Genomic DNA, 57,671 nt, shown 5'->3' on the forward strand with positions numbered 1-57,671 from the left:
CACATTAAAAATGTGACTTTTTAACTAAAATAAATTATTTAAAATTCTATAAATCAAACTTAATTCCTTGCGCAAGAGGTAATTCTGTAGTATAATTAATGGTGTTGGTTTGACGTCTCATATAAACTTTCCAAGCGTCAGAACCAGATTCACGACCACCTCCAGTTTCCTTTTCACCGCCAAAAGCACCTCCTATTTCTGCTCCGGAAGTGCCAATATTAACATTTGCAATTCCGCAGTCTGAACCAGCAACGGACAGGAATTTTTCAGCTTCGCGTAAGTTATTTGTCATAATAGCTGAAGACAATCCTTGAGCTACCTGATTTTGAATATTAATGGCATTTTCAACATTTCCAGAATATTTTAATAAATACAAAACTGGTGCAAATGTTTCATGCTGTACAATTTTAAATTCTGGTCTTGCTTCGGCAATGGCCGGCTTTACATAACAGCCAGATTCGTATCCTTCGCCTGAAAGCACATCTCCTTCAACCACAATATTGCCTCCTTCTTCAACCACTTGAGCTAATGCTCTTTCATACATTTTTACTGCATCAATATCAATTAAAGGTCCAACATGATTGTTCTCATCTAATGGGTTTCCTATTCTTAATTGACTATAAGCATCAACAATAGCGTTCTTTACTTGGTCATAAATGTCCTCATGAATAATTAAACGACGCGTTGAAGTACAACGTTGTCCGCAAGTCCCAACCGCACCAAAAACAGCACCAATAACAGTCATTTTTATATCGGCATCAGGAGTAACAATTATAGCGTTGTTCCCTCCAAGTTCAAGCAACGATTTTCCTAAACGTGCTGCAACTTCTTGAGCAACTATTTTACCCATTCTGGTTGAACCTGTTGCAGAAATCAAAGGAATTCTTGAATCTTTTGTCATGAATGCTCCAACTTTGTAATCGCCGTTTATTAAGCACGAAATACCTTCTGGTAGATTATTAGCTCTAAAAACTTCAGAAGCTATGTTTTGACATGCAATACCACACAAAGGTGTTTTTTCACTAGGCTTCCAAACACATACATCACCGCAAATCCATGCCAATGCTGTATTCCATGCCCAGACAGCAACAGGAAAATTAAACGCAGATATGATACCAACAACTCCTAGTGGATGGTACTGCTCATACATTCTGTGTCCTGGACGCTCGCTGTGCATAGTTAAACCATGCAGTTGTCTTGAGAGTCCAACAGCAAAATCACAGATATCGATCATTTCTTGAACCTCTCCCAAACCTTCTTGATAACTTTTGCCCATTTCATAAGAAACTAATTTCCCAAGAGCTTCCTTTTTCTCGCGCAACTTATCTCCAAACTGGCGTACAATTTCTCCTCGCTGTGGTGCCGGCATTATTCGCCAAGTTTTAAAAGCTTTTGTTGCCGCATCCATGACCTTTTCATAATCTTCTCTTGTAGTTGATTTTACTTTACCTATTAATCTACCATCAACCGGTGAAATAGATTCTATAATCGCACCATTGGAAAAATTATTTGATCCAGTTGATGACCCATCATTTATATCTTTAACACCAAGTTCTTTTAAAGCTTCATTTATTCCGAAATCTGTAACAACGGCTTTCATATTTGCATGTTTTTTACGAATTATTAAATATTATGCGAAGATACTAATAAAATGTTGGTTAAGCTTTAAAGTTCAATTCTAAATAATGTAACTTTATTGTAATAAATAACACTTATTTTTATGAGATACTTTTTCTGTTTTTTTCTTCTGTTTTTATCAATTATTAGTTGTATGAATAAAGCCGAGTTAAAGGCTCTATCAGAAAAGAATAAGACTCATAAAGACTCCTTAACTACAACTGAACTCCGAATCAAAAAAGCGGAATTTGCCATTGTTATTCATGGTGGGGCAGGAACTATTTTAAAAGAGAATATGACGCCAGAAAAAGAAGCTGCCTACAAAACAAAATTGGAAGAAGCTATTCTTATTGGTCATCATATATTAAAAAATGGAGGAAGTAGTCTGGATGCTGTTCAAAAAACTATTAACGTTTTAGAAGATTCACCTCTATTCAATGCTGGAAAAGGAGCTGTATTCACTAGTGCCGAAACCAACGAACTTGATGCATCAATTATGGATGGTAAATCCCTAAATGCTGGCGCTTTATCTGGTACTAAAACGGTCAAAAACCCTATTAATTTGGCAAGGGTTATCATGGAAAATTCACCTCATGTTATGCTATCTGGTAAAGGTGCTGAAACCTTTGCGCAAGAGCAAGGTCTTGAAATAGTTGATTCTAGTTATTTCTTTACAGAAAGTAGATATGAAGCTCTAAAAAGAACAAAAGAAAATGAAAAGAAAAAAGATCTCGACAAAATAGCATCCCTTAATTCTTCTTTAATAAATTCGAAGTTTGGTACTGTAGGCTGTGTTGCATTAGACAAAAATGGAAATCTGGCTTCAGGAACTTCTACTGGTGGAACTACCAATAAACGTTGGGGACGCATTGGTGATTCTCCAATTATAGGGGCAGGAACTTATGCCAACAACAGCACCTGTGCGGTCTCATGTACAGGTTCAGGTGAATTTTTTATTAGAAGTGTTGTTGCTCACGATATTTCAGCTCTGATGGAATATAAAGGTTTATCATTACAAGAAGCTAGTAAAAAAGTGGTTCAAAAAAAGCTATCAGAACTTGGTGGCGATGGCGGCATTATTGCAATTGACAAACTTGGTAATATTGTTATGGAATTCAATACAGCAGGTATGTATCGTGCTTCTATGGATGATAAAGGTAAATTGTTTATTGGAATTTATAAAGATTAGATTAAATGAATAAAGTTTTCAAACCGTATTACGCTGTTATTTTTACTTCTACACAAAGTGAGTATATTGAAGGCTATTCTGAAATGGCAGGGAAAATGGAATCTCTAGCTAAAGAGCAAGATGGTTTTTTAGGCATTGATAGTGCTAGAAACGCCATTGGAATAACGGTAAGTTATTGGCAAGATATTGAATCTATAAAAAAGTGGAAACAAAATTCTGAACATTTAATTGCACAACAAAAAGGCAGAAATCAATGGTACAGTTGGTACAATGTTAGAATTTGCAAAGTTGAGAAAGAATATGAGCATTCATTACCTTAACGGAAACCCTTTTGCTGCCCACCAAGGATGGACTTCAATGACCAGTCTGCCTGCTTTTACCATAGGGTCTGAATTAGCCAAACTATCTGCCATTTCGATGGTTGGAACATTATAAATTGTAATCCCTCGTATCTCTCCATTGTCGCCAAAAGGTCCAGAAATATCTGCATAACCTAATTCGTACATTTTGCTTAAGTGTGCTAAATGTTCCTTTTGCAATCTTGCAGCTTCTTCTTCATTTTGAGAACGAATAGGTCCTGATTTTAAAAATGCCATAAAGTACTGTTGCATTATAATAGTGTCTTGAGTCTTTTCGTCTACATAATCAAATGTTTTAAAGCCTTTAGCATTAAGTTCTTCTTTTATCTCTCGAGTTGATTTTTCAATAGTAGTTGATTCTTTATCAACCTTTTCTCCAATATCTTCTAAAGGCTTTTCTATAACTTCTGTATCTGGACCTTCTAATTCGGAAGTAACTTCTGTTTGCTCTTTTTTACACGCAACAAAAAGTATTGCCGCAAAAAGGAATAGGAATATTTTATTCATTTCTCCCAAGTATTATAAGGGTTTATGCCTAGCTGTGAGTTATAATATTTAATCTCTCCTGTAACTTCTTTCCCTAACCATTCTGGTTTAGAAAATTTTTCATCTTCAGTATTTAATTCAACTTCAGCAATAATTAACCCTTGGTTATCTTTTAAAAACTCGTCTATTTCAAATATATGATTTCCAGCCTTTACTTCAAACCTAGTTTTCTCAATTAACCCTTTTTCACATAAGTTTAACAGGGATCTAGCTTCTTTTAAAGAAATTTCTGTTTCCCATTCAAAACGAGACAGCCCTTCTTCAGAAGAAATTCCTTTTACAGTTAAAAACCCTTTATTTCCATGAATCCTAACTCTAACGGTTCGTTCTGGATGTGTGTTTAAAAATCCTTGAATAATCGTCGTTTTCTTAAAGGCTTCTTCTTTAAAAGCTTCAGAAAGCACTAAAAATTTACGTTCTATTTCAGTCATCTCTATTTCCTATGAAAATGGCAATCTTTAAATGTTCTCGATACATTTTCATTTTAAAAAATGAAAACACTCGAACTCACGTTAGTATTAATGTCATAAATTTACGGTATGCCAAACGATTTACCAATACGGAAAATTATTCATGTAGATATGGATGCCTTTTATGCCTCTGTAGAGCAAATGGATGATCCTGAATTAAAGGGTAAGCCTCTTGCTGTTGGCGGAAGTAGTAAACGAGGTGTAGTAAGTGCTGCAAGTTATGAAGCCAGAAAATTTGGTGTAAAAAGTGCCATGAGTGGTGTGAAGGCTCGTATCTTATGTCCTGAACTTATTTTTGTAAAACCTCGTTTTGACAGATATCATGAAATTTCTAGAATAATTAGAAAAATCTTTTTTGATTATACAGATTTGGTGGAACCTCTTTCGCTCGATGAAGCTTATTTGGATGTTACAGAAAACAAAAAGGGAAATCCTAGCGCTACTCTTATTGCCAAAGACATAAGGAATCGCATTTTTAAAGACGTTGGATTAACGGCTTCGGCAGGCATTTCCATTAATAAATTTGTAGCCAAAGTCGCTAGCGACTATAACAAGCCTAACGGGCAAAAAACTGTAACTCCTGAAGAGGTTTTGGGGTTTTTAGAGGCGTTGGATATCCGAAAATTTTATGGTGTTGGTAAGGTTACTGCAGAACGAATGTATCAACTAGGTATTTTTACAGGAAAAGACTTAAAGTCTAAATCTTTAGAATATCTTGATGAGCACTTTGGTAAATCTGGCAGATATTACTATCATGTGGTTAGAGGTGTTCACAATAGTGAAGTAAAGCCTAACAGAACACGAAAATCTTTGGCTGCAGAACGCACTTTTAATGAAAATTTATCTTCAGAAATCTTTATGCTTGAAAAATTAGATCATATTGCTGAAGAGGTTTCTAGACGATTAAAAAACAGTAAAGTTACCGGAAAAACGGTCACCTTAAAAATAAAGTATAGCGACTTTACATTGCAAACAAGAAGTAAAACATTATCATATTACATAAGTGATAAAAGTATGGTTTTAGAAACTGCAAAAGGATTATTGTATCAAGACTCGTTGAGTAATTCTGTGCGTTTGCTAGGTATTTCTCTTTCCAACCTCAACACCGAAACCACAAAAGAACCTGAACAAAAAACAGTAAGTGTGCAATTAAAGTTTGATTTTTAAGTAATTTGCTTTAATCCAGAAAATAGTCGAACTTCGTTTAACTAGGGCTAATAACAACCTGTATTGAGCGAAGTCGAAATATAAAACACTGATTAGCCTAACATTGTACGCAAGCATAAAACCTCAAACAAAGAAATAAACATGAAAAGTTCAATTTTAGCCCTGTTTGTATTAGTCCCTTTACTTTTATTTGCTCAAAATTCTGATTATTCCGTTTCCTCTTATCTGGATGAAGGTTCGAAGGCACCAAATACTCGATACCTAGGTGAGGCCTGGTTGAATGCTCTTATTCATGATGATGCTGAATTGGGCTATAACATAACTAAAGCGACCTTCAAAGCTAATTCTACCTTAGATTGGCATAAACATGCGTCGGTCCAGGTTTTGATCATTGTAGATGGCCAAGCCTATTATCAAGAAAGAGGAAAAGACACAGTTATACTTAAACAAGGAGATGTGATTAGATGTCCTAAAGATACCGAACATTGGCATTCATCAACCAAAGTTAGTGATGTAACATATTTGGCTTTATATAGTGGAGGACAACCTACAACTTGGACTGAAGTAGTGACTCTGGAATATTACGATGAAGTTGCCGAAAAGTTGAAAAGCAACTGATTATTTTAAAAATCAGGTAAACTGGAATAAGTATGCCAGCGTACAACACCGCGTATAATCCATTGCTCCCTTAGTCGTTTATATGAAACTTTGTATTTTAGTGAAGTGTCGATTCCTACTTCGAAATCATCAATGATTTCTCGCAACGGAATCATACACGTAACACGTTAAACGAAACCCTAAAAACTACAGCTTGTAATTTCAGTAACTCGTAAAGTATTTACCATACCTTTTTCCTGTATTGGCATAGCTGCCAAACTCACGAGCATATCGCCAGTTTCCAAATAGCCTTTTTTACAGGCAATGGCATTTACGTCTTCTATGGTTTCGTCAGTACTTACAAACTTATCATAATAGAAGGCCTTAACACCCCAAAGTAAATTAAGTTGTGTTAAAATTCGTTTGTTTGATGTAAACACCAGAATATGTGCACTAGGTCGCCAAGCCGAAATCTGAAAGGCTGTATAACCACTGTTGGTTAAGGTTGAAATGGCTTTGGCTTTTATCTCATTTGCCATATTGGCTGCATGATAGCATATAGATTTTGTAATATATCGTTTGGTGCGAATATGCGGTGGTGATTGGGGTACTTGAATAAGTGGTGAATCTTCAACACTTCTTATAATGTTAGACATTTGTCTGATTACTTGAACAGGATAAGTCCCAACAGAAGTTTCTCCAGATAGCATCACTGCATCTGCTCCATCCATAACCGAATTAGCCACATCATTGACTTCTGCACGGGTTGGAGTTAAGCTGGAAATCATGGTCTCCATCATTTGAGTTGCAATAATCACAGGTATTCTGGCGCGTTTTGCTCTTAAGACCAATTGTTTTTGAATAAGCGGAACTTCTTGAGCTGGAATTTCGACACCTAAATCGCCTCTGGCAACCATCAAACCATCACAATAGGCTACAATTTTATCAATATTTTCTACTGCTTCAGGCTTTTCAATTTTAGCAATAATCGGAATTTTGTGGTCGCTGTGTTCTCTTATAAGCTCTTCCAGTTGCATCAAATCTTCAGCATGCCTCACAAAAGACAATGCAATCCAATCTACCTTTTGTTGAATAGCAAAAATGGCATCCTCAATATCCTTTTCGGTAAGAGCTGGTTGAGAAATATTAGTATTAGGAAGATTAACCCCTTTTTTTGACTTCAATGGCCCACCTTGGATAACTCGAGCTTTTACTTCGTTTTTTTGATTGGTTGTAACTACTTCAAATATGAGTTTACCATCATCCAATAAAATTCGTTCACCTGATTTTGCGTCCTGCGGAAACCTATCATAAGTCATGTAAACACGATCTTTTGTGCCTTCAAATTTTTCGCCTGTAGCAAAAATTATTTCATCTCCTTCATTTACCACAACTTCTTCTTTCATAACGCCAACACGAAGTTTGGGACCTTGCAAATCACCTAATATAGCAGCATTGTAACCATACTCATCATTGAGTTCTCGAATTATTTTAATACGTTCTTCAACATCTGAATAATTTGCATGAGAGAAATTAATTCTAAAAACATCAACTCCTTCCTCCAACATCGCTTTTAATATTTCTTTTGAGCTTGAAGCTGGCCCTAGAGTTGCTACTATTTTTGTCTTTTTTATTTTTGGCATTAATTAAAAATTAAATTGTCTTTAGATTTTAGTTCATTTGCATCAATGCTATAAACAGTTGCAATCTGCTGTATGTCCTGAATATCATCAATAATTTTCTTTTCACTTATTTGATAATTTTCATTATTGATTTTAAGCAAATAATTTACTTTTTTATATTCTGGAATCAAGTTGTGCGTCCTAATAATTTTCTCTTTTCCGTTAAATAGTCCTCCAGAGCTTGAAAGGCTATCTTCTTCTTTTCTACAAATATTAGAAACTAAATTCCAAGTGACCTGTTGATTGGTATTTTCCCATTCATAAATAGAATATGAAGCAGAAGTATATTTATAGTCCAAATTGTGTGGTTTTCTTTTAAGATTAATTTTTAATTGCTTATTTAAAAGATAGGCTACTCGATAATCTTCTAAAGTGCAATGTATTGCTAACAACAAAAATGAATCTTCGTCAAAATCTTCTACAAATAATTTATGCAACGCCATTTTTGGAAATTATGAATTGTAAATATAATATTTAAAACATTTAATGATTACTTGTTTTCGTTAATCTTGATAGATATTACTACGAAAACGTTTGAGAAATATAAATAATAGGGAGAAAAAATTATATCATTTTAGAAATCTTGTTCTGAAACACAAAAAACGCACGCTTAGACACTTTTTCTTCTGCTTTCTTTTTTGAGGTCGCTCTTGCTTTTGCTATGACCTTTTTATCTATTGAAAGTTTGACCGCAAAATGTATAACGTCATCATTGCCTGTATCTTCGTAAACATGGTAGTTGAAAGTTTTTTTCTCTTTTTGACACCATTCTATAAGCAAACTTTTGTAGCTAATAACTTTTCCTTCCAGCTTTTCTATATCAACATATGGAATAATGACACGTTTGTAAATAAATTTTTTACAGTACTTATATCCTCTATCCAAGTATATTGCTCCTATTAATGCTTCAAATAAATTACCGTGTATATTGTCACCAAATTGACCACTTGGGATTTTACTCTCAACCAAATCAATCAATTCTAGTTCCTTTCCAAGTTCATTTAAATGTTCTCGGCTAACTACTTTAGAACGCATTTTTGTTAAATAGCCTTCATCTCCACTTGGAACTTCTAGATATAAATGAGTTGCAATTACAGCGCCTAGCATGGCATCGCCAAGAAATTCTAATCTTTCATAATTAATAGCATTGCCTTCATCATCTTTTATGTTCATAGACCGATGGGTAAAGGCGGTCTGATAATACTTGGTTTTCTTGGGTTTAAAGCCTAATATTTTAGTTAATTTCACAAAAAAATTCCCGTTACCTTTTGAACGGGAATTCAATATGTTGCGAATGTTTTTCATTCAATAAATTCAGTCTATTTTTTTAAATAATACACATGCATTATGACCTCCAAATCCAAATGTATTACTCATCGCGACTTTAATATCTCTTTTTTGGGCTTTGTTTAATGTTAAATTTAACTCCGGATCTATATTTTCATCAACAGTTGTATGATTAATAGTTGGAGGAACCACTCCATGTTCCATGGCCAGTATAGATGCTATCGCCTCTATAGCTCCTGCCGCACCCAAAAGGTGACCCGTCATGGATTTCGTTGAATTGATATTAATATTTTTAGCATGACTACCAAAAACTTCACTTATAGCTTTAAGTTCAGCCACATCACCTAAAGGCGTAGATGTTCCATGTGTATTGATGTGATCAACATCTTCAGGTTTTAATCCAGCATTTTCTAAACAGTTTCGCATCACCGAAATAACACCTATACCATCTGGATGCGGTGCTGTCATGTGATATGCATCGGAAGACAAGCCTCCACCCAATACTTCGGCATAAATTTTTGCGCCTCTAGCTTTAGCATGTTCATAATCCTCAAGAATCAATGCTCCTGCTCCTTCTCCCAAAACAAATCCATCTCTATTAGCATCAAAAGGTCTTGATGCTGTTTCTGGACTATCATTTCTGGTAGATAGTGCATGCATGGCATTAAAACCACCCATTCCAGCAATAGTAACTGCTGCTTCACTTCCTCCAGTAACAATAACGTCACAATGCCCTAAACGAATATAGTTTAAAGCATCAATCATTGAATTAGCAGATGAAGCACAGGCTGATACCGTTGTGTAATTTGGCCCCATAAAGCCATGCTTAATTGAGATATTGCCTGGTGCAATATCTGCAATCATTTTAGGAATAAAAAAGGGGTTGAATCTTGGAGTCCCATCACCAGCAGCAAAGTTCAATACTTCGTCCTGAAATGTTTCTAACCCTCCAATACCGGCTCCCCAAATAACACCAACTCGTAATTTATTTATTTTGTCAAGGTCTAGTTTAGAATCTGCAATTGCTTCATCTGAAGCAACCATTGCATATTGGGTAAACCTATCCATTTTACGAGCTTCTTTTCTATCAAGAAAATCTGTTGCGTTAAAATTTTTTAATTCACAAGCGAATTTTGTCTTGAACTTTTCAGTATCAAAATACGTTATTGGTGCAGCACCACTTTTACCACTAATTAAGCTATTCCAATAATCTTCTTTGGAATTCCCAATTGGTGTTAAAGCGCCTAGACCTGTAACTACAACTCGCCTTAATTCCATAAATCTTATCGCTTATTTTGCAGCTTCTATATATGATATAGCTTGACCAACTGTCGCAATGTTTTCAGCTTGATCATCTGGAATCTGAATATCAAATTCTTTTTCAAATTCCATAATTAATTCTACCGTGTCTAAAGAATCCGCTCCTAAATCGTTAGTGAAGCTAGCTTCTGAAACCACTTCGTTTTCATCAACACCTAATTTGTCTACGATAATCGCTTTTACTCTTGATGCAATGTCTGACATAATCTTTTAATTTTAAGTTTTAATTAGGAGGCAAAAATAAAAAACTTTATTTTAATACACACCTTTAGTTTGAAAAGTGTTGGTAATTTAATAAAAATACATTGAAGTATTTCCTTTTAAGCCTTCTAATTGTTAATAATTATTCTTTTTTTTGTCCAATAATTTTAACATTATTGTCTGTAAATGAAACGTGTTGTAATTTTTGCTTCCGGAAGTGGAACTAATGCTGAAAATTTAATTAAGTTTTTTCACAACAGAGATAATGTATCTGTTATTCATGTGCTTACCAACAATCCTCGTGCTAAAGTTTTACAACGTTGTTTGCGTTTTGGTGTAAATACAACTGTTTTTAATAAGGAAGATTTTATTGAAAATCATAAAGTGCTCAAGGTTTTAAAATCATTGAACCCAGATTTAATTGTTCTAGCTGGGTTTTTATGGAAAATTCCTGAAGACATTTTAAAGAAGTTTCCAAATAAAATCATAAATATCCATCCTTCTCTTTTACCAAAATATGGCGGGAAAGGTATGTACGGCAAGTATGTACACGAAGCTGTATTAAGAAATAAAGAAGTAAGAACAGGTATTACTGTTCATTATGTGAACGAAAATTATGATGATGGCGCAATTATTTTTCAAACTCATTGCTATATTGACTCACTGGATAATGAAGAGGATATCGCGAAAAAAATACATGTTTTAGAAATGGAGCATTTTCCAAAAGTTGTCGAATCTGTTTTATTTCCAAATGGCTAAAAAGAAAAAATACTATACTGTTTGGAAAGGTCATCATATTGGTGTTTTTGAGTCTTGGGATGACTGTAAGGCCCAAATAAAAGATTTTAATGGGGCTCAATATAAATCTTTCAATACTTTTGAAGCAGCCAAAACTGCGCTAAAGGGCAATTATAAGGATTACATTGGAAAATCTAAAAAGTTTAAAAGTGAATTATCTGAAGCTCAACTAAAAAAAATTGGACAACCTAATTACAATTCCATTGCTGTAGATGCTGCTGTAAGTGGCAATCCTGGGAAAATGGAATATCGTGGTGTTGATACAAAAACTAAAAGAGAAATTTTTAAACAAGGCCCATTTGAAGAAGGCACCAATAACATAGGAGAATTTTTAGCCATTGTACACGGATTAGCACTTCTCAAAAAGAAGAATAGCAATTGTATTATTTATACGGACTCCAAAACGGCTATGAGTTGGGTTAAGAAGAAAACTTGCAATACCAAGCTTGAAAAAAGGGACAAAAACAAAACTCTTTTTGAATTGGTAGATCGCGCTGTTGAATGGCTTAAAAATAATACTTATAAAACAACTATAGCAAAATGGGAAACAAAAGCATGGGGAGAAATCCCAGCCGATTTTGGACGAAAATAAATTGCCCAGAACAGGTTGTGGAATTGCTTTTATTAGGCAGAAATTTTACGTAAGTTTGCACAGAATTTTCAAACCTCTTTATGAGTAAATTAGTCATTGTAGGTACAGTTGCGTTTGACGCTATTGAAACCCCTTTCGGAAAAACCGATAAAATACTTGGTGGAGCAGCAACTTTTATTGGTTTGGCTGCTGCACAATTTCATGTTAATGCTTCAATCGTATCAATTGTTGGTGGTGATTTCCCTCAAGAATATTTAGACTTACTATCAAATAAGGGTATAGATGTTTCTGGTGTTGAAATTGTAGAAAATGAAAAAACTTTCTTCTGGAGTGGTAAATACCATAACGACATGAATACTAGAGATACGTTGGCAACCGAACTTAATGTGCTTGCCGATTTCAAACCTATAGTCCCTAAAGATTACATAGATTCTGAAGTTGTTATGCTTGGCAATTTACATCCATTAACTCAAATGAGCGTTTTGGATCAGATGATTAATAAACCAAAGTTAGTTGTATTAGACACCATGAATTTTTGGATGAATAATGCGCTTAAGGATTTACTAGAAGTGATAAAACGAATAGATGTTATAACTATAAACGATGAAGAAGCTAGGCAGTTAACAGGAGAATATTCTTTGGTCGTTGCCGCAAGAAAAATTCATGAAATGGGACCAAAATATGTTGTCATTAAAAAAGGAGAACATGGTGCCTTATTGTTTCATGATGATAATGTATTTTTTGCTCCAGCATTACCTTTAGAAGAAGTATTTGATCCTACAGGGGCAGGAGATACTTTTGCCGGAGGTTTTACAGGCTATTTAGCTAAAACAGGGGATTTTTCTTTTGAGAATATGAAAAAAGCAATTATATATGGATCAACTCTTGCTTCATTTTGTGTAGAAAAATTTGGCACATTAAGAATGGAGAACCTGACAAATCATGAGGTACATAATCGATTACAGCAATTCAAAACTTTAACACAATTCGAAATAGAATTAACATAAACAAACGCGCCTAAATTTAGGCGCGTTTTAATTTATTATAATATTAAAAATGAGTGATGCTATTAAACATGAGTGTGGGATTGCCCTAATAAGACTGCTTAAACCATTAGAGTATTACAAAGAAAAGTATGGTACCGCGTTTTATGGTGTAAATAAAATGTACCTCATGATGGAAAAACAGCACAACAGAGGACAAGATGGTGCTGGTTTTGCAAGTATTAAGCTTAACACTAATCCTGGAGAACGGTATATTAGTAGAATTCGTTCTGTACAACAACAACCTATTCAAGATGTTTTTTCACAGATCAATGAAAGAGTTTCAAAGGAATTATCCTTACATCCTGAATATATTAATGACGTTGCTCTTCAAAAAAAACACATTCCTTATCTTGGAGAATTATTGTTAGGTCATGTGCGATATGGAACATTTGGGAAGAACAGTGCAGAGAGTGTTCATCCTTTTTTAAGGCAAAATAATTGGATGCATAGAAACTTAATTGTTGCTGGTAATTTTAACATGACCAACGTTAAGGAGTTATTTAATAATCTTGTTGAGCTAGGGCAACATCCAAAGGAATATACTGACACTATTACCATTATGGAAAAAATAGGTCATTTTCTTGATGATGCAGTTAGTAAAATCTACAAAAAATTAAAAAACGAAGGTTATAATAAAAATGAATGCTCTCCATTAATAGCCGAAAGATTAAACGTTGCTAAAATATTAAAACGGGCTGCAAAAAATTGGGATGGTGGTTATGCCATGGCTGGACTTTTAGGTCATGGAGACTCATTTGTTCTTCGAGATCCAGCTGGAATAAGACCAGCATATTTTTATAAAGACGATGAGGTAGTGGTTGTGGCATCTGAAAGACCAGTAATACAAACGGTATTTAATGTTGAATTTAAAAATGTTATAGAATTAAAGCCAGGTCATGCTATCATAACAAAAAAATCTGGAGAAGTTTCAATTAAAAAAATATTAGAGCCTTTAGAGCGAAAGGCTTGCTCTTTTGAACGCATTTATTTTTCTAGAGGTAGTGATGCCGAAATTTATAAAGAACGTAAAATGCTCGGAAAACTACTTATGCCTAAAGTTCTTGAAGCTATTGATAATGACACAAAAAACACCGTATTTTCATATATACCAAATACTGCGGAAACTTCATTCTATGGTATGATAGAAACAGCTGAAGCCTATTTAAATAGTAAAAAAACAAAGGCTATATTGAGGGGAAAGAGAAGCATCTCGGCAGAAAAAGTTACGGATATTTTATCTGAAAGATTAAGAATTGAAAAAATTGCGATCAAAGACGTCAAACTTCGAACTTTTATAACGGAAGATAGTAGTAGAGACGACCTAGTCGCCCATGTTTATGATATTACTTATGGCGTTATAAAACCATCTGATAATCTTGTAATAATTGATGATAGTATAGTAAGAGGAACAACCTTAAAAAAGAGCATTATAAAAATGATGGATAGATTACATCCTAAAAAAATTATTGTAATATCAACTGCGCCGCAAATAAGGTATCCCGATTGCTATGGAATTGATATGGCTAATTTAGAAAGCTTGATTGCCTTTAAAGCGACTTTAGCACTACTAAAAGAAACAGATCAATATCATATTGTAGAAGATGTTTATAAAAGATGCAAAGAGCAGGTTGATATAAACGATAAAGATGTTAAGAACTTTGTAAAAGAAATATACGAGCCATTTACTAATGAGGAAATTTCCAATAAAATTTCTGAATTGTTGAGCGATGATGATGTAAATGCTGAAGTAAAAATAATTTTTCAAACAGTTGAAAATCTCAACAAAGCTTGTCCTAAAAATTTAGGAGATTGGTATTTTACAGGCAACTATCCAACCCTTGGAGGCAACCGTGTTGTCAACAAGGCATTTATAAATTTTTATGAAGGAAATAATGAAAGAGCTTACTAGCGCAAAAATTTAAGTTTTTAGCACTTTATCCAATAAAATCTACATTTAATCTTAAAAATATGCATTTAATCTAAAACTTTATTGCTTACGCAAAAATAAATTTACATTAGTACCACCATAACATAAGTAGGTTAAGTTCATGGTAGATTTGGGGCAAAAAAAGGTGAACTCTCGTTCGCCTTTTTTTATTTAATTAACTCAAATTTCTAGTGAAGAAAACAAGTGAAACACTTTTTTTTGCTTTTTGTCTATTTTATTTTCTATTCAATCTATAACTAATGTATATTAGTTGCTACCGTAACATAAGTAGGTTAAGTTTATGGTAGATTTGGGGCAAAAAAAGGTGAACTTCCGTTCACCTTTTTTATTTTAACCTAAAAACAAACTACTTAAAAATTCTTTTTAATCTAATATTTAAGTAGTTGGACTAATAAATTTCATCTTAACTCTCTATCCTTTATATATTCGCACTTACCATAACGTAAGTAGGTTAAGTTTATGGTAGATTTGGGGCAAAAAGGTGAGCGTTCTTCGCTCACCTTTTTCATTTCATAAAAAAAAGCAAACTGTTTTAGTTTGCTTTTTAAAATATCTAGTGATAAAGTTATTTTGCTTCGGCATAACGACGCTCAACTTCATTCCAATTAATTACATTAAAAAAGGCACTTATATAATCAGGTCGTCTGTTTTGATAGTTTAAATAATAAGCATGCTCCCATACATCCAAACCTAAAATTGGAGTTCCACCACAACCAACACCTGGCATTAAAGGATTGTCTTGATTTGGTGTAGAGCAAACTTCAACTTTTCCTCCTTGGTGTACACAAAGCCAAGCCCATCCAGAACCAAATCTAGTCGCAGCAGCCTTACTGAAGGCATCCTTAAAAGCATCTACTGTGCCAAATTTGGCTAAAATAGCATCTTTAAGTTCTCCTGATAAATATCCTTTCCCTTCAGGATTCATAACATCCCAAAACAATGAATGATTGTAAAATCCTCCACCATTATTTCTAACAGCCATATTGTTCATGTCAAGATTTATCAAAATGTTTTCTATTGTCTTTCCTTCCAAATCTGTCCCAGAAATTGCATTATTGAGATTATTGGTATATCCGTTATGATGCTTTGTATGATGTATCTCCATTGTACGAGCGTCTATATGTGGTTCTAGTGCGTCGTAAGCATATTTTAATTTTGGTAATTCAAAAGCCATAATATTTTTATTTATATGTTAATATTTAATTCACACCAAATTTACGCATTAAACAGCGCATTTAAAAATAATATATAGTTATGAAATCATCGATAGTTTCTATATTGTATTAAAATAAATCGCATGCAAAAAAATAATTCTTTTACTATTTATAATGCATCTGCTGGAAGTGGTAAAACATTCACTTTAGTAAAAGAATATTTAATGCTTTTATTGGGCAAAAAAAGTAATGATGCTTTTAAAAATATTTTAGCAGTCACCTTTACTAATAAGGCTGTTGGTGAAATGAAAGAACGCATTATTGAGGCATTAAAGAAATTTTCTTCAAAAACTATTTTAGAAAATCCGAATGATATGTTTCAAATGATAGTGAAAGAACTTGAGATAAGCCCAGAAGACCTCCAGCAAAAAGCTAAAGCTGTTTTAACATCAATTTTATATAATTATTCTGCCTTTAATATTTCAACAATCGATGGATTTACCCATAAACTCATTCAAACTTTTGCGCACGATTTAAAAGTGCCTTTAAATTTTGAAGTGGAACTTGATCAGGATGCGCTTATTAATGACGCTGTAAATAAATTAATAAATAAAGCTGGAACAGATAAAGCCCTTACTAAAATTCTTGTGGAATTTGCTTTAGAAAAAACCGATGATGATAAAAGTTGGGATGTTGCTTACGATTTCAATAAGATAGCAAAGCTACTCGTAAACGAAAACGACATTAAGTTTATTGAAACTTTAAAAGACAAATCTGTTGAAGATTTTATTGCACTTAAAATCAAATTAAAAGATCAGATTAAGTTTTTAGAGGATTCCATTACAAAAATCGCACAAAGTGTTTTAACCCTCATTGAAGAAAGTGGATTAGAGCATGGTGACTTTTCAAGAAAAACTTTACCCAATCATTTTATAAAAGCTTCAAATCTGGAGCTTGATAGATTGTATGATAATCAATTACAAATAAATATTTCTGAAAATAAAAACATTTACACTAAAACGTTGGATGGTAATTTAGCTGCAATAATAGATTCTATTTTACCAGAAATAGAAACTAACTATCTTGATCTAAAAACAAAAGTTTACGAGCATAAGTTCTTAAAAGCTGTTTATAAAAACATAACTCCACTTTCTGTTTTAAATGCAATAAATCAAGAATTAAATGCTATTAAAGAAGAACAAAACAAGATGCTGATTTCTGAATTCAATAGTATTATAAGTAAGGAAATAAAAGGTCAGCCAACACCATTTATTTATGAACGGCTTGGAGAAAAATTTCGTCATTATTTTATTGATGAGTTTCAGGACACATCCATTCTTCAATGGGAAAACTTAATTCCGCTTATAGATAACTCTCTTTCTTCAGAAAACGGTACTACTATGCTTGTTGGAGATGCTAAACAAGCCATTTACAGGTGGAGAGGTGGAGAGGCCGAACAATTTATTGGACTATTTAACGATAAAAATCCGTTTCATGTTGAAAAAGAAGTTTTTAATCTTCCAACTAATTACAGAAGTTACGAGGAGATTATAAATTTCAACAATCCGTTTTTTAAATATTTATCTAGTAATGTTTTTAGTAATAGTGCTTATCAAGAGTTGTATGGCAATGCCAAACAAGAAACAGTTTTGGAAAACAAAGGTTATGTGTCTCTTCACTTTTTAGATATTAATCAAGGCGATAATAAGGACGAATTTTACACGCAAGAGGTTTATAATGCAATCCAAAAATGTTTAGAAAATAATTTCCAGCTAAAAGACATTTGTGTCCTAGTGAGAAAAAAGAAAGAAGGTGTTGCTATTGCAAATTTTTTAAACGAAAAAGAAATCCCTGTTATTTCGTCAGAAACTTTATTGATAAACAATTCTCCAAAGGTGGTTTTTGTAAATAATGTTTTAAAACTTTTGCTCAACTCCAATGACCTGCAAATCAAGGTCCAAGTTTTGAATTTTTTGGCAGTAAAACATAACATAAATGATAAGCATAATTTCTTTGAAAGTTTTATATATCTAAAGCTTTCAGAATTTTTTAAAAACCTCTCTCAATTAGATATATATTTTGATGAAACAATGGCTTTACAAATGCCTCTTTATGATTTGGTTGAATACATCATTAGGGCATTTAAAATTATCGAAAAATCTGACGCTTATATACAGTTCTATCTAGATGCGGTTTTAGATTTTTCTCAAAAAGAATTTTCAGACATAGAAAGTTTTGTAGACTATTTTGAAGATAAAAAAGAAACCTTAAGTATCATTACACCTCATGGACAAGATGCTGTACAAATCATGACCATTCATAAAGCAAAGGGGTTAGAGTTTCCTATTGTAATATTCCCATATGCCGATTTAAATATTTACGCTGAAAAGGACCCTAAAGAATGGTTTCCACATCAAAAGAATAACTTTAATGGTATTTCTTATACCTTATTAAATTTTAACAGGGATTTTGAAAATTTTGGAGAAACCGGTAGTGCAATATATAATGAGCGCCGTTCCAAACTAGAATTAGACAATATAAATTTGCTTTATGTTGCACTTACCCGACCTATTGAGCAATTGTATATTATTTCTAAAAAAGAAAAAGAAGCTGCTTTTAAAACATATTCTGGAATGTTCATAAATTACCTTCAAAGTATTGGAAAATGGAATGAATCTCAATCTTTCTACGAATTTGGTTCAATTGATAAAAACTCCGAAAAAGAAAGTTCTGAAGAAAAAATTATAAATAATCCAGAATTTATTACTACTGCAAAAGAAAGTCACAATATCAATATTGTTACAAATTCAGGATATTTATGGGACACCGAACAACAAAATGCGATTGAAAAAGGAAATTTAATTCATAATATAATGGCACAAATCAAAACTAAAAACGATATTGATTTTGTTTTTAATGATTTTTTGAGCTTGTCAATTATAAACAAAACTCAAGCTGAAGAACTGAAAAAGGTAGTCTATAAAATTATAGAACATTCAAAAATCGAAGAATATTTTTTGTCAAACTATATAATTTATAACGAAAAAGAAATTCTAACCAATCAAGGGAAAATATTGCGCCCAGATAGACTTGTTATCAATTCAAAAAAAGAAGTTGTGATTATAGATTATAAAACTGGAGAAGAGAAAACCAGTCATATATTACAATTAGATTCATATGAAGATATACTCAATACAATGAGTTATAAAGTCAACAAAAAAATTCTTGTTTACATAAATGATAAAATTGAAATAAAAGAAATTTAACTTTGTAAAAAAAAATCATGTACGGTAAAATTCAACAACATTTACATTCAGAATTACAAAACATAAAAGAAAGTGGTCTTTATAAAGAAGAGCGAATAATTACATCTGCTCAAGGTGCAGAAATAACATTAAATACGGGAGAAACTGTCTTGAATTTTTGTGCTAACAATTATTTAGGTCTTTCGTCACATCCAGATGTGGTACAAGCAGCAAAAGACACTATGGATACACATGGATTCGGAATGTCTTCAGTGCGTTTTATATGTGGCACCCAAGATATCCATAAAGTTCTTGAAAAAAAGATTGCAGATTTTTACGGTACCGAAGACACCATTTTATATGCAGCTGCATTTGATGCAAATGGAGGCGTCTTTGAACCCTTGTTTGGTCCAGAAGATGCAATCATTTCAGACTCTTTAAACCATGCCTCTATAATAGATGGTGTTCGTTTGTGTAAAGCATCAAGATATAGATATGAAAATAGTAATATGGTTGATTTGGAAAAACAGCTTATAGAAAGTACTAAAAATAATGTGCGTTTTAAAATTATTGTAACCGATGGTGTATTTTCTATGGATGGTGTTGTCGCTCCACTAGATAAGATTTGTGATCTAGCGGAAAAATATGACGCATTGGTTATGATTGATGAATGTCATGCAACAGGTTTTATTGGAGAATCAGGAATTGGGACACTTGAGAAAAAAGGAGTCATGGGAAGAGTAGATATTATCACTGGTACATTAGGCAAGGCACTTGGAGGCGCTATGGGTGGTTATACTACAGGTAAAAAGGAAATAATTGATATGTTAAGACAGCGTTCACGTCCATATTTGTTTTCAAATTCTCTTGCGCCAGTTATTGTAGGAGCATCAATCAAAGTATTTGATATGCTATCTAATGATACTTCTTTAAGAGATAAACTCGAATGGAATACAAATTATTTTAAAAAAGGCATGAAAGAAGCAGGGTTTGATATTATTGATGGTGATTCTGCAATAGTTCCTATAATGCTATATGATGCAAAACTGTCTCAAAAAATGGCCAAATTACTATTGAAAGAGGGTATTTATGTTATTGGATTCTTTTTCCCAGTGGTTCCTAAAGAAAAGGCAAGAATTCGTGTACAATTATCGGCATCACATGAAAAACACCATTTAGATAAAGCTATCTCAGCATTTATCAAGGTTGGAAAAATACTGTCTGTTATTTAAATTTGTTCCAAACTCCTTTATTTTACTACAAATATCCAATATTTTTATATATTTGTCTTTGTTAATAAAATTTAACAACTTACTTTTGTTTACAATTAACACTTAAAAATTAAACTTTTGAATATGAAAAATCTTAGCAGATTATTGTTCGCAATGTTGCTGGTATTTGGTTTTAGCAACACTTATGCACAAGACGAAAACAACCCTTGGTCTATTACCGTTGGTGTAAACGCAGTAGACTTTTATCCTACTGGAGAAGATGCTCCACTTGGTGACACTTTTAGTGAATTCTTCAATTTTGGTGATCACTATAATATTTTACCTTCTCTATCTTCACTTACAGTTTCTCGTTATTTAAATAGTGGCTTCTCTTTAGGAGTAACAGGGTCACTGAATAGAATTGACAAATGGGGTGATGCCAGAGTGCCTGACTATTCTTATTATGGTATAGATGGTACCGTAAAATATAGTCTTGGTGAAGTGCTTAACACAAGCTGGTTTGACCCTTATTTAGGTGCTGGTGGTGGCTATACTTGGGTTGATAATATTGGCGCAGGTACTCTTAATGGAACTTTAGGATTTAATTTATGGTTTAGTGATAACGTAGGTTTCACTATTCAAACTGCCTACAAGCACGCTTTTGAAGATTATTTACAAACTCATTTCCAACATACTGCTGGTCTTTCTATTAAATTTGGAGGTAAAGACACTGATGGTGATGGTATTTATGACAAAGACGATGCTTGTCCAGATGTTCCTGGTTTAGAAGCTTTCAACGGTTGTCCTGATACTGATGGTGATGGTATTGAAGATAGTAAAGATGATTGTCCAACTGAAGCTGGTTTAGCTGAATTTAATGGTTGCCCAGATTCTGATGGTGATGGCGTTGCAGATAAAGATGACAAATGTCCTACAGTTGCAGGTCTAAAATCATTAAATGGTTGTCCTGATGCTGATGGTGATGGTGTAGCTGATGGTGATGACAAATGTCCAAACGAAGCAGGTCCTGCTGCAAATGGTGGTTGTCCTTGGCCAGACAGAGATGGTGATGGCGTTTTAGATAAAGATGATGCTTGTCCAGACAAAGTAGGAACAGTTGCAAACAATGGTTGCCCAGAAGTTACTGAAGCTGTACTTAAAGCATTAAACTCTTATGCTAAAACAATCTTATTTGATACTGGAAAAGCCTCTATTAAAGATCAATCAGCGACTGTATTAAATGATATTATTGGTATCTTAAATGAATATACTAACGCTAATTTCTTAATTGAAGGGCATACTGATAGTGTAGGTAGCGAGTCTTCTAATCAAAAATTATCTGAAGAAAGAGCTAGTTCAGTAATGAATTACTTAATTTCTAATGGTATTGCTTCTAACAGACTTTCTTCTGCAGGATTTGGTGAGTCAAGACCAATTGACACAAACAATACAAGAGCAGGAAGAGCTAATAACCGTAGAGTTGAAATTAGCCTTAAAAAGTAAGGGTATTAAATACTAAAAATAATTAAGCCAAAAACGCCTTCGTAATGAAGGCGTTTTTTATTTTTATACAATGACAACATTTATAGAAGATGTTCTTCAGGATTTGTATAAAAAGAAACTCGATCTTTCTGAACTCATCTTTATACTTCCTAACAAACGCTCAGGAATCTTTTTAAAGCAACAGATTGCTAAAACAATTAGCAAAACTATATTTTCTCCAGAAATATTAAGTATTGAAGAGTTTCTACAAGACCTATCCCAATTAAAACAAGTCACAAATTCAACACTTCTTTTTGAGTTTTATAACGTTTACTTAAATCTCACAAAAAAAGAAGACCGCGACTCTTTTGATGTATTTTCAAAATGGGCCCAAGTGTTATTACAGGATTTTAATGAAATTGATAGATTCCTTATACCTCACAAAAATATTTTCGATTATTTAAGTGCAATAAAAGAAACGGATCATTGGTCTTTGGATGATAACAAATCAGACTTCGTTATCAAATATCTCACCTTTTGGAAGAAATTATACAAATATTATAACAGTTTTTCAGAATCTCTTTTAAATCAAAAGAAGGGTTATCAAGGTTTAATTTTTAGAGAGGCTGTTGAGAATATTCAAATCTATATTCAAAATAATGAAAATAAAAAACATGTCTTTTTAGGCTTTAACGCTTTAAATAAGGCTGAAGAAACAATTATTCAAGAACTTTTACAAAATGATATGGCAAACATTTATTGGGATATTGACGAGGTCTTTTTCTCAACTTCATATCATGATGCCGCTTTGTTTACAAAAAAGTTTAAAACAGATTGGACATACTATAAAAATCATGCTTTTAATTGGATTACAAATCATTATATAACAGAGAAAAATATTTCAGTTTTTGGAATACCAAAAACTGTCGGACAGGCCAAGCAAGTAGGCACAATTTTAAAAGAGATAAAAAAAGAAAAAGGACATTTAAATAACACTGCTATTGTTCTTGGTGATGAAAATTTATTAATACCTGTTTTAAATTCTTTTCCCAATAATATAGAGGATTTAAATATAACCATGGGTTTTCCATTAAAATCTACACCTATATCCAATCTGTTTGAAACCTTTTTTAGAATTCACAAATATGCTTCCAAAGAATTTTATTATAAAGATGTAATTTCCATTATCTGTCATCCTTTAATTAGACCATTATTTTTTGTAAACGATGTAGATATTTCCACAAATCTTATTCAAAGAATTCAATCTAATAATCTAGTTTATTTAAATCTTGGACAATTAAATCAAATAACACAAATAAATATCAAAACCGTAGATTTATTATTTTCAGACTTGGATAATAATCCTGCTGCCGCGTTAAAAGTGTGTTCAGAAGTTATTCTAGAAATAAAAAAGCAGCTTTCATCAAATAAAAGTCAAAATCTTTTAGCTTTAGAATACACATACCGGTTCAATGAACTTTTTAATGAACTTTCACGATTAAACATAGAGTACGGGCATATTAAAAATATATCCACACTTCATACTGTTTATAAAGAATTATTAAAAATTGAGACTTTAGATTTTAAAGGAGAGCCGTTGCATGGATTACAGGTCATGGGAATGTTGGAATCTCGTGTTTTAGATTTTGAAACAGTGATTATAACTTCGGTAAATGAAGGTATTTTACCTTCAGGAAAAACTTCAAACTCATTCATACCTTTTGATGTAAAGCTAGAAAATGATTTGCCTACTTTTAAAGAAAAATCTGCAATCTATTCTTATCATTTTTACAGGTTGCTTCAGCGAGCAAAAAATATATACCTATTGTATAATACAGAAATTGATGTGCTAAAAGGTGGAGAAAAAAGCCGGTTTATTACACAATTAGAATTAGAGGGCATACATAAAATAAATCATAAAATTATAGTCCCAGATTCACCAAGCATAACTAAAGAGTTTGATCGAATAAAGAAAACTGATTCTGTTATAAAAAAATTAATAACGGTTTCAGAAAGCGGTTTCTCTCCTTCCTCGTTAACTAATTACATAAGAAATCCAATAGATTTTTATTTCGATAAAATACTGGGCATCAAAGAACTAGACGATGTGGAAGAAACTGTGGCTGCTAATACTTTAGGAACTGTGGTTCATAACACTTTAGAAAGTTTTTATCGACCAATAATTGGTGAGTTTTTAACGATTGGACATTTAAAAAAAATGAAATCGAAAATATCGGAATCTGTTAAGAACCATTTTAAAAAAGTGTACAAAGAAGGGACAATAAATAAGGGGAAGAACCTTATTGTTTTTGAAGTTGCAAAGCGTTTCGTTTATAATTTTATTAATTCTGAAATTGAAGAGTTAAATAAAGGAAATCAAATAAAAATAATCGCTGTTGAAGCAAAACATAAGGTTAAAATTGACATCCCAGAACTTCCCTTCCCAGTATATTTAAGCGGAACTGTAGATCGCGTTGATGAATATAACGGTACTCTGCGAATCATAGATTATAAAACCGGAAAGGTGGATACACCTAATGTTCAAATTACCAACTGGGAAGATCTCACTACAGATTATACTAAATACAGTAAAAGTTTTCAGGTCTTAAGCTATGCATTTATGATGCATCTAAAAACTCCGCTTCAATTTCCAGTTGAGGTAGGAATTATTTCTTTTAAAAATTTAAATAAGGGATTTATGAAATTTGTTAAAAAAGAGGAAAACAGTAGAACAAAAGAATCGTCTATTACTCAAGAAACGCTTAACTATTACTTTATTGAACTAAAAAAACTTATTTTAGAAATATGTAATCCACAAATAGATTTTATTGAAAAAGAAGTATAATATGTTTCAGTTAAAAAACAATGTCATTCAAGGCTCGCATGATAAACCAATTTTGGTAGATGTAATTTGTAATGATGATCAAGAACTCAAACCAGTTCTTATATTTTGTCATGGTTACAAGGGATTTAAAGATTGGGGAGCATGGAATGTAATGGCAAAAAAATTTGTGGAAGCAGGGTTTTGTTTTATTAAATTCAATTTCTCACACAATGGAGGAACAATAAAACATCCTATAGATTTTCCAGATTTAGAGGCTTTTGGAAACAACAACTATTCTATAGAATTGGACGATTTAGAATCTGTAATTAACTGGGTAACTTCTAACTCTGAAATTTCAAGAATTGCCAATATAAAAAATATATCGTTGGTTGGACATAGCAGAGGTGGTGGTATTGTTACCTTGAAATCTGAAGTAGATTCCAGAATAAAAAACGTTATTAGTTTAGCTGGTATAAGTAGCTTTAAGAAACGGTTTCATGAAGGAACAGATGAATTTAAATCTTGGAAGAAAACAGGTGTTAAATATGTTGAAAACGGACGAACAAAACAACAAATGCCTCATTACTTTCAGTTTTATGAAGATTACATAAAAAATCATGACCTTTTAAACATACAGCGAGCGGCAGAAAATTTGACTATTCCGCATTTAATCATTCATGGTGATCAAGATACTAGTATTATGTTAAGTGAAGCTAAAGCGCTTCATCAATGGAATCCAAATAGTAAGCTTGAAATCATTAAAGGAGCTAATCATGTTTTTGAAACTTATCATCCTTGGGAAAAACAATCACTTTCTAAAGAATTACAATTGGCAGTAGATTTGATTATTGAGTTTGTAGAAAATTAATTCAGCTTTTTGGTAGAATTTCGTTCAATAATTTTAGTCCTTACTATTTGGTGTACAGGCTCTTTACGAGACTTCCCTTCAATTCTATCTAATAACGTTTTTACCGCTAATTTTCCAATATTTTCAGCATGTTGACTAACAACAGTTAATGAAGGAATTGAATATTCAGCCATTAAGCCATTTGTAAATCCTATAACAGAAATATCATCTGGAATCTTATAGCCATTTAATCTAGCAACGTTAATTGCTAGAACCGCAGAATATTCATCAGCAGTAACAATACCATCTATTTTTTTGTTTTGTAAAAGTTCTGTGAGTTCTTTTTCGATCAAATTATAGTTATCAACATTTACAACACATGGGCTTAATTGTAAATCTTGCATTGCATTTATATAGCCATCTTCACGCAACTGACCAACGCTGATGTTAGATATCGGATTAATAAATACAATGTTTTCGCAGCCAGTTTTAAATAAATATTTGGTTGCTTTTTGGGCGCCTTCAAAATCATCAACGGTAACTTTATCACATTCAATTTCTTTAGCTACTCTATCAAACATCACCATTGGCACATCGTAATTTATAATTTTTTGAAAATGCGAATGCTTTTTTTTCTTTTGTGTTTCTTCAGCAACAGACAGAATAATACCATCTACACTTCCATTAATAAAAGTATCTATGCTTTCGCTTTCTTTTTTATAAAGCTCATTTGATAAGCAGATAATAATTTTATATCCTCTTTTTGTAGATTCAACTTCAATACCATAAAGTACTTTACTAAAAAATTCCAATAAAATTGCAGGTATAATGACGCCTATTGTTTTTGTAGATTTTGATTTTAAGCTTTGTGCAATATTATTTGGAACATATTTATAAGATTTGGCAATTTGCTTTATTCGGTTTCTTGTTTCAATACTAATTTCTGGATTATCATTTAAAGCCTTGGAAACAGTAGAAATAGAAACCTCCAATATTCTAGCTAAATCCTTAAGTGTTGTTTTCGACCCCATAATTCAAAAATAACAAAACTAAACTAGATTTATCACGTTTAATAATTAATACATGGTAAGCTCAAAAAATATAATCAAGATTTTCTGAATGTAATCTTTAATCCTTATTATTTAATATAGCATCTATAACTTCCAATTCAGAATCCATAAACAACTTATTATCTAAAGCAGCTAAATTGTTTATCAATTGTTTTTCACTACTCACTCCAACCAAAACAGATGTTACTCGCTCATCTTTCAATAACCATGCAATTGCCATTTGTGCTAAACTTTGGTTGCGATTTTGTGCAACATCGTTTAACTTATGGGCTTGTTTAATTTTTTTTGATGTCACTTGATCTGATTGTAAAAACCCACTACTTTTCGCGGCTCGTGAATTTTCGGGTATGCCTTGTAAGTATTTGTCTGTAAGTATTCCTTGTTCTAAAGGCGAAAATGGAATACATCCTATGCCTTCATTCTCTAAAACATCCATTAAACCATTTTCAACCCAACGGTCCATCATGTTGTATCGCGGTTGATGAATTAAACATGGTGTTCCTAATTCTTTTAGAATTTTTGAAGCTTTTTTAGTGTCTTCTGCATTATAAGAAGATACCCCAACATACAAAGCTTTACCTTGTCTGACTATTAAATCCAAAGCTGACATTGTTTCTTCCAAAGGTGTGTTAGGGTCTGGTCTATGACTGTAAAAAATATCAACATAATCCAAGCCCATTCGCTTTAAACTTTGGTCTAAACTTGCAACGAGGTATTTTTTTGAACCCCATTCACCATAAGGTCCAGGCCACATTAAATATCCTGCTTTTGTAGAAATAATAAGTTCATCTCTATAGGGTAAAAAGCTCTGTTTTAAAATCTTTCCAAAGTTCTCCTCTGCTGATCCCGGTGGAGGTCCATAATTATTTGCTAAATCGAAATGCGTTATGCCATTATCAAATGCTGTTTGAAGCATTTGCTTTCCATTTTCAAATTCATCTACATGACCAAAATTATGCCACAATCCTAATGAAATTTCTGGTAAAAGTAGTCCGCTATTCCCACATCTTCTGTAAGACATTTTTTCATAGCGTTTATCTAAAGCTTTATAAAAACTCATAATTAACAATTGATGAGATAAATGCTATTAAAATAGCTTTTTTATTCTTTTTGTGGAGAAGATGGGACTCGAACCCACGACCTCTTGACTGCCAGTCAAGCGCTCTAGCCAGCTGAGCTACATCCCCAAATTTTATTTTAAGCCACTCAAAACCAAAACAGGTAAAGAACTAGAAAAATCTTTTTTAAGCATCGTGTTGTTTTCCCACATTTGAGTGAAAAATCCTCTTTTTCGTCGTACCACACACAGCATATCTGGGCTATAAGTCCTGTAATGTTCTAAAACGCCATGAAATGTTGTTGGGTTTTCTGTTTTGGTAATATCTCTTACAAGTTCTGAAAGTTCTTTGTTCACATCAAAATCTCCTTCATTATAGTATTGTGTTTTTACCAATAATAAGTCAACAGCCGCATTAAATTTTTCTTTTATCTCTTGAAGTGGTACAAGTACACCTTTTTTTCTTATTATGGCAGATTTTACAGCCATTAATATTTTTGTGGGTGGTTTAAAAACTTCACCTTCCGGAACAATTAGTGCAGGCACTTGCATTTGTTTTACAATTTTACCAGAAGTTTTGCCTAAATAAACCTCATCTTTTACCGAATTGGTTCTTGGTTCTATCAATACCAAATCTATATTTGCAGCCTTACAAACCTGCTCTAAAGTGTCGATTAGTTTTCCTTTCAATGTTCTGGTAACAACCTCGACCCCCTTTGTATCAATTTTTGCAATTTGTTTCTTTAAATATTCCTGGCTTTCCCTTTCTAATATCTTATCAACTTTAATCATTGTTCCAGCCTTTGTATAAACATTGTATACTTGAACAACGAAAAGCTTGGCGTCAAAAGCTTTGGCAAAATCAGCAGCATATTGCAAATGACTTGCTGCATTCTTCGAAGACCCTACAGGAACTAAAATATTCTTCATATTCAATAATTAAAAGCTAAATTTACAAAATTAAACTGCAAAATTACACAAAAAGGATACGCAACCAACATGCCTCTTTATAATCGTTAATGAATTCTATCATTTCTCTTAAAAACATCAATAATCTTGCAATTCCAGCATTAATATCTGGTGTTTCAGAACCTATCCTGTCTCTTACAGATGCGGCTATTGTTGGTAATATAAGTAGTAATGCAACAGAATCTCTTGCCGCGGTTGGTATAGTTACTACTTTTATGTCAATGCTTATTTGGGTACTTGGTCAAACTAGGAGTGCTATATCTTCTATTGTATCACAATATCTTGGTGCAAACAAATTAGAGCAAATTAAAAACCTTCCTACTCAAGCTATTTTTATCATTACTTCGTTGAGCATATTAATTATTTTAAGCACTTATCCTTTTGCTGCTCAAATATTTAAATTATATAATGCTTCAGATATCATTCTAAATTATAGTGTTGATTATTATAGAATTCGTGTGTTCGGCTTTCCTTTTACACTATTTGTTATCGCAGTATTTGGTGCGTTTAGAGGTTTACAAAATACATTTTACCCAATGATAATTGCGCTTATTGGTACAATAGCAAATATTGTCCTTGATGTGGTTTTGGTGTATGGTATAGATGGTTATATTCCTGCCCTGCATATTAAAGGTGCTGCTTATGCTAGTGTTATTGCACAAATACTTATGGCTTTATTTGCGGCATATTATTTACTGAAAAAGACGCCTATCCCTTTAAAGTTAAGCTTTCCATTCAACAAAGAAATAAAACGTTTTATATTAATGATTCTGAATTTATTTATCAGAACTATAGCTTTAAATGTTACGCTCTATTATGGTAGTGCTTTTGCAACAAGTTATGGCAAACAGTATATTGCAGCTTACACTGTAGCAATAAATCTATGGTTTCTTGGTGCATTTATTGTTGATGGTTATGCTAGTGCGGGAAACATTTTATCAGGTAAACTGCTAGGTGCTAAACAATACAAACTTTTAATAGCATTGAGTAATAAGCTCATTAAAATTGGAATAATTACAGGGTTAATGATGGCAATTGTTGGTGGTGTTTTTTACAATATTATCGGTGATATATTTAGCAATGATTCTGAAGTATTAAAAGAGTTTAGTAACATTTTTTGGATTATTCTGGCTATGCAACCTTTTTGCGCTTTAGCTTTTATTTTTGATGGCATTTTTAAAGGCTTAGGAAGAATGAGGCATTTAAGAAATGTGCTTTTGTTTTCAACTTTTGTAGTGTTCATTCCTATTCTTTTTTGGTTGGATTATTTAGACCTTAAACTTTATGCAATATTTTTCGCGATGACTTGTTGGATTATAGCTAGAGGAATTCCATTAATTATAAAATTTAGAAAAATATTTATTCCTCTTTCTCAAAAGGTGTAACTTTGGTAGATAATTACCCTTACTAAAATAAATGACACTTTTAATATTACTCATTCAAGAGGTTGATATTGAAGAAAAAATTAAAAATGCGCCAGACAGCAGTTATGAGATTGGTGTTTTTATTGGTTCAATGTTGCCTTTTGTATTGCTGGTTTTGGTGGCATATTTAATTTATAGATATAACAAGAATAAAATAAACAAAGAATAAGATGGGAGGAAATAGGCTTTTTCTGTTATTGGCTATAGTGCTGATTATTATTTACTTTTACAACAGATTTAAAAATCGTAAATGAAAATTATTAGAATCACAAAGCTATTCTCATTTGAAACTGGCCATGCTCTATTTGGGTATGATGGCAAATGCAGAAATGTTCATGGACATAGTTATAAGCTGTCAGTAACTGTCATTGGCCATCCAATACAAGACAACACCAATGTAAAATTTGGAATGGTTATAGATTTTAGTGATTTAAAAAAAATTGTAAAAGAAGAAATTGTTGAAGTTTTTGATCATGCGACGGTTTTTAACAAAAATACACCTCATGTTGAGTTGGCTAAAGAGCTTGAAGAAAGAGGCCATAATGTGCTATTGGTAGATTATCAACCAACAAGCGAAATGATGGTCATAGATTTCTCTGAAAAAATAAAAAAACGACTTCCCGATAACATCAAACTACATTCTTTAAAGCTTCAGGAGACTGAAACTTCTTTTGCAGAATGGTATGCAAGCGATAATGAATAACATTAGCAAAATATCTGTCCCAGCTGGCAAGAAAATATACTTTGCATCAGATAATCATCTTGGCGCTCCAACTTATGAAGATTCTCTCCCTCGTGAAAAAAAATTTGTTGCCTGGTTAGATGACATAAAAAAAGATGCTGCAGCCGTTTTTCTTCTAGGAGATTTGTTCGATTTTTGGTTTGAATATAAAACGGTCGTCCCAAAAGGTTTCACGAGAACTTTGGGAAAACTTGCAGAAATAGCAGATTCAGGAATTCCTGTTTATTATTTTGTAGGCAATCATGACCTATGGATGAATGGTTATTTTGAAGAAGAGTTAAATATTCCTGTTTACCATTCCCCTCAAGAGTACTTAATTAACAACACTTCTTTTTTTATTGGGCATGGTGATGGTTTAGGCCCAGGAGACAAAGGTTACAAACGCATGAAGAAAGTGTTTACAAATCCGTTTTCAAAATGGCTATATCGTTGGTTGCATCCAGATTTAGGCGTTAAACTTGCTCAATACATGAGCGTAAAAAACAAACTGATTTCTGGAGAGGATGACGCTAAATTTTTAGGCGAAGACAACGAATGGCTAGTACAATATTCAAAAAGTAAACTTGAAGAAAAACATCGCGATTATTTTATTTTTGGTCATAGACATCTTCCGCTAGAAATAGAATTAAGAGGCAACTCAAAATACATTAATCTTGGCGATTGGATAACGCATTTTACTTATGGTGTGTTTGACGGTGAGAACTTTGGACTGAAAATCTATTAGTTCTCATTTTCATGATCTTCGATATCCTTTCTCAAGTCCAATTTTCTAAATGAAGGTGACGCAACTCCCATGGTTAATACTGTTATTATGGTCATTGTTCCTCCAAAGACTACTGCAGTCACTGTTCCCATAAGTTTCGCCGTTAAACCACTTTCAAAAGCTCCTAACTCATTAGACGAGCCAACAAACATAGAGTTTACAGACGCTACTCGACCACGCATATTGTCTGGTGTCTTTAACTGAAGAATTGTTTGTCGTACAACCATTGAAACACCATCGGTAACTCCGCTAAAAAATAATGCTATAACCGAAATCCAGAAAATTGAAGACACTCCAAAAACAATAATACAAACACCAAATCCAAAAACAGCTCCCAATAATTTCATTCCTGCATTCTTACTTATTGGAAGATATGCTGTAATAAACATAGTTAAAAATGCCCCTACGGCCGGAGCAGCTCGTAATATCCCGAATCCTTCTGGCCCAACTTTTAAAATATCTTGTGCATAAATAGGTAAAAGAGCTACTGCACCACCAAATAAAACGGCAATCATATCTAATGAAAGAGCCCCTAAAATAGCTTTAGTTTTAAACACAAATCTGATGCCTTCCTTTAAACTTTGAATGACAGGTTCTCCAATATTTGGGTTTAAAATTGGTTTTTTAGGAATTCGGAAAAGAATAATTAATGATAAAATCACCAAACCAAAAATAATGCACAACGACCAATGAACGCCAATCCAGTTTATTGAAAGCCCAGCAAAAGCTGGTCCCAAAACAGTAGCCATTTGCCATGTTGTACTGTTCCAAGTGGCTGCATTAGGATATAATTTTTTAGGAACAATTAAAGCCACTAATGAGAATATGGTTGGCCCAAAAAAGGAACGTAAAAATCCACCAAAAAAAACCAGAGCATAAATACAATATAAAACGGTGTTTTTAGACCAATCTGAAACAATTTTTGGCCAAGTTAATAAAAACAAGCCAAGACTGATTAAAGAAAACGCTGCTATACATGTGGCCAAAAGATTTCGTTTTTCTTTCTGATCCACAATGTGTCCTGCAAAAAGAGCCATTGTTAATGCTGGGATAATTTCCATCAACCCAATAATTCCAAGAGATAATGGATCCTTAGTCATGCTGTAAACTTCCCATTCTATCACAATAAATTGCATAGACCAACCAAAAACCAATACAAAACGAACCAATAAAAAAGTGTTGAATTCTTTAAACCTTAATGCCGCGTAGGGATCTGATTTCGCCATAAAAGTTATACTTTTATATCTCGTATTTTAAGCTGAAGGGATGTCTTACTATTCCATTCATTTTCATCGATAGAATACACAGCTCTAAACGGTTTTTGGTTTGAAACAATTTCATATTTGTCTCCAAGATTAAAACCAATACCAACTATTTTTTCTGTTCCAGTTTGTGTTAAAGTAACTCTTAAATGCTTATTATCTTCACCTACACACTTTCCGTAACCAGTATCTTTTATATTTTCTGTCATAAAAATTGGCGTCATGTTTCCTGGTCCAAAAGGTGCAAATTGAGACAAAATACGATAAAACTTAAATGTAACTTCACTTAAATCGATTGGTGAATCAATCTTAATTTCAGGAATAAGCTGCGATTTATCGATAGTTTTTGAAACTTCATCTTCAAAAGCTTGCTTAAATGCTTCATAGTTTTCTTCTTTAAGTGTTAACCCTGCTGCATACTTATGACCTCCAAACTGTTCTATATACTCGCCACAGGCTTCTAAAGCATTATATACATCAAATCCAGAAACGGACCGTGCTGATGCGGCCAGTTTATCACCACTTTTAGTAAAAACCAAAGTTGGTCTGTAATAGGTTTCTGTTAATCTAGAAGCCACAATACCAATAACACCTTTATGCCAAGTTTCATGGTAAACAACAGTAGTAAAGCGGTCCTGTTCTTTTTGCTTTTCAATTTGTTTAAGAGCTTCTTCTGTAATTCGTTGATCTGCATCTCGTCTATCTGTATTAAACTGATTAATGTCTATGGCATATTCTGCCGCAAGATTAAAATCTGTTTCGGTTAAAAGTGTTACAGCATGATTGCCATGTTTCATTCGTCCTGCAGCATTTATTCTTGGTGCCACAATAAATACGACATCTGTAATTGAGAGTTTTTCTTTTTTTATTTCTGCAATAATAGCTTTAATTCCTGGTCTTGGGTTTTCGTTTATAACTTGTAGCCCAAAATATGCCAACGTTCTATTTTCCCCAGTAATGGGAACGATATCTGCCCCTATTGCTGTTGCTACTAAATCTAAATATGTTAATAAACCTTCTGCATCCTGTCCTTCTTTTATTGCTAAAGCTTGTATCAATTTGAATCCAACTCCACAACCACACAATTCTTTATAAGGATAGTTACAATCGTCTTGCTTAGGGTCCAAAACCGCAGCCGCTTCAGGTAATTCATTTCCTGGTCTGTGATGGTCGCATATTATAAAATCAATACTTTTTTCTTTAGCATAAGCTATTTTCTCAATAGCTTTTATACCGCAATCTAAAGCAATGATTAGTGAGAATCCATTATCATCTGCAAAGTCAATGCCCTTTATTGAAACACCATAACCTTCCTCATATCTGTCTGGAATATAAGTTGCCACATTTTCAGTTCGTGTTTTTAAATATGTTGACATTAAAGCTACAGAAGTCGTGCCGTCAACATCGTAGTCGCCATAAACTAAAATATTTTCCTTATTAGAGATAGCCCTTTCTATTCTGGTAACAGCTTTATCCATATCTTTCATCAAAAATGGATCGTGCAAATCGCTCAAGCCTGGTCTGAAAAAGGATTTTGCTTGCTCAAAAGTTTCAATTTCGCGTTGTACTAAAAGCGAAGCAACAGTTTCATCAACTAGTAGTGCTTCTTGTAAAATTTTTACTTTCTCTGGATTAGGTTTTGGTTTAAGCGTCCAGCGCATACCTATTTGTTATGATAATGAATTTCAGTTTTTATATTGGCGAATTTTCGAAACATTGCCATAACGCCACAATATTTTTCAATGGATAAATCCACGGCTTTTTTAATCTTTCCTTGTGGTAAATTAACTCCATAAAAATAATAATCTACTGTTACGGTATGGTAATATTTTGGATGCTCATCGGTTAACTCCCCAGTAACTTCCATTTTAAAATCATCTAGTTTTACTTTCATTTTATTTAAAACAGATACAATATCAAGTCCAGAACAACCAGCAAGCGAAGACAACATCATGGCTTTAGGAGCCGCACCAGAATTTGTGCCTCCAAAATCTATTGACGCATCCATCAAAATAGAAGGCCATCTTGGGTTATCTGATTCAAAAACCATATTTCCTTTCCATTGTGTTGTGATTTTATCTGCCATATAAAGTTTTTTTTGTTTATTGTTCTTTCAAAAATACTACTAAATAATAAAAATATGCCATTAGTAACACCATTATCTGCCGACTCTGATTTAGAGACCAAACAACTCGCTAAATTTTTCAACGAAACACTTGGGTTTTGCCCAAACTCTGTACTCACCATGCAACGCAGACCAGCAATAAGTAAAGCATTTATTAATTTGAATAAAGCTGTTATGGCTAATGAAGGCCGAGTCACTTCTGCTTTAAAACGTATGATAGCTTGGGTGAGTAGTAATACAACTGGTTGTAGATATTGTCAGGCGCATGCTATTAGAGCCGCAGAACGCTATGGTGCAGAACAAGAACAACTAGATAATATATGGGAATACAGAACGCATCCTGCTTTTTCTGAAGCCGAACGTGCCGCTCTGGATTTCAGTCTAGCCGCTTCACAAGTGCCAAATGCTGTTGATGAGACCATAAAAAAACGTTTGTATAAATTTTGGGATGAAGGTGAAATTGTTGAGATGCTTGGCGTGATTTCCTTATTTGGTTACCTCAACCGTTGGAACGATAGTATGGGAACTTCTATTGAAAATGGTGCAGTAGAAAGCGGAAACCAATACCTTAGTAAACATGGTTGGAATAAGGGAAAGCATGGCTGATTAGTCTTTGGATTTAAAAAGAAACTAGCTAAAAGCTGAAGCGTTCTTTATGCTACTTTTTTAAGCAAATCAAAACAAGGGCATTTTTTACAGCGTTTCTTTTCGCTTTTCTTATACTTACTGCAACAGCTGTTTTTCACATTACAAGAATTTATAATTCCAGCTTTGTATAGTTTTTTTACTACTTTCTTTTTTTGCTTCATTTTACCCAAAACAAATATGTTCAATTTCCAATTGAGCAAAAATAGTTATTTTTATTTAATCTAAATAAGTTTGATTAGAATTTATTCAGGAGATTCAGCAGATGCCGTAGTAACTGTTATCTGTTGTATGTCTCTATCAAATAAATAAAGACCTCCTTTATCGTCTCCTATAAGATTGATTTTATCTAATATGGAGCGAGCCATAGCTTCTTCTTCTATTTGCTCGCTAACATACCACTGTAAAAAATTATGTGTTGCATAATCTCTCTCTTCTAAAGCTATGTGTACCAATTCGTTGATGCTCTGCGAAACAAAAACCTCATGTTTAAATAGCATTTCGAACATGTCTTTAAACGAATTAAATGTTATATCTGGTGCTTTTAACGCAGAAATTTGCGCATGTCCACCGCGTTCGTTTACAAACTTTACCAATTTAAGCATGTGATCTCGTTCTTCTTGAGATTGGTCATACATAAATCCAGCAACACCTTCAAGACCTTTTGCTTCTGCCCAACACGCCATTGCCAAATATATTTGGGACGATTCTGCTTCTATTCTAATTTGATCGTTTAATGCTTTTTCTATTTTTTCTGATAACATACTGTTTTGTTTTATGTAAAATTACATAATTTTTAAATGCTATAAAATTAGAATAATTTTAAATTAGAAAGTCTAATTTTCACTTGCTGATATAATAACAACCTCACCCTTGGTGGTTTTTATTATTATTTTTAGCGACAAGTTCTTTATGATTTACATTAACCTATCAATCCTCCTTTTGAGTTCTGATAAAACCTCTTTTTCAAACCAAGGGTTTTTGGTTAACCAAAAACGATTTCTAGGGCTGGGATGCGGCAATGGAAAATAATGAGGCAAATATTCCTTATAAGATTTTACGGTTTCGGTTAATGTTTTCTTTGCTATGTCTCCTAAATAATAGTTTTGGGCATACAACCCTATTAAAACAATCAATTCTATGTTTGGCATCTTATCTAGTAATGCTTGATGCCATTGTGGAGCACATTCAGGTCTTGGTGGTAAATCACCACTTTTCCCTTTGCCTGGATAACAAAATCCCATTGGCATAATTGCAAACTTTGAGTCATCATAGAAATCATCGTCAGAAACATTAAGCCATTTTCTTAATTGTTTGCCGCTTGCATCACCCCATGGAATTCCTGAAGCATGTACTTTGGTTCCTGGAGCTTGGCCAATAATAACAATTTTAGATTTTGGATGTGCTGAAACCACTGGATTTGGCCCAAGAGATAAATGTTCTTTACAGATGGTGCATTGCCTTATGTCTTTGAGCAAATTTTGCATAATGTTATCTAGATTCTAAATCAAGTACCGAATGACAAGAAGTTACTTCTTCCCTTCAACCACAATCACAATTTCACCTTTTGGTGGTTTGTTAGTATAGTGTTCTAACACCTCTTTTGAGGTACCTCTAATGGTTTCTTCATACAATTTTGTTAATTCTCTGGATACAGATACAAGTCTGTCTTCTCCAAAATATTCGCAGAAATTGGTTAAGGTTTTTATCAATTTGTGTGGTGATTCGTAGAAAACTATGGTTCTAGTTTCTTCAGCCAATAGTTTTAAACGTGTTTGTCTTCCTTTTTTTACCGGCAAAAAACCTTCAAACACAAACCTATCGTTTGGTAAACCAGAATTCACCAAAGCTGGCACAAATGCTGTTGCTCCGGGCAAACATTCAACTTCAATATGATTTTCAATACAAGCTCTGGTGAGTAGAAAACCAGGATCAGAAATAGCAGGTGTTCCAGCGTCACTGATAAGTGCTATTGTAGTACCATTTTTTAATCTATTTATTAATCCTTGAACCCTTTTATGCTCATTGTGCATATGATGTGATTGCAAAGGTGTTATGATTTCATAATGCTTAAGAAGTTTTCCAGATGTGCGTGTGTCTTCTGCAAGAATTAAATCAACATAATTTAAAACCTCAACGGCTCTCAAAGTTATATCTTTTAAGTTTCCAATAGGTGTAGGAACTATATACAATTTCGCCATTCTTAAACTTTTAGTTTTATATTTACTTTATCCAGCAATCCTGTTACACCAATAACTAGCAAAGCAAACAAGAATGACTTGACCAAGCCTATTGAACCATCAGTATAATATTTAGGTAAGCTCAAAGAGGTTATTGCTAAAGCAGGATAAATAATATAAGGAACTAAATAACATGTAAGTGTGTTTGTGCCGGCTATTTTGATGGGTTTAATCCATGTCGTGAATTTAAGCTTGTCTATTAAGATATACATTGCGAAAAAGGTCAAGGCGCTTATTCCTATACAAACCGAGGCCCAAGAAGGTGTAGCTCTTATTTTTGAAAATCCTCCCCAATAGGGTCTCAAGGCAAATCCGTAAATTATGCAGGCTGTCCCAAATAAGAATAAAACCAATGGAAACAGGTTTTCTTTTTTCAATGACCTAAAATGCTGTATCAAACTTCCTATCAACATTCCCGCACAAACAGAAGAATGCATTGATGCACTTACAACTACCTTTATTGATGGCATGTTGGCAATTGGCTTAAACTCCAAAACATTTAAGACCTGAAATATTAAAAAAGCCAATATTAAAATAAAAATACTTTTTCCGAAATATATATAAATAATTGAATTTATTAAGTACGCCCATCCTATAAGTCCCAAAATTCCCCACCAATGTATTTTCATCCATTCAATATTATCAAGAGAGCCTCCTTGGTAGATGGCGGCTAAAAAAATTAATAGACAAATCCCTAATGATTTTAAAAAAAATATCCTTTTACTCCCAATTCTTTCAAATGGCGTGTAATTGTTCCAGATTAAGAATATACCAATTGCCATTAAAATTTCCCATAGATATTTATCTAAAATCAGGATTTTCTCATTAATATTTTCAAAATTAACCATGTATAACCCCATGATAATTAATGCAAATGTTCTTATAATAACATGTTGTATAATTATTCCATTATTCTCACCTTTATTTCTTCTAGCTAATACTGCAAATGGAATAGAAAGGCCAACAATAAAAAGAAAAGCAGGGAAGATTATATCTGAAAACCCAATGGCATCTACATTAGCTCCTTGATGTTCTAACCATTGTGGAACATTAGATAATGTCCAGAAATCATTTACAAAAATCATTAGGAACATGGTTATAGCCCTAAACGCATCAATTGATAAAATTCTTTTAGAACTAAAATTAGAATCAAGCATTTATTAGTGTTGGATTAACAATAAGAATTAATCAAATTTACTTTCAACAATCTCCATTAATCGGTCTTCATATTCTTCTTTGCCTTCCCAATTATTATAGTCTGGTTTTACAATGGTTTGAATTAAATGACTTGCCTCTTCAAATGAGTTGGATGTGTTTATTTGTGAAAGCACTCGGTCGTAATCTTCATTTTTCCCATCAAACAGATGCTTAATAAAAGCGATCTTATCGTTCAGGCCAATATTAATAGCTTTACTTTTAAGCTTATCGTTGAGTGATTTTTTTTTGCTTGCCACTGTAACGGGTTCAAAAACAGGAGATTCTTTAAAATCGGCAGTAATATCTTCTAAAGAATACTTATGTTGCAAGGAATCTTCTGATGTTTTATCAAGAATAGGGTCTACACCCTCCTCTTGTTCAGGCATTTGTGCAACCATATGTTTTATTTTTTCAATGGCTGGCTCCATGATGTCATCATCCTCAATTTCGTCCAGATTAATATAGATCTTATCTTCAACTTCAATATTGTCGCTCACTTTATTATTAAATGCTACATCAAGCATCTCAAAAAAAGAAGAATCATTGCCAATAGTTGGAATGTTTCCTTCGAAAGTTTGATGTGCAAACTTCAAAACAGATAGTTTTTCATAAAGTTCTGCTACCTCTGCATGCATTTTAAAAACATCTTCTTTCCCTTTCAACTTCAGAATTCTATGTGCTATACTTATCAATTCTGATTCTAGCTTTTTCTTCATAACTTTTATGATTTAATCTAATTTAGATTTTTGTTTTTTAATAAATTTACGCCACCTTTATAAAAACGAAACTTTGATTCGTTTTAGTGTTAAAATTACAAAATGTTTCTCGAAAATACAGTAAATCATAAAGAACAATTTGGCTGGATAGAAGTTATTTGCGGCTCCATGTTTTCTGGCAAAACTGAAGAATTGATTCGCAGACTGAAGCGTGCTAAATTCGCCAGACAAAAAGTTGAAATCTTCAAACCTTCTATTGATAGACGTTATGATGACGAAAAAGTAATTTCTCATGATGACAACGAGATTCGTTCAACTCCTGTTCCTGCGGCTGCCAATATTCCGATTCTGGCGACTGATTGTGATGTAGTAGGCATTGATGAAGCACAGTTTTTTGATGATGAAATTGTTCATGTTTGTAATGAATTAGCTAATAGAGGTGTTCGCGTGATTGTTGCTGGTTTAGATATGGATTTTAAAGGAAACCCTTTTGGACCAATGCCAAATTTAATGGCTACAGCAGAATATGTTACCAAAGTGCATGCGGTTTGTACTAGAACTGGGAATTTAGCTCAATATAGTTACCGAAAAGCAAAAAGTAACGACCTTGTTCTTCTTGGTGAAGTGGACGAATACGAGCCCTTAAGTCGAGCCGCTTTCTATAAAGCCATGTTACGTGATAAAGTGCGAAACATGAAGGTTAATGATGCCGAAGAAGTGCTTTCAAAATCCAATAAATCAAATGCCTAAACCGCAAGAAACCATTCTTGAGATAGATTTAAAAGCTCTTAAACATAATTACGAGTATTTAAAATCCAAACTTACGCCTAATACTAAATTTTTAGCAGTAATTAAGGCATTTGCTTATGGAAGCGACGCTGTTGTTATTGCAAAACATCTTGAAAATCTAAATGTTGATTATTTTGCTGTTGCTTATACAAATGAAGGAGTTGTGTTGCGTGATGCAGGGATAACTACACCTATTTTGGTTTTACATCCACAACCTGTAAATTTTAATCTTATTATTGAGCGATGTCTGGAACCAAGCCTCTATAACGCAAAAGTTCTAAAAGAATTTATTGAAGTGGCCCAAAAAGAAAACCAAAGTAATTATCCTGTTCATGTAAAATTCAATACGGGCTTGAACAGACTTGGATTTTGGGAAAATGATATTGATTATATCATTTCAAAAAGCGAAGCTTCTCAAGCAGTAAAAGTGAAATCGATATTTTCTCATTTGGCAGCAAGTGAAGATTTAGACGAAAAAGAGTTTACTCAAAATCAAATAAATACTTTCAACACAATTAAAAACCATTTTATTGAAAGAATAGGTCATGAACCAATATCTCATATATGCAATACATCTGGAATTTTAAATTATCCTGATGCGCATTTAGATATGGTGCGCAGTGGAATTGGTTTATATGGTTTTGGGAATTCAGAAGTCGAAGACAAAAACTTCAAACCCATAGCAACTTTAAAATCAGTAATTTCACAAATTCATAAAATTGGACCTGGTGAAACTGTTGGATATAACAGGGCTTACAAAAGCGACTCTTTATTGAAATCTGCGACTATTCCAATAGGTCATGCAGATGGAATTGGCAGACAATATGGCAATGGAAAAGGTTATGTTATTATTCACGGGCGAAAAGCGCCTATTATTGGAAATGTTTGTATGGATATGATTATGGTCAATATCACTAACATTAATTGTGAAGAAGGTGATGAGGTTATTGTTTTTGGAAAAAATCCAACAGCTACCGAGTTTTCTGCAACAGCCAATACCATTTCTTACGAAATAATTACTGCTATTTCTCAACGAATTAGACGCGTTATTGTAAAATAACACCATTTATTTCGATTATCCTTTTATGATTTTTATTTATATTAGTCGCTCACTAACTAAAAATTTTAAATTATGCTTAAAGAATTTAAAGAATTTGCGATGAAAGGCAACTTGGTAGATATTGCTGTTGCTTTTGTTATGGGTGCTGCTTTTAATAAAGTAGTGACTTCTTTTACGGGTGGAATTATTTCTCCTTTAGTTGGATTAATTTTTAATTCAGATTTTAAAGACTTAAAATATGTCATTACGGAAGGTGTGGCCAATGATGCTGGTGAAGTAACTGGAGAAGTTGCTATACTTTATGGTGATTTTTTAACAAATACTATTGACTTCATTATTGTTGCCTTTGTTATGTTTATGGTTATTAAAGGTATCAACAAAATGAAGAAAAAAGAAGAAGAGGCTCCAGCGCCACCTGCAGGTCCTTCAGATAATGACCTTCTCGCTGAAATTAGAGATTTATTAAAAAAATAGTGATTTAGCTACCGCTACACTATATATTATTAACCAAACCACTTCTTTTTTTTAGAAGTGGTTTTTTTATTCTTTTATGGTCAACCAATTAAATTAATAATTACTTTTGTCACTTAAAATTTGTTAAAAATGAAAGTAGCCGTAGTTGGAGCGACAGGAATGGTAGGCGAAGTAATGTTAAAAGTATTGGCGGAACGCAATTTCCCTATTAGTGAATTATTAGTTGTTGCATCAGAACGCTCTGTTGGAAAAATCTTAAAATATAAAAATGAAGATTATACTGTAATCAGCCTTGCAGACGCTGTTGAGGCAAAGCCAGATATTGCAATATTTTCTGCTGGAGGAGACACGTCTTTAGAGTGGGCTCCAAAATTTGCTGAAGCCGGGACAACTGTAATAGATAATTCTTCGGCTTGGAGAATGGATCCAACAAAAAAATTAATAGTTCCAGAAATAAACGCAAAAGAGCTAACTAAAGATGATAAGATTATTGCCAATCCAAACTGTTCAACCATACAAATGGTTTTGGCTTTAAAACCTTTACACGAAAAATATAAAATGAAACGTGTTGTGGTTTCAACCTATCAATCTGTCTCTGGAACAGGACTAAAAGCCGTTAAACAATTGGAAAATGAAATTGCTGGAATAGAAGGTGAAATGGCTTATCCTTATCCAATTGGCAGAAATGCCTTACCGCATTGTGATGTGTTTCTAGAAAATGGCTATACCAAAGAAGAAATGAAATTGGCTCGTGAACCACAAAAGATTTTTAATGACAGAACATTTTCGGTAACTGCAACAGCAGTTAGAATTCCTACTGCAGGCGGACATTCTGAAGCTGTTAATGTTGAGTTTGAAAATGATTTTAATTTAACTGAAGTTAGGCAGCTTTTGAGCCAAACACCTGGAGTCGTAGTACAAGATAATATAGAGACAAACACCTATCCAATGCCAATTTTCGCACATGATAAAGATGACGTTTTTGTTGGTAGAATACGTAGGGACGAAACCCAACCTAATACATTAAACATGTGGATTGTTGCAGACAACTTGCGTAAAGGAGCTGCTACGAATGCGATTCAAATTGGTGAATATTTAGTAGAAAATAATTTAGTATAACCTCGTTTGCTTTAAGATTAGAATATAAAATTCGCTCTCAACTCGAGCGAATTTTTTTATTCTATTTTTATACTTTAAAGAATCTATAATGCTTCAAGTAATAAATATCTCATTTGGTTATAAAAATGCTCTTGTTTTAAACAATATCAGTTTTAATGTAAATGCTGGAGAACATGTTTCAATTATTGGTGAAAGTGGTTCTGGAAAGTCAACGCTTTTAAAGCTTATTTATGGTGAGTTTGATTTAAATAACGGACAAATTTTTTGGAATAACATTGAAGTTCTTGGTCCAAAATACAATCTTATAGCAGGTCCTGAATTTATGAAATATGTGGCTCAAGAATTTGATTTAATGCCGTACAAAACTGTTGAAGAAAACATTGGTGAATTTCTATCAAACTTTTATTTGAATGAAAAGCAAAAACGTATCAACGAGCTTCTTGAAGTGGTTGAGCTTTCAAGTTTTTCAAAAACAAAAGTGAAACTTTTAAGTGGTGGGCAAAAACAGCGTGTGGCATTGGCCAGAGCGATTGCCAAACAACCCGAAATTATTCTACTTGATGAGCCGTTCAGTCATATAGATAATTTTAAAAAACAATCTTTGAGACGTAATTTGTTTTCTTTTTTAAAAAACAAAAACATCTCTTGTGTTGTAGCCACGCACGATAAAGATGATGTTCTTTCTTATGCAGATTCTATTATTGCGTTAGACAACGGAAGAGTAATGGCAAAAGACACACCAAGAAATTTGTTCAACAATCCTAAAAATAGTTTGATAGCCTCATTTTTTGGAGAATATAATGTAATAAACGGTGAGATTGTTTATGCTCATCAGTTAAAAATTGTTTCCAAGTCCAATTTAAAAGCTGCAGTGAGGCATTCATACTTTAATGGTACATATTATCTTATTGAAGTAAATTTCAAAGGTAAAAGTATTTTTATTGAGAACGTTTGTGAAATAAATCAAGATGACATTATTCACTTTGAAATTTTTAAATAATATCCGTTACTTCAAACTTCTCGTTTCTAAAAACTATTTCATCTCCAATCCGTTTTGATAATAATAACTTTCCTATTGGAGTATTTAGAGAAACTGCATAAAAAGTAAGATCATTTATTTTCAATTCTCCTATACTTATTGAGACAAAATAATTGTTTTGTGTTGTATAAACAATGCTACCTAATGTAACAGCATTAGAAGCTTTAGTGATTTTAATTTTTGAAAGTGTGTGTTTTAATTTTTGTGTTTCGGCAAATTGATTTCCTATTTTTTCTCTTTCAATCTGCAACATTGCCCTACTTGTTTCGTGTTTGTCGCCAGCCGAGCTTTTAGTTTCAGATGTTAACGATTCTTGTATTTCAGAAATAGCTGTATTAATTGTTTCCAATCTATTTTCAATATAAGTTAAGCACTTTTTATATAGTTCTCCCTTAATATTCATTTATAACAAATCTGCAATTTCTTTACCGATTAAGCTTCCTATAGCAACTCCCATACCGCCAAGTCTCACGCCACAAAACACTCGATTAGATATTTGTTTTACAAGTAGTTTCTTTTGGTTTCCAACACCCATAATTCCGCTCCATCTCATATCAATCTCAAATGGTGTCTCTGGAAGAATCACTGTTTTTAAAAAATGTTCTAGTTTGTTTTGGACAAGTTCCGTTTCACCAAAAGTCATAGTTTCTTCTCTTTTAAAATCAAGATTTCTACCTCCTCCAAAAAGAATTCTATTGTTTATATTTCTAAAATAATAATAACCTTTATCAAGATGAAATGTCCCTTTAATATGAAGGTTTTCAATTGGTTTAGTAATTAAAACTTGTGCTCTGGCTGGTTTTACGTCTTCATTAATAAGTTTTGAAGCGAAACCATTTGTTGCTATAATTAAATTTGATGTGGAAAGTTCAAATTTATCTGTCCTTACTTTAACCGAATTGTTATGTTCTGAAAAACCTTCTACAGAAATATTGTTTAATATTTTAACCCCTTTTGAAGTGGTTTGGTGCAATAAAGCATCCATCATCTTTCCTGTATCTAACTGCCCTTCAAACTCATTATAAATATATTGTTCTTTAATGTTTTTAAAACCAAAACTGTTTGCTTTTAATGTGAATACATCTTTACCCAAAACAGGTTTTAATAATTGATTAACTAATTCTCTTTTAGAAAAACACGTTTCGAAAAGTTGATTGTCATTTATAGGGAACAACTCAAAACCACCAAACTGTTTGTAATCAATTATTTTGTCTCCTAAAGTTCTTCTTAATAATATTAGCCCTTTTATACGCTTATTTATAAGTTCTAGGACTTCTTCTTCTGTATGCAATTTTAAATCTTCTATTATTTCGCTCAAACTTCCAAAGCAAGCAAAACCTGCATTTTTTGTGCTAGCTCCTTGAGGTAAAACCCCTTTTTCTAAAACAAGAATATTTGCTTTTGGAAACTTGTTTTTAAGCTGTATTGCACAATTTAATCCTACAATTCCACTTCCTACAATTGTAAAGTCAACATTTGTAAGCCAACTTTTAATTTCCCAATAACTTAAATTCATTTTATGAAATCAGTTTAGTCAAGAAAAAAGATACATTATAAAAAACTCCGAAAAAAATTCGGAGCTATTATTTGTTGATCTATTCTTCTTCTTTTTGTATTACAAAATCTTCCATAAATTTTGTAGTATAATTACCCGCTAAATAATCTGGATGCTCCATTAATTGTCGATGAAATGGAATCGTGGTTTTAATCCCTTCAATAATGAATTCGTCCAACGCACGTTTCATTTTATTGATAGCTTCTTCACGTGTTTGTGCTGTAGTAATTAACTTTGCTATCATAGAATCATAATTAGGCGGAATAGTATACCCTGCATAAACATGAGTATCCAATCTTACTCCATGCCCGCCAGGAGAATGTAATGTTGTTATTTTACCTGGAGATGGTCTGAATCCGTTAAACGGATCTTCAGCATTAATCCTACACTCAATTGAATGTAAGTTTGGAGTATAATTCTTTCCAGAGATTGGCACACCAGCAGCAACAAGTATTTGTTCTCTTATTAAATCGAAATCAATAACTTGTTCTGTGATAGGGTGCTCAACTTGAATTCGAGTATTCATTTCCATGAAATAGAAGTTTCTATGTTTATCAACCAAAAACTCTACTGTTCCTGCACCTTCATATTTAATAAATTCGGCTGCTTTTACTGCTGCTTCACCCATTTTTTTACGAAGAGCCGACGTCATAAATGGAGAAGGTACCTCTTCTGTTAGTTTTTGGTGACGCCTTTGAATAGAACAATCTCTTTCCGATAAATGGCATGCTCTACCTGTGGAATCTCCTACAATTTGAATTTCGATATGCCTAGGTTCCTCGATGAGCTTTTCCATATACATGCCGTCGTTGCCAAATGCAGCTTTAGATTCTTGTCTTGCTGATTCCCATGCGTCTTTTAATTTTTCTGGTTTCCAAACTGCGCGCATACCCTTTCCGCCTCCTCCAGCAGTTGCTTTAAGCATCACTGGAAAACCTATTTCTTTTGCAAGTTTCTCACACTCTTCAAAATCTTCAATAATCCCTTCGCTACCAGGTACACAAGGTACTCCAGCTGCTTTCATAGTCGCTTTTGCTGTTGCCTTATCCCCCATTTTAGAAATCATTTCGGCAGAAGCCCCAATAAATTTTATTTGGTGTTCTTCACAAATTTTTGAAAATTTAGCATTTTCAGATAAAAATCCATAACCAGGATGAATCGCATCAGCATTTGTGATTTCGGCTGCCGCAATAATATTTGACATTTTTAGATACGACTCACTACTTGGCGGTGGACCAATACAAACTGCTTCGTCTGCAAATTTCACATGCAAGCTCTCTTCATCAGCTTTGGAATAAACCGCAACGGTTTTGATTCCCATTTCCATGCAGGTTCTAATAATACGTAAGGCTATTTCGCCTCTATTTGCTATCAGTATTTTTTTAAACATAACTTTGGTTTTAAAAATTCAATTTCCAAGCACCAAATTCCAATAATTGGGTTTTGGGATTTGTGGATTGGAATTTTCAATTGTTATGAGGGGTCTACTAAAAATAATGGTTGATCAAACTCAACAGGTGAGGCGTCATCTACTAAAATCTTAACTACCTTCCCTGAAATTTCTGATTCAATTTCATTAAATAGTTTCATGGCTTCAATAATACAAAGCACATCGCCTTCTGCAATTGTTTGACCTACTTCAACAAAAACAGGTTTGTCTGGAGCCGATTTGCGATAAAACGTTCCAATAATTGGGGATTTTATTGTTATGTATTTTGAATCATCCGTCGAGGATTTTTCTGTTGATGAAGCTGGAGTTTCTGCCACAGGCGGTTGAGTTGCCTGAACTTGAGCAACAGGTGCGCTTACTGGGATTTGCTGTACATAAGTTGTTGATTCTTCCTTATCGTCTTTTCCAGTTTTTATCGTGACTTTTACGTCACCCATTTCTAATTTAACCTCACTGGCACCAGATTTAGCAACAAATTTGATTAAGTTTTGAATGTCCTTTAAATCCATAATAATTAAATATTAAATTAATTCTTAGTTAGTTTAGTTTTAAGAGTTATAAGCCCATGTTAAATATATTGAGCCCCAAGTGAAACCACCTCCAAAAGCAGCAAAAATTAAATTATCTCCTTTTTTGAGTTGTGTTTCGTAATCATTTAATAGAAGTGGTAAGGTTGCAGACGTTGTGTTTCCATATTTTTGAATATTCATCATAACCTTTTCTTCTTCCAGATTCATTCTGCTTGCAGTAGCATCAATGATGCGTTTATTTGCTTGATGTGCAACTAGCCAAGCAACATCATTGTTGGTTAAGTTATTGCGCTTCATTATTTTTTCAGCCACATCTGCCATATTGAAAACAGCATTTTTAAAAACCGTTTTTCCATCTTGATAGACATAATGTTTTCCTTCAGTAATCGCTTCTGGAGTAGAAGGGTAAGATGAACCCCCAAAAGTTGCTTGTAAAAACTCTCTGCCAGAACCGTCACTCCGTAAATATTCATCTTGTAAGCCAAGACCTTCATGATTTGGCTCAAATAAAACCGCTCCAGCACCATCACCAAAGATGATGCAAGTAGCTCTGTCTTTATAATTTATAAATGACGAATTTTTGTCTGCTCCTATAAGTAATATTTTTTTGTATCTACCAGATTCAATGTAGCTCGCTACTGTTGACATTCCGAATAGAAAACTTGAACAAGCCGCTTCTAAATCGAATGAAAAGGCATTTACTGCTCCTATTTCTGTAGCAGTATATGCAGCTGTTGAAGCCGCTTTCATATCTGGTGATGCGGTGGCAACAATAACTAAATCAATTTCTTTGGGATCTAGTTTTGTCTTATTAATAAGGTCTTTGGCTGCGTTGATTGCTAAATAGGAAGTTCCTTTTCCTGCTTCTTTAAGAATCCTTCTTTCTTTAATTCCGGTTCGTGTAGTAATCCATTCATCATTTGTGTCAACCATAGTTTCAAGTATCTGATTGGTTAGCACATATTCTGGAACATAAGCACCTACAGCTGTAATTGCCGCTGAGATTTTACTCATACACTATTATGTTAATTCAACCAAAAACGACAAAAATTAACAAAAAAAAACGTGATTTTGATTAAAATTTTTAAATTTTGGTCTAATTTAATGCAAATTAAGTTGTTTTTATGTTATAGAAAAATTTATCATAAAAAAAACGCTCACTAGTGAGCGTTTATTTAATAATCGCATAATTTTTATGCTACATTTTCTACTTCTGTATTGTCAACTAGAACTTGTCCTCTGTAATATAACTTCCCTTCAAACCAATGAGCTCTATGATATAAATGAGCTTCTCCTGTTGTTGGACAAGTAGCAATTTGTGGCGCAGTTGCTTTATAATGTGTTCTTCTTTTATCTCTTCTTGTTCTAGAGATTTTTCTTTTTGGATGTGCCATTTTTTATATTATTTATCCGTTAATAGTTTTTTTAATGAATCCCATCGAGGATCTATTTTGTAATCGTCTTTCTTGCTTTCTTTCTTTGAAGGACTTAATTCTTCTAATCTTTTGAGTATGTCTGAATTTAAAGATCCATCTTTTACTCCTGGGTGAATTCTCTTTGGTGGTACCGCTAAAACAATCAATTCATACACATATTGTTGAATGTTAATTTCGTATTCGCCATGTGGAATAACAAGAATATCTATGTTTTCGTCATTATATTCATTTCCAAATTTAACAACAAGGTCAAATTCGTTTCGAATTTCTTGATTGAAAGGTTCGTTAATTAAATCGCAATTAATATTTACATGTCCTGAAATATTAAAATGCAATTCTAATAATGTTGTTTTCTTTTCTAAAGCAACTGATACTAAAACCTCTGCATCATTATACTCTTCGTACTCATAATGTTCAAAGAACTTTTGTCCTATTTTGTACTCAAAAAGATGTTTCCCTAATTTTAATCCTACAAATGGAATCGTGAATTCTTTCAATCGCTTCATTACCACATCTATTTTGAGGGTGCAAATATATAAATTTTTCTTAAGGCATAAGTACTTATAAACATTTTTTTGTTTATAACAATTTTTGTCACTTAAGCATTATTTTTTAGCTCTTCAAACTCTTTTCTGTTTTTAAATATTTGGATTGCAGCAAATACGGCTTCCTTAAAAGAATTGGCGTCTGCTACTCCTTTACCAGCAATGTCGTAAGCTGTTCCGTGGTCTGGAGACGTTCTTATTTTATTTAAGCCAGCTGTAAAGTTTACGCCTTTGCCAAATGATAAAGTTTTAAAAGGAATGAGCCCTTGATCATGGTATGATGCAATAATAGCATCAAAGTTTTTAAAATTGTCTGATCCAAAAAAACTATCTGCCGCATATGGACCAAAAACTAATTTGCCGCTTTCTTTAATAGATTTTAATGTCGGTTTCATAATTTCGTCATCCTCATTGCCAATAACACCATTGTCTCCCGTATGAGGATTAATTCCTAACACAGCTATTTTAGGCCTGTTAATTCTAAAATCCTTTTGTAAAGAGGTGTATATTGTGTTGATTTTTTCCTCAATTAAAGCCTTACTTATATGCTTTGAAACTTCTTTTACTGGCACATGATCGGTTAATAGTCCTACTCTTAAAAAATCTGTGACCATAAACATGAGGCTTTGCCCTTCTAATTGTTGAGCCAAATAATCAGTGTGTCCTGGGAAATTAAACTTGTTTGATTGTATATTGTGTTTGTTTATTGGTGCAGTAACCAAAACATCGATATCATCATTTTTTAAAGCTTTAGTTGCGCTTTCAAGAGATCTGACTGCATATTCGCCTATTTTAGTGTCTTCTTTGCCAAATTCTATTTTTACATCTTGAGACCAAACATTAAAAACATTAAATTTACCAAATATCACCCTATTAATATCGTTGATGCTATTAAAGGCAATTTCTGAATCGAAATGTTTTTTTAAAAATGAAGCTGCTTTAATAGAAGCAAATAAAATTGGTGTACAGAAATCTAAAATTCTTTGGTCTTCAAAGGTTTTTAAAATAATCTCTCCTCCTATGCCATTCAAATCCCCAATAGATATGCCAACTTTAATATTTTCTTGATTCTTCATTTAAACTAATGTGATTTGTTTGTAATTTTGACTCTGCAAATTTAACCAAATAAACAGATTGAAGCATGTTTACAGGAATAATTGAAAGTTTAGGAAAAGTTGTTCATCTTAATAAAGAATCGGATAATCTTCATATATCTATTAAAAGTGATATTACTAGTGACCTTAAGATAGATCAAAGTGTTTCTCATAATGGAGTGTGTCTTACTGTTGTTGATGTAAATGATAATGTTTACACAGTTACAGCAATTAATGAAACTTTAAAGAAAACTAATCTTGATAAATTACAGATTGGTGATATTGTTAATTTAGAAAGAGCGATGAGGCTTGGCGATCGTTTAGACGGACATATTGTACAGGGCCATGTAGATCAAACGGCTGTATGTATGGGGAGAAAAGAAAGCAATGGAAGCTGGATATTTGATTTTGAATACGACACTGGCACAAATAATATTACAATTGAAAAAGGCTCAATTACAATTAATGGTGTGAGCTTAACAGTTATAAATTCAAGTTTAAATGCCTTTGGTGTTGCAATAATTCCGTATACATTTCAGAATACCAACTTTAACAGCTTGTCAATTGGTTCTGAAGTAAATCTTGAATTTGATGTTGTAGGAAAATATGTTAAGCGTTTGTTGGAATTGAATCAGATTAAGCTTTAGACCTAAAGTCTAATACTTTTTTAATTCCATAACAAATTCCTAACAAGAGTAAAACAAAAATACCACCATCAACAGAAAGACCTGGTGGCGGTGGTGGTGTAGGTGGTGGTGGGTCACCACCCTGCGCTACACATACAAAACTTATTAAAACAAATAAGATTGAGGCAAATATTCTTTTGTTTTGTAATATCATTCTGGTGTAAATGTATAAAATAAAGCGATTTAACAAAATTAAAATCCGCATTTTAAAGAAAAAAAAATCTATAAAACGCAAAAAAAATCGATAAAGTGCTATTAATTTATTTTTACTTTTTACATTAAACTAACGCCAATTTGGTGCAAAAAGTATGTTCTTATGAAAAATAATCCCTCATATTTTCATGATTACGGCAAATATAAAATAATTTTAATTGATATAAGTTTTTAAAACATAATTACGTTACTATATTTTTAGACAACAAGTTTCATTGTTTGTAATTACTGACTATTGTTTAAAAAGATTGTCTAAAAGAATGTCTTCGACTAAATTGGGTAAGGTGACCATTAACTCTGGTGTGCGGTACATCTCTCGTTTAATTGCAAAAATAGCTTCTTCATTCCTTGCCCAGCTCCTTCTTGCAATTCCATTATTTACATCATAAAACAACATGCTTTTTAACCGGTTTTCCGATTCCTCTGTACCATCTAGTAACAATCCAAAACCACCATTAATGACTTCGCCCCAACCAACTCCGCCGCCATTGTGAATAGAAACCCACGTGGCTCCTCTAAAACTATCGCCTATAACATTGTGAATAGCCATATCTGAAGTGTATTTACTTCCATCATAAATATTTGAAGTTTCTCTGAAAGGTGAATCTGTCCCACTAACATCGTGGTGATCTCTACCTAAAACAACCGGTCCAATTTCACCCTTTGCAATGGCATCATTAAAGGCTTGTGCTATTTTAATTCGTCCTTCTGCATCAGCATATAAAATTCGCGCTTGTGAACCAACAACCATTTTGTTTTTTTTCGCATCTTTTATCCAAGTAATATTGTCTTGCATTTGAAGTTGAATTTCTTCGGGTGAATTTTCCATGATTTCTTGAAGAACAATCGCCGCGATATCATCTGTTTTATCTAAATCTCCAGATTTACCTGAAGTACAAACCCATCTAAAAGGCCCAAAGCCATAATCAAAACACATTGGTCCTAAAATATCTTGTACATAAGATGGATATCTGAAATCAATATTGTTTTCTGCCATAATATCAGCTCCAGCTCTTGACGCTTCCAATAAAAAGGCGTTTCCGTAATCAAAAAAATATGTGCCTTTAGCGACATGCTTATTTATAGCTTCAGCATGACGCCGCAATGACTCTTGAACTTTTTCTTTAAAAACCTCTGGTTCTTCACGAATCAACCTATTAGATTCTTCATACGAAATACCAACTGGATAATAACCGCCTGTCCATGGAATATGTAATGAGGTTTGATCAGAACCTACATGTATAAAAATATCTTCATCATCAAAACGCTCCCAAACATCAACTACATTCCCAATATATGCAATGGAGACTATCCCATTGTTAGATTGTGCTTGTTTTACCCGAGTAATCAGTTCCTCCATATCATCAATAAGTACATCAACCCAGCCTTGTTCGAACCGTTTGGTCGCGGCTTTAGGGTTTATTTCGGCAGCTACAGTAATACATCCAGCGATATTTCCTGCTTTGGGTTGTGCTCCACTCATGCCTCCTAAACCAGCTGTTAAGAATATTTTTCCGTTTGGATTATCTTCTTTGGGCAAAATTTTACGGAATGCATTCATAACGGTAATAGTTGTGCCATGAACAATTCCTTGTGGCCCAATATACATGAACGACCCTGCCGTCATTTGTCCATATTGAGAAACACCAAGCGCATTAAATTTCTCCCAATCATCTGGTCTAGAATAATTAGGAATCATCATGCCATTAGTAATAACAACTCGTGGTGCATTTTTTGACGAAGGAAATAACCCCATTGGATGACCAGAATACATGTGCAATGTTTGATCATCTGTCATGATGGCTAAATATTGCATAGTTAAAAGATACTGTGCCCAATTTTGAAATACAGCGCCATTACCTCCATAGGTAATTAATTCTTCAGGGTGTTGAGCAACTGCAGGATCTAAATTGTTTTGAATCATTACCATAATTGCTCCTGCTTGAATTGATTTAGCAGGATATTCAGAAATTGGTCTTGCATAGATTTTATAATCTGGCTTGAATCTATGCATATAAATTCTACCATATTCTTTTAATTCTTCAGCAAATTCTTTAGTCAATTCTTGATGCCAGATTTTTGGAAAATAGCGTAATGCATTCCTAACCGCCAATTTTTTTTCTTCAATAGATAATATGTCTTTTCGTTTGGGTGCTCTATTTACATCTTTAGGATAAGGTTTTTTTATAGGCAAGTCTATCGGTATTCCTTGAAGTATTTGTTCTTGAAAAGTCATCATTAATTATTATTTTACAATCAACTTTTGATTTTTGACTAATTGGATCATGTAATTGATATCCTCTTTTAACATTCTATCTTCTTCCAGTTTGTCAACCTTTTCTCTAATTAGCACATAATTTTTCTCTATAATATCTGAAAATCTGTTAGGCCTTCTAAAGTCTAATGCTTGGGTGGCATACATTAATTCTATGGCTAATATTTTTTCAAGGTTTTCCAATATTTGATTGAACTTTCGCCCTGAAATACTTCCCATAGACACATGGTCTTCTTGCCCTAAAGATGTAGGGATACTATCGGCAGATGGAGGAAAACACAAGGATTTGTTTTCTGTTACTAAAGCAGCTGTTGTATATTGAGGAATCATAAATCCTGAATTTAATCCACCTGACTCTGTTAATAATCGAGGTAAACCATATTTTCCTTCAATTAACAAATAACTTCTTCTATCAGAAATATTACCAAGTTCTGCAGCGGCGATGGAAGCATAATCCAACGCCATGGCCAATGGTTGTCCATGAAAATTTCCTCCTGATATTGCCACAGTTTCACTCAATACTATAGGATTGTCGGTTACAGAATTCATTTCAACTTCTGCTAAATTATTTAGATGATAAAATGCATTTCTGGATGCTCCATGAACCTGTGGAATACATCGCATAGAATAAGGATCTTGTACACGAGCACAATCTAAATGTGATTTAATGTTTTGAGAATTTTTAAACAACAGTCGCATTCTTTTGGCGACTTTTAAGTTACCCTTAAAAGGGCGTATAGTATGTAGCTCCTCTTTAAATGGAGATTCACTGCCTTGATATCCTTCTATACTCATTGCTCCAGCCACATCTGCTAAATCCAGTAAATATTCCATCTTTTTTAACCCAGTTATTGTATGTGCTAAAATAAATTGCGTGCCATTTATAAGCGCTAGTCCTTCCTTGGCTTGAAGTTGTATTGGCTCGAGATTATGCTTTGCTAAAACCTCTTTAGCTGTAACAATCTTTTCATCTTCCCAAAACTCGCCTTCTCCTATTAAAGGTAAAAACAAATGAGCCAATGGTGCTAAATCGCCAGACGCTCCTACTGAACCTTGTTCGGGCACAACTGGAATTAAATCATTTTCAATAAAATATATAATGCGTTGTATTACTTCTAGTCTAATGCCTGAAAATCCATGGCACAAGGCATGAACTTTGCAAATCATCATGATTTTTGATAATACTTTACTTATAGGTTTGCCCACACCTACTGCATGTGTAATTAATAAATTAACTTGTAATTTACTCGTTTCTTCTGGTGTAATTTGCACATCGCAAAGCGGTCCAAATCCTGTGTTAATTCCATAAACCGCTTTATTTGAATTCGCTATAGTTTCGACTTTATTTCTACAGCTATTAATCCTTTGTTGAGCTTCTGAACTAATCACAGCTTGTAATCTCTGGTTTGCTATTTCGAATATCTTGTCTACCGTTAGTGTGTCTATTCCATATTTAAACATTGACATAAAAATTATCTGAAGTAAATGTGTGCAAAGTTATTTTAATTTTAGTAATAATTTGATTTAAATGCAATTTGAATAAAATAAAACACCGTTTCAAATTTGAAACGGTGTTTTTATAACCAACCAACTATATTGCTATTAATTTAAAATTCTAAATCTGCTACTATATCAAATTCGTCATAAATTGCTTTGTCTTTTAAGCCGTCAAAAAAGCTTGTTGATCCATATCTAACATCAAATTTTGAGCGATCTATTTTTAAAGATGCATTTGCCTTACTCCCATAGACTGACAAATCAAACGTGATGGTTTCGGTAGTGCCTTTAATTGTAATATCTCCTGTTATTTCGTAAGAATTTTTCCCAGTAGCTTTCACATCGGTAAAAACTAAACTAGCTGTTGGATATTTCTCAACTCCAAAGAAATCATCACTTTTTAAGTGCCCATCTAGTTTGCCCTTATAATCTCCTTGCAGATCTGTTGAGCCAATAGTAGTCATATCCATTATAAAGCTACCTCCAATTAACGTATCTCCTTCAAATTCTAGTTCACCTTCTTTAACTTGAATAGTTCCTTCATGAGAACCTGTTACTTTGTAACCCTTCCAAACCACCTTACTCGCTTCTATATTAACTTGTTTTTCATCTTTGCCCACAGCTGCATAAGAAACGCTTGAAAAAGCAATTATGGCTGTCATTGCTAAAGGCTTAATTTTATTTTTCATTTTTATATTTTTTAGTGTTAAACATTTATGGTTCAAATATCTTACATCATAGTGTGAATAAAAATGAAGTAGTTTATGAAATGATATTAAACTAGATTAACATTATCCCTCTTGAGCAATCTGGCTTTTTATTTTACTTAAGAATTCTTTGGTAATACCCAAATATGAAGCTATCATATATTGTGGTATTCGCTGTTCTATACTTGGGTAGCTTTCTTTAAAAAACAAATAACGCTCTTTTGCGTTAAGACTAAAGTTTCTTATAATACGTCTTTGTGTTGCAGCCAAACCTCTTTCAACTATTTTTCTAAAAAATCTTTCTAGTTTTGGGATTTTTAAATAAATGTCTTCCATTCTGTCAAAAGGAAATTGAATTAATTCTGTGTCTTCCAAACATTGAATGTTAAAGTCTGAAGGTGTCTGGTTGATGAAACTACCAATATCAGAAACCCACCAGTCTTCTATTCCAAGCATAAATACATGTTCCTGCCCATCGTCATCAACATAAAACATCTTTGTACAGCCTTTGATAATAAAAGAACTTGTTTTGCAGACATCGCCTTGTTGCAGAACAAATTGCCCCTTTAGATATTTACGAGACGTAAGATTTAATTTCAAAAAAGAAATTTCTTCTTTTGTAAGTTCAACAAAATTTTGAATATAGGATAATAGCGGCTTGATATTCATATACTTCAATAACTTTTTTAAGCTATGAAAGGTATTGAAAAAACATGGAATAAAAACGAAGCCTTACGAATTTGTAAGGCTTTACGGTTCTTAAAATGTGGTCCCACCTGGGCTCGAACCAGGGACTTTCTGATTATGAGTCAGATACTCTAACCAACTGAGTTATAGGACCTGTTAGTTTTCACTAACTCCTCTTTGTGAAAAAGAGTGTGCAATATTACTACATATTTTAAAACTCTACAAGGAATTTTATTCCTTTATATCCTGACACAGTTCAACAAGAACGCCATTTGTTGATTTTGGATGAAGAAAAGCAACCCATTTATTATCTGCTCCTTTTTTTGGTTTTTTATTCAAAACTTTAAATCCTTCTTTTTCAAGCCTTATAATTTCAGATTTTATATCGTTAACATCAAAAGCAATATGGTGTATGCCTTCTCCTTTTTTTTCAATGAACTTTGCGATTGGACTTTCATTATTAGTAGCTTCGAGCAATTCAATTTTGTTATTACCTACCATAAAGAAAGATGTGTTGACTCCTTCGCTTTCAACTGATTCTATTTTATAATGAGATTGGCCAAAAAGTTTTTCAAAAAGTACATTTGAAAATTCAAGGTCTTTTACAGCAATTCCTATGTGTTCAATTTTATTCATTTTAAACGTTTTAAGTCAAGGTACAAAATTTGTAAATCAAAAGTAAGATAATCTTTAAATATCAACTATTTTTGCATTATGGAAGAA

At 33.0% G+C, this 57,671-nt stretch carries 59 protein-coding genes and 2 tRNA genes (1 of these 61 cut by a window edge); 25 read left to right on the forward strand and 36 right to left on the reverse strand.

What is annotated here, in order from left to right:
* Positions 1–46: 46 nt before the first annotated feature.
* A complete protein-coding gene (gene amaB, locus AAFP94_RS03145) occupies positions 47–1,600 on the reverse strand; it encodes an L-piperidine-6-carboxylate dehydrogenase (protein ID WP_316660551.1) in 1,554 nt (517 codons plus the stop codon).
* Positions 1,601–1,771: 171 nt separating this feature from the next.
* Between amaB and AAFP94_RS03150 the strand changes: the two genes are divergently transcribed.
* On the forward strand, positions 1,772–2,806 hold the full coding sequence (locus tag AAFP94_RS03150) for an isoaspartyl peptidase/L-asparaginase family protein (RefSeq protein WP_316660550.1): 1,035 nt from the start codon (positions 1,772–1,774) through the stop codon (positions 2,804–2,806).
* Positions 2,807–2,811: 5 nt separating this feature from the next.
* Positions 2,812–3,126 carry an antibiotic biosynthesis monooxygenase family protein gene (locus AAFP94_RS03155; protein ID WP_316660549.1) on the forward strand — a complete coding sequence of 105 codons (315 nt, stop codon included), beginning with the start codon at positions 2,812–2,814 and terminating at the stop codon, positions 3,124–3,126.
* Here the strand turns inward: AAFP94_RS03155 and AAFP94_RS03160 are convergent.
* Together AAFP94_RS03160 and AAFP94_RS03165 are read right to left on the reverse strand one after the other, a co-directional pair.
* Positions 3,118–3,672: a YciI family protein gene (locus tag AAFP94_RS03160; RefSeq protein WP_316660548.1), complete on the reverse strand. Its 555-nt coding sequence runs from the start codon at positions 3,670–3,672 to the stop codon at positions 3,118–3,120. The two genes, AAFP94_RS03155 and AAFP94_RS03160, sit on opposite strands and share 9 nt — an antisense overlap.
* Entirely contained in the window at positions 3,669–4,142 is a 474-nt protein-coding gene (locus tag AAFP94_RS03165) for a CYTH domain-containing protein (protein ID WP_316660547.1), read from the reverse strand. The genes AAFP94_RS03160 and AAFP94_RS03165 overlap by 4 nt, the downstream gene beginning before the upstream one ends.
* 108 nt (positions 4,143–4,250) lie before the next feature.
* Between AAFP94_RS03165 and dinB the strand changes: the two genes are divergently transcribed.
* Together dinB and AAFP94_RS03175 are read left to right on the forward strand one after the other, a co-directional pair.
* Positions 4,251–5,348 (forward strand): DNA polymerase IV, encoded by a 1,098-nt coding sequence (gene dinB, locus AAFP94_RS03170; protein WP_316660546.1) that lies wholly within the window; start codon positions 4,251–4,253, stop codon positions 5,346–5,348.
* A gap of 141 nt (positions 5,349–5,489) precedes the next feature.
* Positions 5,490–5,966, forward strand: a complete 477-nt coding sequence (locus AAFP94_RS03175) for a cupin domain-containing protein (RefSeq protein ID WP_316660543.1) — start codon at positions 5,490–5,492, stop codon at positions 5,964–5,966.
* Positions 5,967–6,145: 179 nt separating this feature from the next.
* Here AAFP94_RS03175 and pyk read toward each other — a convergent pair whose 3' ends face one another.
* The 5 genes from pyk to AAFP94_RS03200 form a co-directional block, all read right to left on the reverse strand.
* A complete protein-coding gene (gene pyk, locus AAFP94_RS03180) occupies positions 6,146–7,588 on the reverse strand; it encodes a pyruvate kinase (RefSeq protein WP_316660542.1) in 1,443 nt (480 codons plus the stop codon).
* Entirely contained in the window at positions 7,588–8,070 is a 483-nt protein-coding gene (locus tag AAFP94_RS03185) for an IPExxxVDY family protein (protein WP_316660541.1), read from the reverse strand. Before AAFP94_RS03185 ends, pyk begins: the two co-directional genes overlap by 1 nt.
* 121 nt (positions 8,071–8,191) lie before the next feature.
* On the reverse strand, positions 8,192–8,932 hold the full coding sequence (rnc, locus tag AAFP94_RS03190; protein WP_316660539.1) for a ribonuclease III: 741 nt from the start codon (positions 8,930–8,932) through the stop codon (positions 8,192–8,194).
* 9 nt (positions 8,933–8,941) lie between these two features.
* Positions 8,942–10,192 (reverse strand): beta-ketoacyl-ACP synthase II, encoded by a 1,251-nt coding sequence (gene fabF, locus AAFP94_RS03195; RefSeq protein ID WP_316660538.1) that lies wholly within the window; start codon positions 10,190–10,192, stop codon positions 8,942–8,944.
* Positions 10,193–10,204: 12 nt separating this feature from the next.
* Positions 10,205–10,438: an acyl carrier protein gene (locus AAFP94_RS03200; protein ID WP_316660537.1), complete on the reverse strand. Its 234-nt coding sequence runs from the start codon at positions 10,436–10,438 to the stop codon at positions 10,205–10,207.
* 183 nt (positions 10,439–10,621) lie between these two features.
* Between AAFP94_RS03200 and purN the strand changes: the two genes are divergently transcribed.
* The 4 genes from purN to AAFP94_RS03220 all read left to right on the forward strand — a co-directional run bounded on the left by purN (position 10,622) and on the right by AAFP94_RS03220 (position 14,780).
* A complete protein-coding gene (gene purN, locus AAFP94_RS03205) occupies positions 10,622–11,194 on the forward strand; it encodes a phosphoribosylglycinamide formyltransferase (protein WP_316660535.1) in 573 nt (190 codons plus the stop codon).
* Positions 11,187–11,825, forward strand: coding sequence for a ribonuclease H family protein (locus AAFP94_RS03210; RefSeq protein ID WP_316660533.1), 639 nt, complete (start codon positions 11,187–11,189; stop codon positions 11,823–11,825). The genes purN and AAFP94_RS03210 overlap by 8 nt, the downstream gene beginning before the upstream one ends.
* An 80-nt stretch (positions 11,826–11,905) precedes the next feature.
* Positions 11,906–12,832 (forward strand): PfkB family carbohydrate kinase, encoded by a 927-nt coding sequence (locus AAFP94_RS03215; protein WP_316660532.1) that lies wholly within the window; start codon positions 11,906–11,908, stop codon positions 12,830–12,832.
* Positions 12,833–12,881: 49 nt separating this feature from the next.
* Positions 12,882–14,780: an amidophosphoribosyltransferase gene (locus AAFP94_RS03220; protein WP_316660531.1), complete on the forward strand. Its 1,899-nt coding sequence runs from the start codon at positions 12,882–12,884 to the stop codon at positions 14,778–14,780.
* A gap of 604 nt (positions 14,781–15,384) precedes the next feature.
* On the opposite strand, the gene AAFP94_RS03225 is transcribed toward AAFP94_RS03220, so the two are convergent.
* The gene (locus AAFP94_RS03225) at positions 15,385–15,993 is read right to left on the reverse strand and encodes a superoxide dismutase (protein ID WP_316660530.1); all 609 of its coding nucleotides are present in this window, start codon (positions 15,991–15,993) and stop codon (positions 15,385–15,387) included.
* A gap of 123 nt (positions 15,994–16,116) precedes the next feature.
* Here AAFP94_RS03225 and AAFP94_RS03230 point away from each other — a divergent pair, with 123 nt between their 5' ends.
* From AAFP94_RS03230 to AAFP94_RS03250, 5 genes are all read left to right on the forward strand, one after another.
* Complete coding sequence (locus tag AAFP94_RS03230) at positions 16,117–19,239, forward strand: UvrD-helicase domain-containing protein (protein WP_316660529.1); 3,123 nt, start codon at positions 16,117–16,119, stop codon at positions 19,237–19,239.
* Positions 19,240–19,256: 17 nt separating this feature from the next.
* Positions 19,257–20,450 carry a glycine C-acetyltransferase gene (gene kbl / locus AAFP94_RS03235; RefSeq protein ID WP_316660528.1) on the forward strand — a complete coding sequence of 398 codons (1,194 nt, stop codon included), beginning with the start codon at positions 19,257–19,259 and terminating at the stop codon, positions 20,448–20,450.
* Between the two features lie 123 nt (positions 20,451–20,573).
* Entirely contained in the window at positions 20,574–21,932 is a 1,359-nt protein-coding gene (locus tag AAFP94_RS03240) for an OmpA family protein (protein WP_316660527.1), read from the forward strand.
* A gap of 70 nt (positions 21,933–22,002) precedes the next feature.
* On the forward strand, positions 22,003–24,756 hold the full coding sequence (locus tag AAFP94_RS03245; protein WP_316660526.1) for a PD-(D/E)XK nuclease family protein: 2,754 nt from the start codon (positions 22,003–22,005) through the stop codon (positions 24,754–24,756).
* Position 24,757: 1 nt separating this feature from the next.
* Complete coding sequence (locus AAFP94_RS03250; protein WP_316660525.1) at positions 24,758–25,603, forward strand: alpha/beta hydrolase family protein; 846 nt, start codon at positions 24,758–24,760, stop codon at positions 25,601–25,603.
* Here the strand turns inward: AAFP94_RS03250 and AAFP94_RS03255 are convergent.
* The 4 genes from AAFP94_RS03255 to AAFP94_RS03270 form a co-directional block, all read right to left on the reverse strand.
* Complete coding sequence (locus AAFP94_RS03255; RefSeq protein WP_316660523.1) at positions 25,600–26,613, reverse strand: LacI family DNA-binding transcriptional regulator; 1,014 nt, start codon at positions 26,611–26,613, stop codon at positions 25,600–25,602. The two genes, AAFP94_RS03250 and AAFP94_RS03255, sit on opposite strands and share 4 nt — an antisense overlap.
* A gap of 97 nt (positions 26,614–26,710) precedes the next feature.
* On the reverse strand, positions 26,711–27,673 hold the full coding sequence (mgrA, locus tag AAFP94_RS03260; RefSeq protein WP_409628130.1) for an L-glyceraldehyde 3-phosphate reductase: 963 nt from the start codon (positions 27,671–27,673) through the stop codon (positions 26,711–26,713).
* Positions 27,674–27,765: 92 nt separating this feature from the next.
* Positions 27,766–27,839 (reverse strand) — tRNA-Ala (locus AAFP94_RS03265).
* Between the two features lie 5 nt (positions 27,840–27,844).
* Positions 27,845–28,639: a universal stress protein gene (locus tag AAFP94_RS03270; RefSeq protein ID WP_316660519.1), complete on the reverse strand. Its 795-nt coding sequence runs from the start codon at positions 28,637–28,639 to the stop codon at positions 27,845–27,847.
* A gap of 89 nt (positions 28,640–28,728) precedes the next feature.
* Between AAFP94_RS03270 and AAFP94_RS03275 the strand changes: the two genes are divergently transcribed.
* The 4 genes from AAFP94_RS03275 (at position 28,729) to AAFP94_RS03290 (ending at position 31,568) form a co-directional block, all read left to right on the forward strand.
* On the forward strand, positions 28,729–30,063 hold the full coding sequence (locus tag AAFP94_RS03275) for an MATE family efflux transporter (RefSeq protein WP_316660518.1): 1,335 nt from the start codon (positions 28,729–28,731) through the stop codon (positions 30,061–30,063).
* Between the two features lie 31 nt (positions 30,064–30,094).
* Positions 30,095–30,271: a hypothetical protein gene (locus AAFP94_RS03280; RefSeq protein WP_316660517.1), complete on the forward strand. Its 177-nt coding sequence runs from the start codon at positions 30,095–30,097 to the stop codon at positions 30,269–30,271.
* 81 nt (positions 30,272–30,352) lie between these two features.
* Complete coding sequence (locus AAFP94_RS03285) at positions 30,353–30,805, forward strand: 6-pyruvoyl trahydropterin synthase family protein (protein ID WP_316660515.1); 453 nt, start codon at positions 30,353–30,355, stop codon at positions 30,803–30,805.
* 10 nt (positions 30,806–30,815) lie between these two features.
* A complete protein-coding gene (locus AAFP94_RS03290; protein WP_316661267.1) occupies positions 30,816–31,568 on the forward strand; it encodes a UDP-2,3-diacylglucosamine diphosphatase in 753 nt (250 codons plus the stop codon).
* On the opposite strand, the gene AAFP94_RS03295 is transcribed toward AAFP94_RS03290, so the two are convergent.
* From AAFP94_RS03295 to AAFP94_RS03305, 3 genes are read right to left on the reverse strand one after another with little or no spacing between them, the layout of a single operon-like run.
* On the reverse strand, positions 31,565–32,833 hold the full coding sequence (locus AAFP94_RS03295) for an MFS transporter (protein WP_316660514.1): 1,269 nt from the start codon (positions 32,831–32,833) through the stop codon (positions 31,565–31,567). The two genes, AAFP94_RS03290 and AAFP94_RS03295, sit on opposite strands and share 4 nt — an antisense overlap.
* A gap of 5 nt (positions 32,834–32,838) precedes the next feature.
* Complete coding sequence (gene recJ, locus AAFP94_RS03300) at positions 32,839–34,530, reverse strand: single-stranded-DNA-specific exonuclease RecJ (protein WP_316660512.1); 1,692 nt, start codon at positions 34,528–34,530, stop codon at positions 32,839–32,841.
* A 2-nt stretch (positions 34,531–34,532) separates the two neighbouring features.
* Positions 34,533–34,955 carry an OsmC family protein gene (locus tag AAFP94_RS03305; protein ID WP_316660511.1) on the reverse strand — a complete coding sequence of 141 codons (423 nt, stop codon included), beginning with the start codon at positions 34,953–34,955 and terminating at the stop codon, positions 34,533–34,535.
* Between the two features lie 54 nt (positions 34,956–35,009).
* On the opposite strand from AAFP94_RS03305, the gene AAFP94_RS03310 reads away from it, so the two are divergent.
* Complete coding sequence (locus tag AAFP94_RS03310) at positions 35,010–35,600, forward strand: carboxymuconolactone decarboxylase family protein (protein ID WP_316660510.1); 591 nt, start codon at positions 35,010–35,012, stop codon at positions 35,598–35,600.
* Between the two features lie 284 nt (positions 35,601–35,884).
* Here AAFP94_RS03310 and AAFP94_RS03315 read toward each other — a convergent pair whose 3' ends face one another.
* The 5 genes from AAFP94_RS03315 to AAFP94_RS03335 form a co-directional block, all read right to left on the reverse strand.
* Positions 35,885–36,403 carry a ferritin gene (locus AAFP94_RS03315; protein WP_316660509.1) on the reverse strand — a complete coding sequence of 173 codons (519 nt, stop codon included), beginning with the start codon at positions 36,401–36,403 and terminating at the stop codon, positions 35,885–35,887.
* A 153-nt stretch (positions 36,404–36,556) separates the two neighbouring features.
* Positions 36,557–37,126 (reverse strand): uracil-DNA glycosylase family protein, encoded by a 570-nt coding sequence (locus AAFP94_RS03320; RefSeq protein ID WP_316660507.1) that lies wholly within the window; start codon positions 37,124–37,126, stop codon positions 36,557–36,559.
* 42 nt (positions 37,127–37,168) lie between these two features.
* Positions 37,169–37,840 (reverse strand): 16S rRNA (cytidine(1402)-2'-O)-methyltransferase, encoded by a 672-nt coding sequence (gene rsmI, locus AAFP94_RS03325; RefSeq protein ID WP_316660506.1) that lies wholly within the window; start codon positions 37,838–37,840, stop codon positions 37,169–37,171.
* Between the two features lie 2 nt (positions 37,841–37,842).
* Positions 37,843–39,036, reverse strand: coding sequence for a DUF5009 domain-containing protein (locus tag AAFP94_RS03330; protein ID WP_316660505.1), 1,194 nt, complete (start codon positions 39,034–39,036; stop codon positions 37,843–37,845).
* Between the two features lie 27 nt (positions 39,037–39,063).
* Positions 39,064–39,792 carry a hypothetical protein gene (locus AAFP94_RS03335; RefSeq protein ID WP_316660504.1) on the reverse strand — a complete coding sequence of 243 codons (729 nt, stop codon included), beginning with the start codon at positions 39,790–39,792 and terminating at the stop codon, positions 39,064–39,066.
* Positions 39,793–39,894: 102 nt separating this feature from the next.
* On the opposite strand from AAFP94_RS03335, the gene AAFP94_RS03340 reads away from it, so the two are divergent.
* The 5 genes from AAFP94_RS03340 to AAFP94_RS03360 all read left to right on the forward strand — a co-directional run bounded on the left by AAFP94_RS03340 (position 39,895) and on the right by AAFP94_RS03360 (position 44,234).
* Entirely contained in the window at positions 39,895–40,542 is a 648-nt protein-coding gene (locus tag AAFP94_RS03340; RefSeq protein ID WP_316660503.1) for a thymidine kinase, read from the forward strand.
* Entirely contained in the window at positions 40,535–41,641 is a 1,107-nt protein-coding gene (alr, locus tag AAFP94_RS03345) for an alanine racemase (RefSeq protein WP_316660502.1), read from the forward strand. The genes AAFP94_RS03340 and alr overlap by 8 nt, the downstream gene beginning before the upstream one ends.
* A gap of 72 nt (positions 41,642–41,713) precedes the next feature.
* Complete coding sequence (gene mscL, locus AAFP94_RS03350; RefSeq protein ID WP_316660501.1) at positions 41,714–42,115, forward strand: large-conductance mechanosensitive channel protein MscL; 402 nt, start codon at positions 41,714–41,716, stop codon at positions 42,113–42,115.
* 129 nt (positions 42,116–42,244) lie between these two features.
* The gene (locus AAFP94_RS03355) at positions 42,245–43,234 is read left to right on the forward strand and encodes an aspartate-semialdehyde dehydrogenase (protein ID WP_316660500.1); all 990 of its coding nucleotides are present in this window, start codon (positions 42,245–42,247) and stop codon (positions 43,232–43,234) included.
* A gap of 88 nt (positions 43,235–43,322) precedes the next feature.
* A complete protein-coding gene (locus AAFP94_RS03360) occupies positions 43,323–44,234 on the forward strand; it encodes an ABC transporter ATP-binding protein (RefSeq protein WP_316660499.1) in 912 nt (303 codons plus the stop codon).
* On the opposite strand, the gene AAFP94_RS03365 is transcribed toward AAFP94_RS03360, so the two are convergent.
* The 8 genes from AAFP94_RS03365 to pdxA form a co-directional block, all read right to left on the reverse strand.
* Positions 44,227–44,676: a 3-oxoacyl-ACP synthase gene (locus tag AAFP94_RS03365; RefSeq protein WP_409628046.1), complete on the reverse strand. Its 450-nt coding sequence runs from the start codon at positions 44,674–44,676 to the stop codon at positions 44,227–44,229. The genes AAFP94_RS03360 and AAFP94_RS03365 overlap by 8 nt on opposite strands.
* Entirely contained in the window at positions 44,677–45,789 is a 1,113-nt protein-coding gene (locus AAFP94_RS03370) for an NAD(P)/FAD-dependent oxidoreductase (protein WP_316660497.1), read from the reverse strand. It abuts the gene before it with no gap.
* A 79-nt stretch (positions 45,790–45,868) separates the two neighbouring features.
* Positions 45,869–47,218, reverse strand: a complete 1,350-nt coding sequence (gene accC / locus AAFP94_RS03375; RefSeq protein WP_316660496.1) for an acetyl-CoA carboxylase biotin carboxylase subunit — start codon at positions 47,216–47,218, stop codon at positions 45,869–45,871.
* Between the two features lie 83 nt (positions 47,219–47,301).
* Positions 47,302–47,787: an acetyl-CoA carboxylase biotin carboxyl carrier protein gene (accB, locus tag AAFP94_RS03380; RefSeq protein WP_316660495.1), complete on the reverse strand. Its 486-nt coding sequence runs from the start codon at positions 47,785–47,787 to the stop codon at positions 47,302–47,304.
* A gap of 39 nt (positions 47,788–47,826) precedes the next feature.
* On the reverse strand, positions 47,827–48,822 hold the full coding sequence (locus AAFP94_RS03385) for a beta-ketoacyl-ACP synthase III (RefSeq protein WP_316660494.1): 996 nt from the start codon (positions 48,820–48,822) through the stop codon (positions 47,827–47,829).
* Between the two features lie 179 nt (positions 48,823–49,001).
* Positions 49,002–49,202: a 50S ribosomal protein L32 gene (gene rpmF / locus AAFP94_RS03390; protein ID WP_316660492.1), complete on the reverse strand. Its 201-nt coding sequence runs from the start codon at positions 49,200–49,202 to the stop codon at positions 49,002–49,004.
* An 8-nt stretch (positions 49,203–49,210) separates the two neighbouring features.
* Positions 49,211–49,750, reverse strand: coding sequence for a YceD family protein (locus tag AAFP94_RS03395; RefSeq protein WP_316660491.1), 540 nt, complete (start codon positions 49,748–49,750; stop codon positions 49,211–49,213).
* A gap of 92 nt (positions 49,751–49,842) precedes the next feature.
* Positions 49,843–50,865, reverse strand: a complete 1,023-nt coding sequence (gene pdxA, locus AAFP94_RS03400; protein ID WP_316660490.1) for a 4-hydroxythreonine-4-phosphate dehydrogenase PdxA — start codon at positions 50,863–50,865, stop codon at positions 49,843–49,845.
* 65 nt (positions 50,866–50,930) lie between these two features.
* On the opposite strand from pdxA, the gene AAFP94_RS03405 reads away from it, so the two are divergent.
* Positions 50,931–51,530, forward strand: coding sequence for a riboflavin synthase (locus AAFP94_RS03405; RefSeq protein WP_316660489.1), 600 nt, complete (start codon positions 50,931–50,933; stop codon positions 51,528–51,530).
* On the opposite strand, the gene AAFP94_RS03410 is transcribed toward AAFP94_RS03405, so the two are convergent.
* The 7 genes from AAFP94_RS03410 to mce all read right to left on the reverse strand — a co-directional run bounded on the left by AAFP94_RS03410 (position 51,520) and on the right by mce (position 57,584).
* Entirely contained in the window at positions 51,520–51,723 is a 204-nt protein-coding gene (locus tag AAFP94_RS03410) for a hypothetical protein (protein ID WP_316660488.1), read from the reverse strand. The genes AAFP94_RS03405 and AAFP94_RS03410 overlap by 11 nt on opposite strands.
* A 291-nt stretch (positions 51,724–52,014) precedes the next feature.
* Complete coding sequence (locus AAFP94_RS03415) at positions 52,015–54,018, reverse strand: urocanate hydratase (RefSeq protein ID WP_316661266.1); 2,004 nt, start codon at positions 54,016–54,018, stop codon at positions 52,015–52,017.
* A 9-nt stretch (positions 54,019–54,027) separates the two neighbouring features.
* Positions 54,028–55,518, reverse strand: coding sequence for a histidine ammonia-lyase (hutH, locus tag AAFP94_RS03420; protein ID WP_316661265.1), 1,491 nt, complete (start codon positions 55,516–55,518; stop codon positions 54,028–54,030).
* Positions 55,519–55,664: 146 nt separating this feature from the next.
* Positions 55,665–56,243, reverse strand: coding sequence for a YceI family protein (locus AAFP94_RS03425; RefSeq protein ID WP_316660487.1), 579 nt, complete (start codon positions 56,241–56,243; stop codon positions 55,665–55,667).
* Between the two features lie 102 nt (positions 56,244–56,345).
* Entirely contained in the window at positions 56,346–56,930 is a 585-nt protein-coding gene (locus AAFP94_RS03430; protein ID WP_316660486.1) for a Crp/Fnr family transcriptional regulator, read from the reverse strand.
* 98 nt (positions 56,931–57,028) lie between these two features.
* Positions 57,029–57,102 (reverse strand) — tRNA-Ile (locus AAFP94_RS03435).
* 77 nt (positions 57,103–57,179) lie between these two features.
* Positions 57,180–57,584, reverse strand: a complete 405-nt coding sequence (gene mce / locus AAFP94_RS03440; RefSeq protein ID WP_316660484.1) for a methylmalonyl-CoA epimerase — start codon at positions 57,582–57,584, stop codon at positions 57,180–57,182.
* Between the two features lie 78 nt (positions 57,585–57,662).
* Here mce and rbfA point away from each other — a divergent pair, with 78 nt between their 5' ends.
* Positions 57,663–57,671, forward strand: partial view of a 30S ribosome-binding factor RbfA gene (rbfA, locus tag AAFP94_RS03445; RefSeq protein ID WP_316660483.1) — the beginning only. Its footprint extends 387 nt past the window's final position; only the first 9 of its 396 coding nucleotides appear in the window; its start codon is at positions 57,663–57,665; the stop codon falls past the right edge of the window.

It is taken from the genome of Gilvirhabdus luticola, assembly GCF_040117515.1.
Taxonomy (GTDB): domain Bacteria; phylum Bacteroidota; class Bacteroidia; order Flavobacteriales; family Flavobacteriaceae; genus Gilvirhabdus; species Gilvirhabdus luticola.

What these genes read in the sequence shown, in the direction of transcription:
- amaB (WP_316660551.1), bottom strand. Translation starts at nt 1,600, where the DNA reads ATGAAAGCCGTTGTTACAGATTTCGGAATAAATGAAGCTTTAAAAGAA.
- AAFP94_RS03150 (WP_316660550.1), top strand. Translation starts at nt 1,772, where the DNA reads ATGAATAAAGCCGAGTTAAAGGCTCTATCAGAAAAGAATAAGACTCAT.
- AAFP94_RS03155 (WP_316660549.1), top strand. Translation starts at nt 2,812, where the DNA reads ATGAATAAAGTTTTCAAACCGTATTACGCTGTTATTTTTACTTCTACA.
- AAFP94_RS03160 (WP_316660548.1), bottom strand. Translation starts at nt 3,672, where the DNA reads ATGAATAAAATATTCCTATTCCTTTTTGCGGCAATACTTTTTGTTGCG.
- AAFP94_RS03165 (WP_316660547.1), bottom strand. Translation starts at nt 4,142, where the DNA reads ATGACTGAAATAGAACGTAAATTTTTAGTGCTTTCTGAAGCTTTTAAA.
- dinB (WP_316660546.1), top strand. Translation starts at nt 4,251, where the DNA reads ATGCCAAACGATTTACCAATACGGAAAATTATTCATGTAGATATGGAT.
- AAFP94_RS03175 (WP_316660543.1), top strand. Translation starts at nt 5,490, where the DNA reads ATGAAAAGTTCAATTTTAGCCCTGTTTGTATTAGTCCCTTTACTTTTA.
- pyk (WP_316660542.1), bottom strand. Translation starts at nt 7,588, where the DNA reads ATGCCAAAAATAAAAAAGACAAAAATAGTAGCAACTCTAGGGCCAGCT.
- AAFP94_RS03185 (WP_316660541.1), bottom strand. Translation starts at nt 8,070, where the DNA reads ATGGCGTTGCATAAATTATTTGTAGAAGATTTTGACGAAGATTCATTT.
- rnc (WP_316660539.1), bottom strand. Translation starts at nt 8,932, where the DNA reads ATGAAAAACATTCGCAACATATTGAATTCCCGTTCAAAAGGTAACGGG.
- fabF (WP_316660538.1), bottom strand. Translation starts at nt 10,192, where the DNA reads ATGGAATTAAGGCGAGTTGTAGTTACAGGTCTAGGCGCTTTAACACCA.
- AAFP94_RS03200 (WP_316660537.1), bottom strand. Translation starts at nt 10,438, where the DNA reads ATGTCAGACATTGCATCAAGAGTAAAAGCGATTATCGTAGACAAATTA.
- purN (WP_316660535.1), top strand. Translation starts at nt 10,622, where the DNA reads ATGAAACGTGTTGTAATTTTTGCTTCCGGAAGTGGAACTAATGCTGAA.
- AAFP94_RS03210 (WP_316660533.1), top strand. Translation starts at nt 11,187, where the DNA reads ATGGCTAAAAAGAAAAAATACTATACTGTTTGGAAAGGTCATCATATT.
- AAFP94_RS03215 (WP_316660532.1), top strand. Translation starts at nt 11,906, where the DNA reads ATGAGTAAATTAGTCATTGTAGGTACAGTTGCGTTTGACGCTATTGAA.
- AAFP94_RS03220 (WP_316660531.1), top strand. Translation starts at nt 12,882, where the DNA reads ATGAGTGATGCTATTAAACATGAGTGTGGGATTGCCCTAATAAGACTG.
- AAFP94_RS03225 (WP_316660530.1), bottom strand. Translation starts at nt 15,993, where the DNA reads ATGGCTTTTGAATTACCAAAATTAAAATATGCTTACGACGCACTAGAA.
- AAFP94_RS03230 (WP_316660529.1), top strand. Translation starts at nt 16,117, where the DNA reads ATGCAAAAAAATAATTCTTTTACTATTTATAATGCATCTGCTGGAAGT.
- kbl (WP_316660528.1), top strand. Translation starts at nt 19,257, where the DNA reads ATGTACGGTAAAATTCAACAACATTTACATTCAGAATTACAAAACATA.
- AAFP94_RS03240 (WP_316660527.1), top strand. Translation starts at nt 20,574, where the DNA reads ATGAAAAATCTTAGCAGATTATTGTTCGCAATGTTGCTGGTATTTGGT.
- AAFP94_RS03245 (WP_316660526.1), top strand. Translation starts at nt 22,003, where the DNA reads ATGACAACATTTATAGAAGATGTTCTTCAGGATTTGTATAAAAAGAAA.
- AAFP94_RS03250 (WP_316660525.1), top strand. Translation starts at nt 24,758, where the DNA reads ATGTTTCAGTTAAAAAACAATGTCATTCAAGGCTCGCATGATAAACCA.
- AAFP94_RS03255 (WP_316660523.1), bottom strand. Translation starts at nt 26,613, where the DNA reads ATGGGGTCGAAAACAACACTTAAGGATTTAGCTAGAATATTGGAGGTT.
- mgrA (WP_409628130.1), bottom strand. Translation starts at nt 27,673, where the DNA reads ATGTCTTACAGAAGATGTGGGAATAGCGGACTACTTTTACCAGAAATT.
- AAFP94_RS03270 (WP_316660519.1), bottom strand. Translation starts at nt 28,639, where the DNA reads ATGAAGAATATTTTAGTTCCTGTAGGGTCTTCGAAGAATGCAGCAAGT.
- AAFP94_RS03275 (WP_316660518.1), top strand. Translation starts at nt 28,729, where the DNA reads ATGAATTCTATCATTTCTCTTAAAAACATCAATAATCTTGCAATTCCA.
- AAFP94_RS03280 (WP_316660517.1), top strand. Translation starts at nt 30,095, where the DNA reads ATGACACTTTTAATATTACTCATTCAAGAGGTTGATATTGAAGAAAAA.
- AAFP94_RS03285 (WP_316660515.1), top strand. Translation starts at nt 30,353, where the DNA reads ATGAAAATTATTAGAATCACAAAGCTATTCTCATTTGAAACTGGCCAT.
- AAFP94_RS03295 (WP_316660514.1), bottom strand. Translation starts at nt 32,833, where the DNA reads ATGGCGAAATCAGATCCCTACGCGGCATTAAGGTTTAAAGAATTCAAC.
- recJ (WP_316660512.1), bottom strand. Translation starts at nt 34,530, where the DNA reads ATGCGCTGGACGCTTAAACCAAAACCTAATCCAGAGAAAGTAAAAATT.
- AAFP94_RS03305 (WP_316660511.1), bottom strand. Translation starts at nt 34,955, where the DNA reads ATGGCAGATAAAATCACAACACAATGGAAAGGAAATATGGTTTTTGAA.
- AAFP94_RS03310 (WP_316660510.1), top strand. Translation starts at nt 35,010, where the DNA reads ATGCCATTAGTAACACCATTATCTGCCGACTCTGATTTAGAGACCAAA.
- AAFP94_RS03315 (WP_316660509.1), bottom strand. Translation starts at nt 36,403, where the DNA reads ATGTTATCAGAAAAAATAGAAAAAGCATTAAACGATCAAATTAGAATA.
- AAFP94_RS03320 (WP_316660507.1), bottom strand. Translation starts at nt 37,126, where the DNA reads ATGCAAAATTTGCTCAAAGACATAAGGCAATGCACCATCTGTAAAGAA.
- rsmI (WP_316660506.1), bottom strand. Translation starts at nt 37,840, where the DNA reads ATGGCGAAATTGTATATAGTTCCTACACCTATTGGAAACTTAAAAGAT.
- AAFP94_RS03330 (WP_316660505.1), bottom strand. Translation starts at nt 39,036, where the DNA reads ATGCTTGATTCTAATTTTAGTTCTAAAAGAATTTTATCAATTGATGCG.
- AAFP94_RS03335 (WP_316660504.1), bottom strand. Translation starts at nt 39,792, where the DNA reads ATGAAGAAAAAGCTAGAATCAGAATTGATAAGTATAGCACATAGAATT.
- AAFP94_RS03340 (WP_316660503.1), top strand. Translation starts at nt 39,895, where the DNA reads ATGTTTCTCGAAAATACAGTAAATCATAAAGAACAATTTGGCTGGATA.
- alr (WP_316660502.1), top strand. Translation starts at nt 40,535, where the DNA reads ATGCCTAAACCGCAAGAAACCATTCTTGAGATAGATTTAAAAGCTCTT.
- mscL (WP_316660501.1), top strand. Translation starts at nt 41,714, where the DNA reads ATGCTTAAAGAATTTAAAGAATTTGCGATGAAAGGCAACTTGGTAGAT.
- AAFP94_RS03355 (WP_316660500.1), top strand. Translation starts at nt 42,245, where the DNA reads ATGAAAGTAGCCGTAGTTGGAGCGACAGGAATGGTAGGCGAAGTAATG.
- AAFP94_RS03360 (WP_316660499.1), top strand. Translation starts at nt 43,323, where the DNA reads ATGCTTCAAGTAATAAATATCTCATTTGGTTATAAAAATGCTCTTGTT.
- AAFP94_RS03365 (WP_409628046.1), bottom strand. Translation starts at nt 44,676, where the DNA reads ATGAATATTAAGGGAGAACTATATAAAAAGTGCTTAACTTATATTGAA.
- AAFP94_RS03370 (WP_316660497.1), bottom strand. Translation starts at nt 45,789, where the DNA reads ATGAATTTAAGTTATTGGGAAATTAAAAGTTGGCTTACAAATGTTGAC.
- accC (WP_316660496.1), bottom strand. Translation starts at nt 47,218, where the DNA reads ATGTTTAAAAAAATACTGATAGCAAATAGAGGCGAAATAGCCTTACGT.
- accB (WP_316660495.1), bottom strand. Translation starts at nt 47,787, where the DNA reads ATGGATTTAAAGGACATTCAAAACTTAATCAAATTTGTTGCTAAATCT.
- AAFP94_RS03385 (WP_316660494.1), bottom strand. Translation starts at nt 48,822, where the DNA reads ATGAGTAAAATCTCAGCGGCAATTACAGCTGTAGGTGCTTATGTTCCA.
- rpmF (WP_316660492.1), bottom strand. Translation starts at nt 49,202, where the DNA reads ATGGCACATCCAAAAAGAAAAATCTCTAGAACAAGAAGAGATAAAAGA.
- AAFP94_RS03395 (WP_316660491.1), bottom strand. Translation starts at nt 49,750, where the DNA reads ATGAAGCGATTGAAAGAATTCACGATTCCATTTGTAGGATTAAAATTA.
- pdxA (WP_316660490.1), bottom strand. Translation starts at nt 50,865, where the DNA reads ATGAAGAATCAAGAAAATATTAAAGTTGGCATATCTATTGGGGATTTG.
- AAFP94_RS03405 (WP_316660489.1), top strand. Translation starts at nt 50,931, where the DNA reads ATGTTTACAGGAATAATTGAAAGTTTAGGAAAAGTTGTTCATCTTAAT.
- AAFP94_RS03410 (WP_316660488.1), bottom strand. Translation starts at nt 51,723, where the DNA reads ATGATATTACAAAACAAAAGAATATTTGCCTCAATCTTATTTGTTTTA.
- AAFP94_RS03415 (WP_316661266.1), bottom strand. Translation starts at nt 54,018, where the DNA reads ATGACTTTTCAAGAACAAATACTTCAAGGAATACCGATAGACTTGCCT.
- hutH (WP_316661265.1), bottom strand. Translation starts at nt 55,518, where the DNA reads ATGTTTAAATATGGAATAGACACACTAACGGTAGACAAGATATTCGAA.
- AAFP94_RS03425 (WP_316660487.1), bottom strand. Translation starts at nt 56,243, where the DNA reads ATGAAAAATAAAATTAAGCCTTTAGCAATGACAGCCATAATTGCTTTT.
- AAFP94_RS03430 (WP_316660486.1), bottom strand. Translation starts at nt 56,930, where the DNA reads ATGAATATCAAGCCGCTATTATCCTATATTCAAAATTTTGTTGAACTT.
- mce (WP_316660484.1), bottom strand. Translation starts at nt 57,584, where the DNA reads ATGAATAAAATTGAACACATAGGAATTGCTGTAAAAGACCTTGAATTT.